The organism is Novosphingobium sp. TK46, from assembly GCF_055361525.1.
Genome location: NZ_CM143963.1, coordinates 2,656,775 through 2,710,747, shown reverse-complemented (window position 1 = coordinate 2,710,747; position 53,973 = coordinate 2,656,775). Strand labels below are relative to the sequence as shown.

60 protein-coding genes and 1 tRNA gene (2 of these 61 only partly in view) are annotated in these 53,973 nt (G+C 63.5%); 20 read left to right on the top strand and 41 right to left on the bottom strand.

The features are described 5' to 3' along the window. Positions 1–62, top strand: the 3' portion of a protein-coding gene (locus ACXJ1Z_RS12930) for an HWE histidine kinase domain-containing protein (protein WP_463777158.1). 2,482 nt of this gene lie to the left of the window's left edge; only the last 62 of its 2,544 coding nucleotides appear in the window; its start codon lies beyond the left edge, outside the window; its stop codon occupies positions 60–62. Between the two features lie 21 nt (positions 63–83). On the opposite strand, the gene ACXJ1Z_RS12925 is transcribed toward ACXJ1Z_RS12930, so the two are convergent. Then, the gene (locus tag ACXJ1Z_RS12925) at positions 84–1,088 is read right to left on the bottom strand and encodes a DNA topoisomerase IB (protein ID WP_463777157.1); all 1,005 of its coding nucleotides are present in this window, start codon (positions 1,086–1,088) and stop codon (positions 84–86) included. Between the two features lie 131 nt (positions 1,089–1,219). On the opposite strand from ACXJ1Z_RS12925, the gene ACXJ1Z_RS12920 reads away from it, so the two are divergent. The 4 genes from ACXJ1Z_RS12920 (at position 1,220) to ACXJ1Z_RS12905 (ending at position 4,997) form a co-directional block, all read left to right on the top strand. Next, positions 1,220–2,458 carry a putative DNA modification/repair radical SAM protein gene (locus ACXJ1Z_RS12920; RefSeq protein ID WP_463781251.1) on the top strand — a complete coding sequence of 413 codons (1,239 nt, stop codon included), beginning with the start codon at positions 1,220–1,222 and terminating at the stop codon, positions 2,456–2,458. A 64-nt stretch (positions 2,459–2,522) separates the two neighbouring features. Next, positions 2,523–3,005: a hemerythrin domain-containing protein gene (locus ACXJ1Z_RS12915; protein ID WP_463777156.1), complete on the top strand. Its 483-nt coding sequence runs from the start codon at positions 2,523–2,525 to the stop codon at positions 3,003–3,005. 19 nt (positions 3,006–3,024) lie between these two features. Further along, positions 3,025–4,437, top strand: coding sequence for a UdgX family uracil-DNA binding protein (locus tag ACXJ1Z_RS12910; protein WP_463781250.1), 1,413 nt, complete (start codon positions 3,025–3,027; stop codon positions 4,435–4,437). 95 nt (positions 4,438–4,532) lie between these two features. After that, positions 4,533–4,997 (top strand): pyridoxamine 5'-phosphate oxidase family protein, encoded by a 465-nt coding sequence (locus ACXJ1Z_RS12905; RefSeq protein WP_463777154.1) that lies wholly within the window; start codon positions 4,533–4,535, stop codon positions 4,995–4,997. Positions 4,998–5,215: 218 nt separating this feature from the next. On the opposite strand, the gene ACXJ1Z_RS12900 is transcribed toward ACXJ1Z_RS12905, so the two are convergent. Beyond that, the gene (locus tag ACXJ1Z_RS12900; RefSeq protein WP_463777152.1) at positions 5,216–5,617 is read right to left on the bottom strand and encodes a response regulator; all 402 of its coding nucleotides are present in this window, start codon (positions 5,615–5,617) and stop codon (positions 5,216–5,218) included. Between the two features lie 46 nt (positions 5,618–5,663). Then, a complete protein-coding gene (locus ACXJ1Z_RS12895; protein WP_463777151.1) occupies positions 5,664–6,302 on the bottom strand; it encodes a sigma-70 family RNA polymerase sigma factor in 639 nt (212 codons plus the stop codon). 418 nt (positions 6,303–6,720) lie between these two features. Here ACXJ1Z_RS12895 and ACXJ1Z_RS12890 point away from each other — a divergent pair, with 418 nt between their 5' ends. Further along, on the top strand, positions 6,721–7,512 hold the full coding sequence (locus ACXJ1Z_RS12890; protein WP_463777149.1) for a response regulator: 792 nt from the start codon (positions 6,721–6,723) through the stop codon (positions 7,510–7,512). Positions 7,513–7,643: 131 nt separating this feature from the next. Here the strand turns inward: ACXJ1Z_RS12890 and ACXJ1Z_RS12885 are convergent, their stop codons facing one another. After that, positions 7,644–9,323: a CHASE domain-containing protein gene (locus ACXJ1Z_RS12885; protein ID WP_463777147.1), complete on the bottom strand. Its 1,680-nt coding sequence runs from the start codon at positions 9,321–9,323 to the stop codon at positions 7,644–7,646. A gap of 187 nt (positions 9,324–9,510) precedes the next feature. Here ACXJ1Z_RS12885 and ACXJ1Z_RS12880 point away from each other — a divergent pair, with 187 nt between their 5' ends. Both ACXJ1Z_RS12880 and ACXJ1Z_RS12875 read left to right on the top strand, forming a co-directional pair. Next, positions 9,511–9,714, top strand: coding sequence for a NepR family anti-sigma factor (locus tag ACXJ1Z_RS12880; protein ID WP_463777146.1), 204 nt, complete (start codon positions 9,511–9,513; stop codon positions 9,712–9,714). Beyond that, positions 9,707–10,315, top strand: coding sequence for a sigma-70 family RNA polymerase sigma factor (locus tag ACXJ1Z_RS12875; RefSeq protein WP_463777145.1), 609 nt, complete (start codon positions 9,707–9,709; stop codon positions 10,313–10,315). The genes ACXJ1Z_RS12880 and ACXJ1Z_RS12875 overlap by 8 nt, the downstream gene beginning before the upstream one ends. 92 nt (positions 10,316–10,407) lie before the next feature. Here the strand turns inward: ACXJ1Z_RS12875 and ACXJ1Z_RS12870 are convergent, their stop codons facing one another. The 3 genes from ACXJ1Z_RS12870 to ACXJ1Z_RS12860 all read right to left on the bottom strand — a co-directional run bounded on the left by ACXJ1Z_RS12870 (position 10,408) and on the right by ACXJ1Z_RS12860 (position 11,879). After that, a complete protein-coding gene (locus tag ACXJ1Z_RS12870) occupies positions 10,408–11,010 on the bottom strand; it encodes a superoxide dismutase (protein WP_463777143.1) in 603 nt (200 codons plus the stop codon). Between the two features lie 267 nt (positions 11,011–11,277). Further along, positions 11,278–11,562, bottom strand: a complete 285-nt coding sequence (locus tag ACXJ1Z_RS12865; RefSeq protein WP_463777141.1) for a hypothetical protein — start codon at positions 11,560–11,562, stop codon at positions 11,278–11,280. A 47-nt stretch (positions 11,563–11,609) separates the two neighbouring features. Further along, positions 11,610–11,879: a GlsB/YeaQ/YmgE family stress response membrane protein gene (locus ACXJ1Z_RS12860; RefSeq protein ID WP_463781249.1), complete on the bottom strand. Its 270-nt coding sequence runs from the start codon at positions 11,877–11,879 to the stop codon at positions 11,610–11,612. 885 nt (positions 11,880–12,764) lie between these two features. Here ACXJ1Z_RS12860 and ACXJ1Z_RS12855 point away from each other — a divergent pair. Next, positions 12,765–13,253 carry an energy transducer TonB gene (locus tag ACXJ1Z_RS12855; RefSeq protein ID WP_463777140.1) on the top strand — a complete coding sequence of 163 codons (489 nt, stop codon included), beginning with the start codon at positions 12,765–12,767 and terminating at the stop codon, positions 13,251–13,253. Between the two features lie 28 nt (positions 13,254–13,281). Here ACXJ1Z_RS12855 and ACXJ1Z_RS12850 read toward each other — a convergent pair whose 3' ends face one another. The 8 genes from ACXJ1Z_RS12850 to ACXJ1Z_RS12815 form a co-directional block, all read right to left on the bottom strand. Continuing rightward, on the bottom strand, positions 13,282–15,612 hold the full coding sequence (locus ACXJ1Z_RS12850) for a xanthine dehydrogenase family protein molybdopterin-binding subunit (RefSeq protein WP_463777138.1): 2,331 nt from the start codon (positions 15,610–15,612) through the stop codon (positions 13,282–13,284). After that, the gene (locus tag ACXJ1Z_RS12845; RefSeq protein WP_463777137.1) at positions 15,609–16,595 is read right to left on the bottom strand and encodes an FAD binding domain-containing protein; all 987 of its coding nucleotides are present in this window, start codon (positions 16,593–16,595) and stop codon (positions 15,609–15,611) included. Before ACXJ1Z_RS12845 ends, ACXJ1Z_RS12850 begins: the two co-directional genes overlap by 4 nt. Continuing rightward, positions 16,592–17,101 (bottom strand): 2Fe-2S iron-sulfur cluster-binding protein, encoded by a 510-nt coding sequence (locus tag ACXJ1Z_RS12840; RefSeq protein WP_463777135.1) that lies wholly within the window; start codon positions 17,099–17,101, stop codon positions 16,592–16,594. Before ACXJ1Z_RS12840 ends, ACXJ1Z_RS12845 begins: the two co-directional genes overlap by 4 nt. A gap of 148 nt (positions 17,102–17,249) precedes the next feature. Then, positions 17,250–18,083, bottom strand: coding sequence for an S-formylglutathione hydrolase (fghA, locus tag ACXJ1Z_RS12835; RefSeq protein WP_463777133.1), 834 nt, complete (start codon positions 18,081–18,083; stop codon positions 17,250–17,252). A 59-nt stretch (positions 18,084–18,142) separates the two neighbouring features. Further along, positions 18,143–19,255 carry an S-(hydroxymethyl)glutathione dehydrogenase/class III alcohol dehydrogenase gene (locus tag ACXJ1Z_RS12830; RefSeq protein ID WP_463777131.1) on the bottom strand — a complete coding sequence of 371 codons (1,113 nt, stop codon included), beginning with the start codon at positions 19,253–19,255 and terminating at the stop codon, positions 18,143–18,145. A 72-nt stretch (positions 19,256–19,327) separates the two neighbouring features. Then, on the bottom strand, positions 19,328–20,302 hold the full coding sequence (mltG, locus tag ACXJ1Z_RS12825; RefSeq protein ID WP_463777129.1) for an endolytic transglycosylase MltG: 975 nt from the start codon (positions 20,300–20,302) through the stop codon (positions 19,328–19,330). A 10-nt stretch (positions 20,303–20,312) separates the two neighbouring features. Next, positions 20,313–21,575: a beta-ketoacyl-ACP synthase II gene (fabF, locus tag ACXJ1Z_RS12820; RefSeq protein ID WP_463777127.1), complete on the bottom strand. Its 1,263-nt coding sequence runs from the start codon at positions 21,573–21,575 to the stop codon at positions 20,313–20,315. A 142-nt stretch (positions 21,576–21,717) separates the two neighbouring features. Further along, positions 21,718–21,954 (bottom strand): acyl carrier protein, encoded by a 237-nt coding sequence (locus ACXJ1Z_RS12815; protein ID WP_039282540.1) that lies wholly within the window; start codon positions 21,952–21,954, stop codon positions 21,718–21,720. A gap of 188 nt (positions 21,955–22,142) precedes the next feature. On the opposite strand from ACXJ1Z_RS12815, the gene ACXJ1Z_RS12810 reads away from it, so the two are divergent. Next, positions 22,143–22,274, top strand: a complete 132-nt coding sequence (locus ACXJ1Z_RS12810; protein ID WP_463777125.1) for a hypothetical protein — start codon at positions 22,143–22,145, stop codon at positions 22,272–22,274. A gap of 12 nt (positions 22,275–22,286) precedes the next feature. Here the strand turns inward: ACXJ1Z_RS12810 and aspS are convergent, their stop codons facing one another. Next, positions 22,287–24,107 (bottom strand): aspartate--tRNA ligase, encoded by a 1,821-nt coding sequence (gene aspS / locus ACXJ1Z_RS12805; RefSeq protein WP_463777124.1) that lies wholly within the window; start codon positions 24,105–24,107, stop codon positions 22,287–22,289. Between the two features lie 180 nt (positions 24,108–24,287). Between aspS and ACXJ1Z_RS12800 the strand changes: the two genes are divergently transcribed. The 3 genes from ACXJ1Z_RS12800 to ACXJ1Z_RS12790 all read left to right on the top strand — a co-directional run bounded on the left by ACXJ1Z_RS12800 (position 24,288) and on the right by ACXJ1Z_RS12790 (position 26,788). Beyond that, positions 24,288–24,491: a hypothetical protein gene (locus tag ACXJ1Z_RS12800; RefSeq protein ID WP_463777122.1), complete on the top strand. Its 204-nt coding sequence runs from the start codon at positions 24,288–24,290 to the stop codon at positions 24,489–24,491. 100 nt (positions 24,492–24,591) lie between these two features. Continuing rightward, positions 24,592–25,809: a ribonuclease D gene (rnd, locus tag ACXJ1Z_RS12795; protein WP_463777120.1), complete on the top strand. Its 1,218-nt coding sequence runs from the start codon at positions 24,592–24,594 to the stop codon at positions 25,807–25,809. Positions 25,810–25,891: 82 nt separating this feature from the next. Further along, positions 25,892–26,788: a hydrogen peroxide-inducible genes activator gene (locus ACXJ1Z_RS12790; RefSeq protein ID WP_463777118.1), complete on the top strand. Its 897-nt coding sequence runs from the start codon at positions 25,892–25,894 to the stop codon at positions 26,786–26,788. A 76-nt stretch (positions 26,789–26,864) separates the two neighbouring features. On the opposite strand, the gene pgsA is transcribed toward ACXJ1Z_RS12790, so the two are convergent. Continuing rightward, on the bottom strand, positions 26,865–27,458 hold the full coding sequence (gene pgsA, locus ACXJ1Z_RS12785; protein ID WP_463777117.1) for a CDP-diacylglycerol--glycerol-3-phosphate 3-phosphatidyltransferase: 594 nt from the start codon (positions 27,456–27,458) through the stop codon (positions 26,865–26,867). Positions 27,459–27,583: 125 nt separating this feature from the next. On the opposite strand from pgsA, the gene ACXJ1Z_RS12780 reads away from it, so the two are divergent. Then, entirely contained in the window at positions 27,584–28,891 is a 1,308-nt protein-coding gene (locus ACXJ1Z_RS12780; RefSeq protein WP_463777115.1) for an MFS transporter, read from the top strand. 1 nt (position 28,892) lies between these two features. Here the strand turns inward: ACXJ1Z_RS12780 and ACXJ1Z_RS12775 are convergent, their stop codons facing one another. The 3 genes from ACXJ1Z_RS12775 to ACXJ1Z_RS12765 all read right to left on the bottom strand — a co-directional run bounded on the left by ACXJ1Z_RS12775 (position 28,893) and on the right by ACXJ1Z_RS12765 (position 29,999). Beyond that, the gene (locus ACXJ1Z_RS12775) at positions 28,893–29,102 is read right to left on the bottom strand and encodes a hypothetical protein (protein ID WP_463777113.1); all 210 of its coding nucleotides are present in this window, start codon (positions 29,100–29,102) and stop codon (positions 28,893–28,895) included. A 192-nt stretch (positions 29,103–29,294) separates the two neighbouring features. After that, positions 29,295–29,474 (bottom strand): CsbD family protein, encoded by a 180-nt coding sequence (locus tag ACXJ1Z_RS12770; RefSeq protein WP_463777112.1) that lies wholly within the window; start codon positions 29,472–29,474, stop codon positions 29,295–29,297. Positions 29,475–29,573: 99 nt separating this feature from the next. Beyond that, positions 29,574–29,999 (bottom strand): EVE domain-containing protein, encoded by a 426-nt coding sequence (locus tag ACXJ1Z_RS12765; protein WP_463777111.1) that lies wholly within the window; start codon positions 29,997–29,999, stop codon positions 29,574–29,576. A 77-nt stretch (positions 30,000–30,076) separates the two neighbouring features. On the opposite strand from ACXJ1Z_RS12765, the gene ACXJ1Z_RS12760 reads away from it, so the two are divergent. The 5 genes from ACXJ1Z_RS12760 to ACXJ1Z_RS12740 are packed head-to-tail and all read left to right on the top strand — an operon-like array spanning position 30,077 to position 34,657. Beyond that, positions 30,077–31,012, top strand: a complete 936-nt coding sequence (locus ACXJ1Z_RS12760; protein WP_463777109.1) for an isopenicillin N synthase family dioxygenase — start codon at positions 30,077–30,079, stop codon at positions 31,010–31,012. 39 nt (positions 31,013–31,051) lie between these two features. Further along, positions 31,052–31,885 (top strand): diaminopimelate epimerase, encoded by an 834-nt coding sequence (dapF, locus tag ACXJ1Z_RS12755; RefSeq protein ID WP_463777108.1) that lies wholly within the window; start codon positions 31,052–31,054, stop codon positions 31,883–31,885. Continuing rightward, the gene (locus tag ACXJ1Z_RS12750; protein ID WP_463777107.1) at positions 31,882–33,057 is read left to right on the top strand and encodes a MiaB/RimO family radical SAM methylthiotransferase; all 1,176 of its coding nucleotides are present in this window, start codon (positions 31,882–31,884) and stop codon (positions 33,055–33,057) included. The genes dapF and ACXJ1Z_RS12750 overlap by 4 nt, the downstream gene beginning before the upstream one ends. After that, the gene (ftsY, locus tag ACXJ1Z_RS12745; protein WP_463777105.1) at positions 33,054–34,004 is read left to right on the top strand and encodes a signal recognition particle-docking protein FtsY; all 951 of its coding nucleotides are present in this window, start codon (positions 33,054–33,056) and stop codon (positions 34,002–34,004) included. Before ACXJ1Z_RS12750 ends, ftsY begins: the two co-directional genes overlap by 4 nt. 2 nt (positions 34,005–34,006) lie before the next feature. Further along, a complete protein-coding gene (locus tag ACXJ1Z_RS12740; RefSeq protein WP_463777103.1) occupies positions 34,007–34,657 on the top strand; it encodes an inner membrane-spanning protein YciB in 651 nt (216 codons plus the stop codon). 42 nt (positions 34,658–34,699) lie between these two features. Here the strand turns inward: ACXJ1Z_RS12740 and ACXJ1Z_RS12735 are convergent, their stop codons facing one another. From ACXJ1Z_RS12735 to ACXJ1Z_RS12680, 12 genes are all read right to left on the bottom strand, one after another. Next, positions 34,700–35,656: a TIGR03557 family F420-dependent LLM class oxidoreductase gene (locus ACXJ1Z_RS12735; RefSeq protein ID WP_463777101.1), complete on the bottom strand. Its 957-nt coding sequence runs from the start codon at positions 35,654–35,656 to the stop codon at positions 34,700–34,702. Between the two features lie 108 nt (positions 35,657–35,764). Then, on the bottom strand, positions 35,765–37,660 hold the full coding sequence (locus ACXJ1Z_RS12730) for a potassium transporter Kup (protein WP_463781248.1): 1,896 nt from the start codon (positions 37,658–37,660) through the stop codon (positions 35,765–35,767). A 147-nt stretch (positions 37,661–37,807) separates the two neighbouring features. Then, positions 37,808–38,467 carry a tetratricopeptide repeat protein gene (locus ACXJ1Z_RS12725; protein WP_463777099.1) on the bottom strand — a complete coding sequence of 220 codons (660 nt, stop codon included), beginning with the start codon at positions 38,465–38,467 and terminating at the stop codon, positions 37,808–37,810. After that, positions 38,464–38,883, bottom strand: a complete 420-nt coding sequence (locus ACXJ1Z_RS12720; protein ID WP_463777097.1) for a cytochrome c-type biogenesis protein — start codon at positions 38,881–38,883, stop codon at positions 38,464–38,466. The genes ACXJ1Z_RS12725 and ACXJ1Z_RS12720 overlap by 4 nt, the downstream gene beginning before the upstream one ends. Further along, the gene (locus ACXJ1Z_RS12715; RefSeq protein ID WP_463777095.1) at positions 38,880–39,437 is read right to left on the bottom strand and encodes a DsbE family thiol:disulfide interchange protein; all 558 of its coding nucleotides are present in this window, start codon (positions 39,435–39,437) and stop codon (positions 38,880–38,882) included. The genes ACXJ1Z_RS12720 and ACXJ1Z_RS12715 overlap by 4 nt, the downstream gene beginning before the upstream one ends. Then, the gene (locus tag ACXJ1Z_RS12710) at positions 39,434–41,380 is read right to left on the bottom strand and encodes a heme lyase CcmF/NrfE family subunit (RefSeq protein WP_463777094.1); all 1,947 of its coding nucleotides are present in this window, start codon (positions 41,378–41,380) and stop codon (positions 39,434–39,436) included. Before ACXJ1Z_RS12710 ends, ACXJ1Z_RS12715 begins: the two co-directional genes overlap by 4 nt. Next, the gene (ccmE, locus tag ACXJ1Z_RS12705; RefSeq protein WP_463777092.1) at positions 41,377–41,826 is read right to left on the bottom strand and encodes a cytochrome c maturation protein CcmE; all 450 of its coding nucleotides are present in this window, start codon (positions 41,824–41,826) and stop codon (positions 41,377–41,379) included. Before ccmE ends, ACXJ1Z_RS12710 begins: the two co-directional genes overlap by 4 nt. Then, positions 41,823–41,963, bottom strand: a complete 141-nt coding sequence (locus tag ACXJ1Z_RS12700; protein WP_463777091.1) for a hypothetical protein — start codon at positions 41,961–41,963, stop codon at positions 41,823–41,825. Before ACXJ1Z_RS12700 ends, ccmE begins: the two co-directional genes overlap by 4 nt. After that, positions 41,963–42,718: a heme ABC transporter permease CcmC gene (ccmC, locus tag ACXJ1Z_RS12695; RefSeq protein ID WP_463777090.1), complete on the bottom strand. Its 756-nt coding sequence runs from the start codon at positions 42,716–42,718 to the stop codon at positions 41,963–41,965. The genes ACXJ1Z_RS12700 and ccmC overlap by 1 nt, the downstream gene beginning before the upstream one ends. 65 nt (positions 42,719–42,783) lie before the next feature. After that, complete coding sequence (locus ACXJ1Z_RS12690) at positions 42,784–43,848, bottom strand: Glu/Leu/Phe/Val family dehydrogenase (protein WP_463777088.1); 1,065 nt, start codon at positions 43,846–43,848, stop codon at positions 42,784–42,786. 60 nt (positions 43,849–43,908) lie between these two features. Further along, a tRNA-His gene (locus ACXJ1Z_RS12685) sits at positions 43,909–43,985 on the bottom strand. 261 nt (positions 43,986–44,246) lie between these two features. Continuing rightward, positions 44,247–44,801, bottom strand: a complete 555-nt coding sequence (locus tag ACXJ1Z_RS12680; RefSeq protein ID WP_463777087.1) for a superoxide dismutase family protein — start codon at positions 44,799–44,801, stop codon at positions 44,247–44,249. A 177-nt stretch (positions 44,802–44,978) separates the two neighbouring features. On the opposite strand from ACXJ1Z_RS12680, the gene ACXJ1Z_RS12675 reads away from it, so the two are divergent. Further along, positions 44,979–45,308 (top strand): PilZ domain-containing protein, encoded by a 330-nt coding sequence (locus ACXJ1Z_RS12675; protein ID WP_463777086.1) that lies wholly within the window; start codon positions 44,979–44,981, stop codon positions 45,306–45,308. Positions 45,309–45,369: 61 nt separating this feature from the next. Here the strand turns inward: ACXJ1Z_RS12675 and rpmE are convergent, their stop codons facing one another. The 9 genes from rpmE to frr all read right to left on the bottom strand — a co-directional run. After that, a complete protein-coding gene (gene rpmE, locus ACXJ1Z_RS12670) occupies positions 45,370–45,597 on the bottom strand; it encodes a 50S ribosomal protein L31 (protein ID WP_463777085.1) in 228 nt (75 codons plus the stop codon). A 159-nt stretch (positions 45,598–45,756) separates the two neighbouring features. Continuing rightward, a complete protein-coding gene (fabZ, locus tag ACXJ1Z_RS12665; RefSeq protein WP_463777083.1) occupies positions 45,757–46,200 on the bottom strand; it encodes a 3-hydroxyacyl-ACP dehydratase FabZ in 444 nt (147 codons plus the stop codon). A gap of 14 nt (positions 46,201–46,214) precedes the next feature. Further along, positions 46,215–46,916 carry an OmpH family outer membrane protein gene (locus tag ACXJ1Z_RS12660; RefSeq protein WP_463777082.1) on the bottom strand — a complete coding sequence of 234 codons (702 nt, stop codon included), beginning with the start codon at positions 46,914–46,916 and terminating at the stop codon, positions 46,215–46,217. After that, a complete protein-coding gene (gene bamA, locus ACXJ1Z_RS12655; RefSeq protein ID WP_463777080.1) occupies positions 46,916–49,681 on the bottom strand; it encodes an outer membrane protein assembly factor BamA in 2,766 nt (921 codons plus the stop codon). Before bamA ends, ACXJ1Z_RS12660 begins: the two co-directional genes overlap by 1 nt. A 193-nt stretch (positions 49,682–49,874) precedes the next feature. Next, positions 49,875–51,260 carry an RIP metalloprotease RseP gene (rseP, locus tag ACXJ1Z_RS12650; RefSeq protein WP_463777078.1) on the bottom strand — a complete coding sequence of 462 codons (1,386 nt, stop codon included), beginning with the start codon at positions 51,258–51,260 and terminating at the stop codon, positions 49,875–49,877. Beyond that, positions 51,257–52,417: a 1-deoxy-D-xylulose-5-phosphate reductoisomerase gene (locus tag ACXJ1Z_RS12645; RefSeq protein WP_463777077.1), complete on the bottom strand. Its 1,161-nt coding sequence runs from the start codon at positions 52,415–52,417 to the stop codon at positions 51,257–51,259. Before ACXJ1Z_RS12645 ends, rseP begins: the two co-directional genes overlap by 4 nt. Continuing rightward, positions 52,414–53,208 (bottom strand): phosphatidate cytidylyltransferase, encoded by a 795-nt coding sequence (locus ACXJ1Z_RS12640; RefSeq protein WP_463777075.1) that lies wholly within the window; start codon positions 53,206–53,208, stop codon positions 52,414–52,416. The genes ACXJ1Z_RS12645 and ACXJ1Z_RS12640 overlap by 4 nt, the downstream gene beginning before the upstream one ends. Further along, positions 53,168–53,857: a polyprenyl diphosphate synthase gene (gene uppS, locus ACXJ1Z_RS12635; protein ID WP_463777073.1), complete on the bottom strand. Its 690-nt coding sequence runs from the start codon at positions 53,855–53,857 to the stop codon at positions 53,168–53,170. Before uppS ends, ACXJ1Z_RS12640 begins: the two co-directional genes overlap by 41 nt. Positions 53,858–53,888: 31 nt before the next feature. Then, on the bottom strand, positions 53,889–53,973 hold the 3' portion of the coding sequence (gene frr, locus ACXJ1Z_RS12630; protein ID WP_463777072.1) for a ribosome recycling factor. It continues 473 nt past the right edge of the window; only the last 85 of its 558 coding nucleotides appear in the window; its start codon lies off the right edge, out of view; the stop codon is at positions 53,889–53,891.

Here is a 53,973-nt window from a genome sequence, read left to right as displayed (position 1 = left end):
TCACCAAGCCCTATTCCGAGCGCGACGTGCGGATGGCGATCGATCGTCTCGGGCGAAAATAGGTCGGTTTGCCGGACGGCTCGTCACGCGCTGGTCGAGACGTTCTTACCACCCGCCTTCTCGAGAAAATCGATCAATCCGCGCTCCTCGCGCGACAGCCACTGTGTGGAGCGCGGAAGCGTTTCGGGTAGGACCGGCGCACCCTCGCCACCCTTCGCCGCAGCCACGATCATCGGGTGAACGTACGATTTGCGCGCGATGGTCGGCGTGTTTCCGAGCCGCTCCGAAACGTCTGTCATCAGCGCCTTGAGCGAGGTCTTGGGATCTTCAAGGAGCCGGGCGAAGGCAAAGGAACTCGCAGCCCAGGTACGGAAATGCTTGGCGGTGAACGCATCGCCCATGATGTCATGAAGGTAGGCGTTGACGTCGTGGCTGTGCACCGGCGTGGCGTCCCCGTTCGCATCGAGATACTGAAACAGGTGTTGTCCAGGCAGATCCTGCATCTTGCGCACGCAAGTCACCAACTTCTTATCGTTGCAATCGATCTCGTGCATCTTGCCCGACTTACCGCGAAAGCGCAGCCGCAGGGTGCCGCGCTCGATCTTGGCATGGCGATTGCGCAAGGTGGTGGCGCCGAAGCTCTTGTTCGTCTTGGCATATTGCTCGTTGCCGATGCGGATCGCGCCGGTATCCAGTAAAGCCACGACCGAGGCGATCGCGCGCTCGCGCGACAAGGTGCGCAACGCGAGATCGTCGGTCACGCGCTGACGAAGCTTGGGCAGTTTGCGACCGAACAGGGCGCATAAGTCGAACTTCGCCGCCTCGCGCTCCTCGCGCCAGTTGGGATGATAGCGATACTGTTTGCGACCCCGGGCATCGAACCCGAACGCCAGGAGATGCGCATCGGGCTGCGGGCAGTACCAGCAATTCTCATAGGCGGGCGGCAAGGCTATGCGGTTGAGCCGGTCGATCTCGTCACGATCGGTGATCCTCACCCCTTCTGCTGAAAAAAACGCCCATTTGCCGCCGCGCACTTTGCGGCGCGTTATTCCGGGCTCGGTATCCTCGACGAAACGCAATTGTGCCATGCCGTGTTCATGTTCTTTCAGACGCTTACGTCATCAAACGCATGATCGTCGGACAAGTTTGCCAACCCCCTCACTACCTTTGCACCAAAGGGCACTCGCGGCCTCGTCGCCGAGAACATACATCGAACGCAATGGCCCATATGTCACTCAAGGAGAAGCTGGAGGTATTGGCCGATGCGGCCAAATACGATGCCTCTTGCGCATCGTCAGGCACGGCCAAGCGAAACAGTTTGAAAGGCGGCATCGGATCGACCGAGGGCATGGGGATATGCCACGCCTACGCGCCCGATGGCCGCTGCATTTCCTTGCTCAAGATCCTGCTGACCAATTACTGCCAGTTCGACTGTCACTACTGCATCAATCGTAAAAGCTCTTCGGTGAGACGCGCTTCCTTTACCGTCAAGGAAGTCGTCGATCTCACTATCGGCTTTTATCGTCGCAATTACATCGAGGGCCTGTTCCTGTCCTCTGGCATCATCCGCAGTCCCGATCATACGATGGATCAACTGGTGGAGGTGGCGCGCAAGCTGCGCGAAGACCACGGGTTCAAGGGCTATATTCATCTCAAGACAATACCGGACGCTGATCCGGAGATCGTGGCTCAGGCGGGCTTGTGGGCGGACCGCGTATCGATCAACATCGAGCTGCCCACCTCGGCCGCGCTGACCCGACTTGCTCCCGACAAGTCGGAGGCGCGCATCACCAGCGCCATGGCCGAGATGAAGGATTCGATCGTCGAAGCGAAGGAGGCCTCGCGCAAATTCAAGTCGGCGCCGGTCTTTGCTCCAGCAGGACAATCCACCCAGATGATCGTAGGGGCCGATGCGGCCACTGACGTGCAGATCATCGACCGCGCATCATCGCTATACCAAGGCTATGGCATGCGACGGGTGTACTATTCCGCGTTTTCGCCAATCCCGGATGCAAGTGCGGTTCTGCCGCTGCAGCGGCCGCCCTTGATGCGCGAACATCGGCTTTATCAATCCGACTGGCTGCTGCGGTTCTATGGATATGAGCCATTCGATATTCGCGACGCATCTGACAATGGCATGCTTCCGCTCGACATCGATCCGAAGCTCGCGTGGGCGTTGAAATTCCGCGAAAGTTTTCCTGTCGACGTGAACACCGCGGAGCGCGAAAGATTGCTGCGGGTTCCCGGCCTGGGCGTCAAGGCAGTGAAGACGATCCTGTCGACGCGTCGTTATCGCAAGTTGCGTCTCGATGACGTGGGAAGGCTGACGCAGTCGATCGCCAAAGTCCGTCCTTTCATTACGACGATCGATTGGCGGCCCACGCTTCTGACCGATCGCAGCGACTTGAAACGCCTGCTCACGCCGCCGGAAAAGCAACTCGAACTATTCGCCGCTTGAGAATCGTTCGCGATGGCAACCTCGGTGATGGAGGTCCGTTCATCAGCCAACAAGGAGACACACGATGGCAGATGCTCAAATTTTCCAGGACCTTATAGCCGACCACGCGCGCCATCGCGAAATGCTCGAGGCGCTTGGCAAGACCTCCAGCGGCAGCGACGAGCGCGCCACGCTGTTCGAGAAGCTTCGCGTGGAGCTGCAGTCGCACGCCGCCGCCGAAGAGGAATCACTTTACGCAACGATGCTCGCCATCCCGGAACTGCGCGACGATGCGCGTCATTCGGTGTCAGAGCACAAGGAAGTCGACGATTACCTCGGCGAATTGGTAAAGCTGGACATTCATTCCGACGAATGGACGAGCAAGTTCGAAGAGATGCGGCATCGCTATCTTCATCACATCGATGAAGAGGAAGAGGATATGTTCCCCGAAGCGGCAAAGACGTTGAGCGCGGAAGACGAAGCGCGGCTGGCGAAGGTGTTTGAAGACCGCAAGCCGAAAGAACTACAACTCGCAGCCGAAGAAAAGCCGGGTGACGACCGCGACTGATCCCCTCTCTTCCGAAACGATGCGCGCCCCACCGGCGCGTGTCGTCCGGCTGGATGGTGAGGATGACTGGGAAGGCTGGCGTGATGCCGCGCGTCGCTTTCTCGCCGCGCGCATCGAGCCGGAGAAGATAGTTTGGCAGCCGGGTGAAAGCGCCGACGATCTGTTCGCCGTGGGCGGGGACGATCTTCCACCCGAGCCTCAGCTTGAACTGCGCGTTCCGCGCGCCTTCCCCGATCTTGCGAAAAGCGCGCTTCTCCATCGCGACCCGGAACGGTTTGCGCTGCTGTATCGCTTGCTGTGGCAAGTCACGGAGCATCCCGGATTGCTCTCGGATCAGGCCGATCCGCTGGTGCGGCGCATCGAATTGATGGCCAAAGCTGTTCGCCGCGACATTCACAAGATGCACGCGTTCGTGCGTTTTCGCGAGGTGGCAGATCCGGGGGGGGCGACGGACGATGCGAAACGCTTCATCGCCTGGTTCGAACCAGAGCACCACATCGTTCGCGCCACTGCCGGTTTTTTCGTACGCCGCTTCGCGCAGATGGCCTGGTCCATTCTGACGCCTGAAGTATCGATCCATTGGGACGGCACGACCTTGACCGAAAGCCCCGGGGCCGACGTGTCGATGGCGCCGCGAGAAGACGCGCTGGAGGATATGTGGAAGGCCTATTACGGCGCGACCTTCAATCCTTCGCGGCTGAAGATCGGCGCGATGACGCGCGAGATGCCCCGTAAATACTGGAAGAACCTCCCCGAAGCGCAGATGATAGCTCCGCTGATCGCCGGGGCGCAGGCACGCGAGGCGCATATGGTCGCACAACAGGTCGAACCCGAGAAACGGGCGGGAACACTCGGCGCGCTCGCGCAAGAGGCGCAAGGCTGCCGCCGCTGCCCCCTATGGGAAGGAACCAATGGCTGCGTGTTCGGCGAGGGTCCGGGCGATGCGCGTCTGATGATCGTTGGCGAGCAGCCGGGTGACGAGGAGGACAAGAACCATCGGCCATTCGTTGGCCCGGCCGGCGGCGTCCTCGACAAGGCGATGGCCGAAGCAGGTATCGATCGTGGCGAGGTGTACCTCACCAATGCGGTAAAGCACTTCAAGTACACGATGCGCGGCAAGCGGCGGCTTCACCAAAAGCCGGATGCGCCCGAGATTGACGCCTGCCGCTGGTGGCTCGATCAGGAGATCGGCCTTCTGCGCCCAAAAGCTACGGTCATGCTAGGCGCGACGGCGGTGCGCGGCGTCACCGGCAAAACCGCGACGATCGGCAAGATGCGGGGTACTCCGATGCCCATCGCCCAGGGAACGGGCGTGGTCACCTGGCATCCTTCGTACATCCTGCGTCTGCCCGATCGTTCGGCCTCCGAGACCGCCTACTCAGCTCTTGTCGATGATCTTCGCCTCGCGGCGGATCAGGCCCGGATCGGCTAACCAATGATGGAGCGATCACTTAGCCAGGGAACGTCGCAAGTTACCTTGCGTTAATTCCTGCAAGTTCGACGTCCCCCAAAAGCAGGAGAGAAACAATGGACAAGGAAACGCGCGAGACCTTCTGGAAGGCTTTTGCGGACAGCCCATTCATCATGATGCGGCTCGAAAGTTCCACCGAGCATGCCGAGCCCATGACGGCGCAGCTCGACAAGGACGCACATCATGCGATCTGGTTCTTCCTTGCGCGGGATAATCGCATCGCCGCAGGGGGCTCTGCGATGGGCCAGGTCGCGACCAAGGGACACGACGCCTTCGCGTGCATCTCGGGCGAGCTTGTCGAAGAGACCGATGCCACCATTCGCGAGAAGCAGTGGAATAACGTCGTCGAGGCGTGGTTTCCGAATGGCAAGAATGATCCCACGATCCTGATGCTTCGTTTCGACATCAAGGATTCGGAAGTCTGGATCTCCGACATGTCGCTCAAGGGAAAGCTGAAAATGCTTGCCGGTGCGCCCATCAAGCCCAGTGAAGCTGGCGAACATGCCGTAGGCGCTGTCTGATAGCGGAATGGGGCTGGCGTTGGACCAGCCCCGTTTTCTCGAACCCCTGCTCACGCAGCAGGCCGGGGCGACTGTTCTAATTCAACGGGGCGCGAAGCAAGGCGGCCAAACCTAATTGTCAAACAGAGCGTCGCGAGCGTTTTGTCTACGCTTAGCAACGACGTTAGGTTTCAGTAGCCGATGCGGCGGTAGGGCTTTCAGAGCGCCGACGTGTATTCTTACGCGGACACCTGCAGGTGCTGGCCCTGAAGCAACTGCAATCCCATCGGACGGGGAACTACGAGTGTCTCGTCAAGGGCATAGGCTACCGCTGCTCTGATCGTCTCGGACGTGAATGGCTTATGGACCACGCCCAAAGCATCGGCTGCATCGAGACCGATTTGGCAGGAACTCGCCGTAACGTAGATGATCCGCGCGTTGAAGCGCGTGCTCAGCATTCGTGCGATATCGGGACCTGTCGGTCCATCCCGGAGGTTTATGTCAACCAAGGCGACATCAACCGGGCTCGAGATCTTGGAAGCGGCTTCCATGTCGGGCACACAGGCGATTACGTGATGACCACAGTCTAGAATGATATCTTCGAGCTGCAGGGCAAGAAGACACTCGTCCTCCACGATCACCACGTTACGCGCTAACACCCGACTACTCCGTTCAGCCGCATCAGGCTTAGGCCGCGATGGTGATCGGTTCGTCGCTGTTGGCGATCTTCGCGAGTTCGTTGAAGAACGCGTCGATAGCCTCGCCGGTGAGAACGAAGTTGTGACGGAAATCCGGAAGCTGCCCAGATTCGATCACTTTGCTCAACATCGAGCGTGCGCGGCAGATGCGGCTCTTAACCGTACCGAGTGCGATACCGCAGATGTCAGCGATCTCTTCGTACGACAGGTTACCTGCGGCAACCAGAATGAGAGCTTCGCGATAGGTGCCGGGAATCGCCGTCAGTGCCCGAAGCACATCGCCGAGTTCGACTGCGCTCTCCTGGCTCGCGGGCGCGCGCAGAATGCGCTCGGCCGCCAGTTCATCGTACTCGCCATGGAAGCGCGCCCGACGGGCCTCACTGTAGAAGTGATTACGTAAAATCGTGAACGTCCAAGCCTTGAAGTTGGTACCCGCGGCATAACGCTCACGAGCCGCCCAAGCACGCAACATCGCTTCCTGAGCCAGATCGTCCGCACGATCACGGCACCCGCAAAGTCCGCGCGCGAAGGCGCGCAAATGGGGAGCAACTTCGGTCAGGGCGCGCTTGAAATCACGGTCGCTGAGCGACGACTTGGGCTCGACCTCTGTCCCGATTGCTACCGTCATAAACATCCCTCCGACCTACTTGTGTCGACTGCTGAACGCATCTCGAAACAAAAGGGTTCCCCGATCCGTAAACAATTGAGGCTCCCGTTCGGGAAACGGGAGCCTCGGGATCGGGTCACCACTGGTGCGGGGGGGGGGGTGGGAGGGCCAGCGGTGATGCAGTTGAAACAGACGCGCGAACAAAGAGTTCCCGCAGATATCCGACACACCAGAATTTTGCGTTTTTTGAACGAGGTGCATTGCGACACCGCCCGCGACCGCCATATGAGCGGCGCGCGGGGGCATACCAGTACGAACGCCGCGTCGTTGCCGTAAACTCGCTTGCCTCCGGTACCAAGCATGCTACGTTTTGGATGTGGCTGCAGGTATCGGTTAGTGAGACCGCGAACCGCGCCACCCTTCTCTTCAAGGATTGAGCATGTCCGTCTCCGATCAGATCAGCGTTCAACTACCATACTTGCGTCGCTATGCGCGGGCGCTGACCGGATCGCAGCACTCGGGCGATGCCTACGTGCGCGCAACGCTCGAGGCGGCCCTGGCAGATCAGGCGCTGCGATCGGAAATTGCCCGCAGTCGCGCCGCGCTATATGGCGCCTTCACCCGCATCTGGGCGACGTCAAACGTCGATGAACCTGTCGGTGCCGATCTGGGGCTGCATGAGCAAGCGGCGCAGAGCCGCCTTGCGACAGTCGCACCGACGCACCGTCAGGCATTGCTTTTGACGACCGTCGAGGAATTCAGCCGCGAGGATTGCGGTGAGATTCTGGGCATCGACGTTCCCGATGTAGATGTGCTGGTGCAGCAGGCGATCGAAGAGATCGAGAGCGAAAGCACCACCGACGTCCTGATTATCGAGGACGAGCCCTTGATCTCGATGCAACTCGAAGGCCTTGTTTCCGAACTGGGTCACAATGTCGTTGGCACTGCAGCCACACGTTCGCAGGCGCTGGAATTGTTCCGGTCCAATCCGGCAGGCCTCGTACTGGCCGATATTCAGCTTGCCGACGGCAGCTCCGGCATCGATGCAGTCGAGGATCTTCTTAAGTTCGGTGACGTGCCGGTGATCTTCATCACCGCCTATCCGGAGCGCTTGCTGACGGGTGAACGCCCCGAGCCGACCTACCTGGTTACCAAGCCCTTCCAGGAAGGCACCGTCCGCGCCGCGATCAGTCAGGCGCTCTTCTTCGGATCGAGCCGTCCGCTGAACTGATTCCGCCTCTTACCCAAAAGCATGACGCCGCCAGAAGGTCTTCCTTCTGGCGGCGTTTTTCTTGGCCGCGCACTGCGGCGGATTTGTTACCTGTTAGAACGAGCAAGCGCGCCAGGCGGGCCAATCACGCGTCAGTCGCGGTTCGGTTCGCTACGCAGAAGGAATTCCCGGCTTTGGCGCACCGGAACCTTGAGGCGGCATTCGACCCCACCGGGAAGGAAACGCAGATCCACTTCGGATCGTAGCTCATGCGCGACGATCTTTTCGATCAGGTCACGACCGAAGCCGCGCTTGTTCGGCTCGTTGACGGTCGGACCGCCCTCCTCTCGCCAGTGAATCTCCGCCTGATCGGCATCGATCAGCGTCCAATGGACATGGATACGTCCGCTCAAGGCGCTTAGCGCGCCGTACTTGGCGGCATTCGTCGCCAGTTCGTGGATCGCAAGCCCAAGTGACATGGCATCGTTGGGGGCCAGTTTGATCTCGGGCCCACTCATCACGACATGGCTGTCCTTGCCATCCATATAGGGTGCAAGTTCGGCACGGATCACCTCGCCAAGCGGAGCATTGCTCCAGTCGGATTGCGAGAGCAGGTCGTGCGTTGCGGACAGTGCGCGTATGCGGGCCGTCAGGCTCTCGGTGAAAGTATCGATATTGGTCGATCTGCGCCGCGTGAGGGCCGCGATCGACAGCACGTTGGCCAGCGTGTTCTTGACCCGATGATTGAGCTCGCGCGTCAATGAATTTCGGATGGCCGATTGCCGGCTCAACCACTCAAGCACGCGACGATCCTCCGCCGCACGCCGTGTGATGAGGCGACCGATCGCCATGACCATGAGCGATGTTATGATGCCGAAGAAAAGCGTCACACGCGCCGTGGTGGACAGCACTTCAGCCTTCTTGTCGCTGATCTGAATGATCCAGCTATGATTGCCGACATCGATGCGGCGTTCCTTGGCTACGCCGCTGCTGCCCGAGGCCTGGCGCTTGGCCATCAGGTTGGCGGGTGCGATCCGCTCATCGTAGACGCTGACCTCGAGTTCGTCGTTGCGGTAAAGTTCGCCAGCGGATCGTAGAAAATCATCCGCACGAAAAACGCTGAATACGAAGCCCTTCACGGCCCGACGGCTCTTCGCCTCCCACACCGGCATGTAGATCAGGAAGCCGGCTTGCGTGCCGTCCTTGTCCTGGACCAGGCGCACCTTGCCGGTCGTGACCGGTTTACCTGTGGCCAATGCCTCGTCCATGGCCATGCGCCGGGTCGGATCGGAATACATGTCGAAGCCCGTCGCCTGCCGATTGAACCGCGTGCGTGGTTCCAGATACACGACAGGAACCGAATAACGGCTCACCTCTCGATTGGCTGGCGATGCGGCCGGTCGGGACCATATCGTGAAGGTCGATGCGTCGCGCGCGCGCTCGGCTTCTTCAAACGCGGCAGTTTGTTCGCCCCGCAACAGGGGCGCCCACCCGAAGCCCATGGAACCATACAAGTTGCCGCTTGCCTGCAAGTCCGTCGAAAACTCGGCGATCTGTTCGCTCGAAACCGTCTGCTGCATGGCGAAAAGCGCTGATCCCGCGCGCAGCAAGGCGATGTTTTCCGTCACGCGCCTTTGCAGCGCCGACGCGATCTCGGTCAGGTTGCGATCAAGCTCGATCTCGCGGCGCTGTTGGTCCGATCGTTCGATCGCCATGACGCTGACGGCGGTGCCAATGCTGGCGATGATGAAGAGCAGGAAGGGCCAGCCACGCGGATAGCGATGGAACCACGCCTGCTTCTCCACCCGTTTGAGCAGAGTGTCGTCAACCACGCCGGAATTCATCCCTCATGTACTCTATTCGGATCCAGCCACGAAACTGGTCGATAAGACACCCGTGACGCAATGCGCCTGCCACTCTTCGCGCAGAGGGAACCTTGGCAGGCATCGAAGGTTCCAAGAGAGAGCGCCATTTAGGCCACGACGCGGCCCACCCGATCGTGATGCCTTCAATCATCGAATGACAAGGGAGTTTGCGTTGTCTCACCCCAAAGGACGACGGGAGCCTGGATCGCAACCCGGACTGCCACCCAGCATTCGCAAGGATGGTGAGCCTGGCTGGGCGGTAGGTCTTAGAAATCTTTACAACTCCGTCGTCGATGAGCCCCTCCCGGACAGCTTCGACGATATCCTCAAAAAGCTGGATGAGAGCGACGATGGCTGATCGGCCGCCGTCTAGCAATCCAGCCGACGATGCTTTTCGCCAGGAGCTGCTTGCCACCCTCCCCCATCTGCGCGCATTTGCCCGCGGCTTGTCGGGGCGCCCCGATTATGCGGACGATCTGGCGCAGGAAGCGGCGATCAAGGCGTGGACTGCTCGTGAGCGATATACTCCCGGAACGAACATGCGCGCATGGACTTTTGCCATCTTGCGCAACCACTACCTGAGCGAGCTTAGACGAAACCGCCGCCAGACCGACCTTGATGAAGGTGTCGCCGAGCGCTTGCTCGTCATGGATGCCGATCAGGAAGGCGGGCTTCATCTCTCCGACATGGAAACCGCCTTGTTGCAGCTTGCCCCGGAGCGGCGCGAGGCGGTGATGCTGGTTGGCGCCGGGGGCTTCACTTACGAGGAAGCGGCCGAGATCGCGGATTGCGCGGTGGGAACCATGAAAAGCCGGGTCGCGCGTGCCCGCGCGGAACTCAGCCGTCTGCTCAATACCGAACCCGATGCCCAGTCGCTGGCCAAACGTAACGCCGCCTTGCGCAATCGCCCCAAGCCGGATGGCAAAGTTGGTAAGGACGACGGTCTGGCCCGGCGCTGATGTCGGTCGCTAGGACAGTACCCACCATACAAACATAAAGCCCCGGCCTCTCGCGAGGCCGGGGCTTCTTCATACAGCTGCTTCAGCCGTTATCAGCCGGGATAAACCCAAGCCGTACCGCGCTCGAAGTTGTCGGACGCGAACTGCCAGTTGATGATGTTGTCGAGGACCGCCTTCACATAGGCCGGGCGCTTGTTGCGCTGGTCGATGTAGTAGGCGTGCTCCCACACATCGACGGTCAGCAGCGGATTGTCGCTGTCGAGCAAGGCGGTACCGGCGTCATGCGTCGAGATCACCGCCAGCTTGCCATCCTTGACGACCAGCCAGGCCCAGCCGCTTGCAAAATGATTCACCGCTTCGTTCGAAAGCTGCTCGAGAAGCGCGTCGAGCGACCCGAAGCTGCTATCGATCGCAGCTGCCAACGCGGCGCTGGGCTCGGACTTCTCGGGGCTCAACGAGTGCCAGTAGAACCCGTGGTTCCACGTCTGTGCGGAGTTGTTGAACTTGGGACCGCTGGACGAGCGAACGATATCCTCAAGGGACTTGTCCGCGTCTTCAGTGCCTTCGATGGCGGCATTCAGCTTGTCGACGTAGGTCTTGTGATGAGCGCCGTGGTGGGTTTCGAGCGTGGCGCTGGAGATGTGGGGTTCGAGCGCATCGTGGGCATAAGGCAGCGGCATCAGCTGAATGGTCATGGATTTCATCCTGTTGTGGTTTCACGTCCGGTGGCCCTGGCTCATTCTCGATGCACGATCCGCGCTTGAGAATAGGCATGAAGCTCGACACGGTATGTTTGCGTTCATTGGCGCAAATCAAGGAAGACCTTGCGATCAGATCCGCTTTAGCACGCGATCAGCGCGAAAGTCCGGATCGTGCGGCCTGCAAACGAAAAGGGGACGGCGATTGCTCGCCGCCCCCTTTTGTAAAGTTCTCGCGGCTCGTGAGAACCACGAGAAGCGCGATCACGGGTGACCGGCTTCCTTGTCAGCCTTCTCTTCCAGGGCATCAGCCTTGGCTTCGCCAGTTGCGCGAACCGCGTCAGCCTGGTTCTCGAGAGCGTCTTCCGAAGCGCCACCGGCATTGTCGGCAGCGGCGTCGAGTGCGTCGGCAGTGGCGTCTGCCGATGCTTCAACCGCGTCAGCAGTTGCTTCGGTGGCGTCGTCGGCCTTGTTGTTGCAAGCGGCGAGGCTCAGCGAAGCGCCTGCAATTGCCAGCAAGGCGAGACGCGGCATGGTGATCAACTTCATCGGGAAAGCTCCTTTGCCCTGTTATAAACTCGAGTCGCCGCGGGGCTTTAGCGAATGGAACCGCGACGGAACAGATTCACGATCGCCAGCAGGATCACTGCGCCCAAAAACGAGGCGAACAGCGACATGATGTCGAACGAACCGCTGGTGATCGGCGCACCACCGATAAGGGGAGTGATTACGACGCCGGCGATCAACGCACCGATAACGCCAACAACGATGTTGAGGAAGATACCCTGCTGCGCATCGGTGCGCATAAGGATGCTTGCCAACCAACCGATCACGCCACCGACGATAAGAACGAGAATAAGCGTCATCGTGCCAAACTCCATTGATGTACCTGACCGGCTGAACGGGCTGACCCAAAGATGGTTCCGCCAGACGCATTCCGTTGGTCGCAAACTTGACCGTACAGGGCTCTCCCAGACAGGCGACGATGACAATCCGGCATGCTCACGCTGGGCGACCGCCCGCGCCGACACGAACAAGTTTTCCTGATTTACCCATGGCTTAGCTGATCGATGGGCAGTAACGAGCGATAGTGGCAAGCTCCAGCGCCGGGTACGATCCGCCCCTGCGTGTTCTTTGCGTGCTCCACGCGCTCTGCCGGCTTGGTGCCTCCAAATCGATACCGGCGCACGATGGCTGGAAGCCAGCGAACCACCGCCACAGCGCAGGGGTGACCTTTAAGCCACACCCGGAACGAATTGCGCGGGAGACCTTTGATGGTCTCCAATCCACCGCGCCGTTTTCGTGGAAAACTTGGATTTTCGTATCGAGCGCCGGCATGCGCCAGCCTGCGGAGCCGCTCACCTAGCGAGCAGCATCTTTCCATTACGAAGATCATCGCCATCTAGAAACACACCGGCGAACTTGCCGCGTAGTCAAACTGGACAGGGTCTTTGTACGCAACATCGGCGCGAGAACGCGCTGTTTCGGCAACCGCTTCTCTGGCCATCATCGCTTGCGGAGCGGCGGCACTCGTGATCGGGCTCGCCCCCGATTCCCCGATCCGTAGGAACGTGGAACAGACCCTGACAGCGTTCACGCCCGAGCGCGAGACGCCGCCCACGAAGCGGCCGGCTCCGCCGCCGCCTCCAGCGCCGACAGACAGGAGAACCAACAAAGCGGAGAGTTCGCGAGCGCGGGATGCCGCTTCGCCGCGCAACTTGCGCAATCGGGCGACCGCAATCTTCGCACCTGTGCTGCCCCCCCTGCGCAGCCCGCCCCCTGTCATCGCGGCGCCGAAGCCCGCCTTGGGCAGCGCGTCCAACAGCGGTGCCTCGGATGTCATCGGACCGGGCCAGGGAGCCGGCGGGATCGGCAACGGCACGGGCGGCGGCGGGAATGGCGATGGCGGTGATGGTGACGGGGATTCCGTGACACGCCCGATTCAGATCAGTGGCAAGTTACGCTGGTCGGATCTGCCGCGAGACTTGCGGCAATCGCATCGCGGCGGCGAACTCGAGCTTGTCTATCGCGTCAGCATCGATGGCCGGGTGAGCAATTGCCGCGTTACGCGATCCAGCGGTCTGGCGAGTCTCGACGCCCAGACCTGCCGCTTGATCACCGAACGCTTTCGCTTCCGTCCGTCGCGCGATGCCGCTGGTCGTCCAGTGCCGGCCAACATCATCGAAGTTCACGGGTGGGATCCCGCTCCCGATGATGTGATCGACGACGGGGACGATTAACGCCCCCGGCGTGATTACCGATCTAGTTTCAGAACAGCTTGTCCAAGGTAATCGGCAGCTCGCGGATGCGCTTGCCGGTTGCATTGTGAATCGCATTGGCGACCGCTGCGGCCACGCCCGTGATCCCGATCTCGCCAACACCGCGCGCGCCCATCGGCGAGTGCGGATCAGGTATGTCGGTGAAGATCACCTCGATCTCGGGTACGTCGAGATGCACCGGCACATGGTAATCGGAAAGGTTCGCATTGGCGATCCGACCATTGCGCGCATCGAACAGCGTTTCTTCCATCAGCGCCATGCCCAGGCCCATGATGATCCCGCCGCGCAACTGGCTCGTCGCGGTCTTGGGATTGAGAATACGCCCGCAGTCGTAGACACCGGTGACCCGGGTCACGCGGGTTTCGCCTGTCACCGTGTTAACGCGCGCCTCGCAAAACACCGCTCCGTGCGAGTGCATCGCCCAGTGCATCGCCTCGCCCGGCATCGGCGCCTCGCCCACCACCGACAGTTCGGCTCTTCCCGCGCGGTTCAGGATCGAGGCATAGGTTTCGTGCAAGCTGGGGTCTTCCAGACTTGCCAGCCCGGCCTGCGATGCTCCGACTTCGTCCGCTGAAAGTCCGGCGAGCGGAGAATCGTTGCCCGCCAAAGTCAGCAACTGTGTGACCAGTGTACGCGTGGCGACGATGATCGCGCTGCCGATCGAGGCGGTCTGCTGAGAGCCGCCCGCCAGGATCACGCCGGGAAGCGCATTGTCGCCATAACTGAACTGGATGGCATCCATCGGCAGCGCGAGACGATCCGCGACGATTTGGGTATGCACGGTCGACGTGCCCATGCCCATTTCGTGCGCGGCGACGCGGACATGCGCAGTGCCATCGGCCAGCACCGTAATCCCGGCAGCGCCGCCGGGCATCCGTTGATAGGGATAGCCGGCCAAGGCGCAGCCGAGGCCAACCAGCCATTCGCCCTCGCGGCGTGATCCGGCAGGCTGGCGCCGATCCCAGCCAAAGCGCTCTGCGCCATCGCGCCAGCACTTCACGATCTCGCGCGAGGAAAACGGCGTGCCCTTCACGGGATCCTTGTCGGGTTCGTTGCGGATGCGCAGTTCGACGGGATCGATGCCGATCTGCTCGGCCAGTTCGTCCATGGCGCATTCCAGAGCGAAGCTGCCGACCGCCTCCCCGGGAGCGCGCATGAAGGTGTTGGCCAGCATGTCCAGCGTCGCGACCTGTATGTCCAGCAGCATCGACTTGGTCGCATAGCTGCTCTGTGCGGACAGGATGAAGGGCTCTGGCAAGGCGTTGTGCGCACTCATCACCACGGTGCCGGTATGCTGCAGCGACTGCAAACGGCCCTCAGCATCGGCGCCGAGCGCGACCCGTTGCTCGGTTTCGGCCCGCCCGCCGACTGTACGGTAGACGCCCTCGCGCGAAAGCGCGAAGCGCACGGGGCGCTCCGAGACCTTTGCCGCCGCAGCAGCCAGCACCTGATGGCTCCACAAGACCTTGCCGCCGAAGCCGCCACCGACATAGGGTGATGTCACGTGGACCTTGTCCTCGCCAACACCGAACACCTCACCCATGCTCCAGGCGACATGGTCGACCGCCTGCACCGCATCATGCATGTGCAACTCGCCATCGCGCCAGAACAGTGTCACGGCGTGAGGCTCGATCGCGTTGTGGTTGTGCCGCGGTGTGGTGTACGTCGCCTCGAACTTGTGGATCGAGGCGGCAAACTCGTCAGCCGGCTCGCCGATCTCGGCGTGAGCAGGTTCGCCGAAGGCAACGCCGTTCGTCGTCCCTCTGGCCTTGCCCTGGGCGAGGCTGAGGGTCGCGGTGTCGACATCATATCTTGCGCTCACCAGCGAAGCGGCATGATCTGCCTGCTCCTGGGTCTCTGCCAGCACGATCGCGATCGGCTGACCGTTATAGTGTACCTCGGCATCCTGCAGGATCGGCAGGTCATCCCCTCCTCCCGCTTTCCCGGCGGTGAGGAACAGCGGCATCGGTTTCATCGATGGCGCATTCTCGTGCGTCATCACCAGCACGACGCCCGGCGCTGCCTTTGCCGCGATGGTATCGAGCGAAATGATGCGACCGCGCGCGATCGTGCTGAACACCGGTGCGGCATAGGTCAGACCCTCCAGCGCGAACTCGGCAGCGAACTTCGCCGCGCCGCGAACCTTGAGCGGACCATCGATGCGTGAGACCGGCTTGCCGACATGACCGTGCTGCTCGCGCCCCACGGGATCGTTCCAGGCGCCCGGCACCCAGCTGTCGGGAGCGACCTTGATCGCCTTTTCGACGGCGGCCTGCGCCACCCCTTGCGCCATCTTTCGTGCTGCATCGATCGGGTTCATGCGGCTTCTCCGGCCAGACCGGTCAACACCGCGGTCAGCGTGCGCGTGGCGAGTTCCACTTTGAAGGCGTTGTCGCGCAACGGCCTGGCGTCCGCGAGTTCGGCCTGTGCGGCGGCAAGGAAGACCGCTTTGGAGGGTGGCTTGCCGATCAGCGCGGCCTCCGTTTTGGTCGCGCGCCATGGTTTGTGCGCCACCCCGCCAAGCGCGACCCGCGCTTCGGCGATCACGCCGCCCTCGATACGCAAGGCCGCGGCGACCGAGATCAGCGCAAAGGCATAGCTCGATCGGTCGCGAACCTTGCGATAGACCGAATTGGCCGCGACCGGTAGCGGCGGCAGTTCGATCGCGGTGATCAACTCGCCCGGCTTCAGCACGGTCTCGACGTTCGGGGTATCGCCGGCAAGACGATGAAAGTCGGTGAACGGCACTGTCCGCGGACCATCGGCACCATCGAGGTGCACGACCGCATCGAGCGCGGCGAGCGCTACGCACATGTCCGATGGCTGGACCGCCACGCACGACGAGGACGCACCCAGGATCGCATGATTGCGATTGAACCCGTCGATCGCGTCGCAGCCCTGCCCCGGCACTCGCTTGTTGCAGCGTGAGCCCTCGTCGTCGTAGAAATAGCTGCAGCGCGTGCGCTGGAGGAGATTGCCACCGACTGTCGCCATGTTGCGGATCTGCGCCGAAGCGCCCGCCAGGATGCTGCGCGCGAGCATGGGATAGTTTCGGCGCACGAGCGGGTGTTCCGCGACGGCTGAATTGCGCACCGCCGCATCGATCATCAAGCCGCCGCCCGATGTCTCCACGATGCTCGTCGGCAGTGCGGTGACATCGACCAGTTGGCGCGGAGCCTCGATCGTCTCGCGCATCAGGTCGACCAGGTTGGTGCCGCCGCCGAGATAACGCGCACCTTCGGCCAAACCAAGGTGCAGCGCGTGCGCGGGATCGGATGCGCGGGCATAAGTGAACTCGATCATGCCGCCGGCTCCGGGACGTAGGTCGCCATCAACGCGTCGATGATGCCGTTGTGCGCGCCACAGCGGCACAAATTGCCACTCATCCGCTCGCGAAGCTCATCGCGATCCAACACGATGGTATCGCTGGCGAGGTCGCCGCTGACATGGCTGGGGGCGCCCCGGCGCCATTCGTCCACCATCGCCACCGCGGAACAGATCTGGCCCGGCGTGCAGTAACCGCATTGAAAGCCGTCGTGGTCGATGAAGGCCTGCTGCAGCGGATGCATCCCCCCGTCCCCCACCATGCCTTCGATCGTGGTGACCGAACGGCCTTCCGCCTGGACCGCCAGCGTCAGGCAGGAAAGCACCCGTTCACCATCGACAATGACGGTGCACGCCCCGCAGGCACCCTGGTTGCAGCCCTTCTTGGTCCCGGTGAGGTGAAGATCTTCACGCAGATAATCGAGCAGCGAAGTCCGCGGATCGCTCGCAAGCGTCACGGTTGCGCCGTTAACGGTCAGGGTCATGGGCAGGCTCCTACGGCTAGAAGCAAAAAGGTCGCCACGGCCCGACAGGCGCACGGACCGTGTTGCTCATGCAGCAATTTAGGGTGTCTACCGCCCGGTTACGAACTCCGCCGGCCGCACGCCAGAACCGTCATGACGCTGTGGTCGATCAGTCCTGCAGGCGCTCCGCATGCCAGGCGACATGGTCCGCCATGAACGTCGAGATGAAGTAGTAGGAATGATCGTATCCGGGCTGCATGCGGATCGTCGCCGGCTGACCGGCGCGCTCGCAGGCATTGGTCAGCAGCTGCGTCTTAAGCTGGCCTTCGAGAAACTCGTCCGCGTCACCCTGATCGACCAGCAGATCGGGCAGCCTGGCCCCGGCGTCGATCAGCGCGCACGTATCGTAGGCGTTCCAGCTTTCCCGATCCGCTCCGAGATAGCCGTTAAGCGCCTTTTGCCCCAACGAGCAATTCATCGGGCTGACGATCGGCGCGATCGCGCTGGTCGAACGGAACCGCCCCGGATTGCGCAAGCTGATCGTCAGCGCGCCGTGACCGCCCATGGAATGGCCCATCATGCCCTGCCGCGCGGTGTCGACAGGGAATTGCGCCGCGATCAGCACGGGCAACTCGCTCTCGACGTAGGCGCGCATCCGGTAATTCTTCGCCCACGGCTCCTGCGTCGCATCGATGAAGAAACCGGCGCCCTTGCCGAAATCCCAGCTGTCGCCGTTGGGCACGTCGTCGCCTCGCGGACTGGTGTCGGGAGCGACGAAGATGATGCCGTGCTTGGCGCAGGCGGCGCGGTATTCGCCTTTTTCGGTGACATTGGCATGCGTGCAGGTAAGCCCCGACAAGTACCAAAGCACCGGCAGCTTTGCGCCCGGCGCATGGTCCGGCACGAAAACCGAGAATGTCATTTCGCTCCCCGTCTCGGTCGAGGCATGGCGATAGACGCCCTGGGTGCCGCCATGACTGCGGCTGGTGCTGATGGTCTGCATGCTGGGTCCAGTTCGATCGTTTGTGGGCAGGCTGGAAGGCGGTGGGTGCGGTCAGCGCTTCAGAACAGCACCACGCTGCGGATGCTCTCGCCTGCGTGCATCAGATCGAAACCCTTGTTGATCTCGTCCAGGGTCAGGATGTGCGTGATCATCGGATCGATCTCGATCTGCCCATTCATGTACCAGTCGACGATCTTGGGGACGTCCGTCCGCCCCTTGGCGCCGCCGAATGCCGTGCCCCGCCAATTGCGACCGGTCACCAGCTGGAACGGGCGGGTGCTGATTTCCTTGCCGGCCTCGGCCACGCCGATGACGATCGAAGTGCCCCAGCCGCGATGGCAGGCCTCCAGCGCTGTGCGCATCACCTCGGTATTGCCGGTCGCGTCGAACGAGTAGTCGGCGCCGCCCTCCGTCAGTTCGACAACCTTGGCGACGGTTTCCTCGCGCGACAGCCCGCGCGAGTTGAGGAAGTGCGTCATGCCGAAGCGACGTCCCCACGCCTCGCGCTCGGGGTTGATGTCGACGCCGATGATCCGGCTCGCCCCGACCATCCGCGCGCCCTGGATGACGTTGAGGCCGATACCGCCCAGGCCGAACACGACCACGTTCTCGCCCGCGGCCACTTTCGCCGTGTTCACCACCGCGCCAACGCCGGTGGTGACGCCGCAGCCGATGTAGCACGACGTCTTGAACGGCGCGTCCTGGCGGATCTTGGCGACCGCGATCTCGGGCAGCACGGTGAAGTTCGAGAAGGTCGAACAACCCATGTAGTGGAAGATCTGCTGCCCCTTGTAGCTGAAGCGGCTGGTTCCGTCGGGCATCAGCCCCTGGCCTTGCGTGGCGCGGATCGCGGTGCACAGGTTGGTCTTGCCTGACAGGCACGACTTACACTGGCGGCACTCGGGGGTGTAGAGCGGGATGACGTGATCGCCCGGGGCCACACTGGTTACGCCCGCGCCCACTTCGCGCACGATGCCCGCGCCCTCGTGGCCCAGGATCGAGGGGAAGATGCCTTCGGAATCCAGTCCGTCCAGCGTGTAGGCATCGGTGTGGCAGATGCCCGTCGCCATGATCTCGACCAGCACTTCGCCGGCGCGCGGACCTTCCAGGTCGACTTCTACGATCTCGAGCGGCTGCTTGGCGGCAAATGCGACGGCGGCGCGGGTCTTCATGCGGATATCTCCTTTGCCGGGGTGGCAGGACGCGCTCCGCCCAGGCTTAACGTTGAGCGCAAGCCGGGGTACTCAAAGCTCGCCGCGTGCCCGGCGGATGGCGAACCACTTGGCGACGTTGCGGTTGTGGTCGGGCAGATTGTCGGCAAAGGCATGCCCGCCAGTGCCATCGGCGACCATGTAGAGCGCCTTGGTCTGCGCCGGATGCAGCACCGCCGCGATCGAATCCTTGCCGGGATTGGTGATCGGATGCTTGGGCAGGCCGACCATCGTATAAGTGTTGTAGTCGTTCACCGCCTGGATCTCGGACTGCAGGATGCGGCGGCCCAGCGGCTTGCCCTTGGTGATGGGGTAGATGATCGTGGGGTCGGCCTGCAGCATCATGCCTTGCTTCAGGCGGTTGCTGTAAAGCCCGGCCACCATCCCGCGCTCGGGTGGCTTGCCGGTTTCCTTTTCGACGATCGAGGCCAGCGTCAGCGCCTGTTCGGGGGTTTTCACCACCAGGCCGGGATCGCGCTTCGCCCATAGCTCGGCCAGCGTGCGGCTCATCGCCGCCTGCATCCGACGCAGAACGGCTTGCCGGGCCTCGCCCTTTTCGAAGGCGTAGCTGTCGGGCAGGACCGAGGCTTCGGCTGGAATGGCGATATCACCGATGAGCTGGTCCTGCGCCTTGAGCCGTTCATAGACCATGATCGAGGGCATGCCTTCTGGCACCACGACGAAGCGGCGGATCACCTCGTCGCTGGTGATGATCGACAGCACCTGGCTCATGCTGGCATGCGCGGGAATCGCAAACTCGCCCGCCTTGATGTCGCGCCCGCCGCCGAACACCCGCGCGCTGACCTTGAAGCCGGTGGCCGAGGCGATGATGCCCTTCGCCTCCAGCCGGTCCGCCACCGCGCCCAGGCTCGCGCCATTGGGTACGATGAACGTGCCGTCCTTGGCCAGCGGGCCAGAGCCGTACCAGCCGCTGAGGAACAGCCCGCCGGCGATGGCCAGGACGATCGCCAGCAGCGCCGCCAGTCCACAGCCGCGCCGGGAAAGCATCGTCGTCAGCCTAGACCGGCTTGCGCATGATCAGGCTGGCGTTGGTGCCGCCAAAGCCGAAGCTGTTGTTCAGCACCGCACGCACTTCGCGCTTTTTCGCGGTGTGCGGCACCAGATCGACGCCCAGGCAGCTCTCGCTCGGATTGTCGAGGTTGAGCGTGGGCGGCACGATCTGGTCACGCAGCGCCAGAATGCAGAAGATCGATTCGACCGCGCCGGCGCCGCCGAGCAAGTGGCCGATCGCCGACTTGGTCGAGCTCATCGAGACCTTGCCGATGGCATCGCCGAACAAACGCCGCACGGCCCCGAGTTCCAGCTCGTCGCCCAGCGGGGTCGAGGTGCCGTGCGCGTTGATGTAATCGATGTCGTCAGGCGTGAGGCCAGCTTTCTTGAGCGCCATCGCCATCGAGCGGTAAGCGCCCGAACCTTCGGGATGCGGCGCGGTCACGTGGTAGGCGTCGCCCGACAGGCCATATCCGATCACCTCGGCATAGATCTTCGCGCCGCGCGCCTTGGCATGCTCGTACTCTTCCAGCACGACGACGCCCGCGCCCTCACCCATGACGAAACCGTCACGCGCCTGGTCGTAGGGGCGGCTGGCCTTTTCGGGCTGATCGTTGAACCCGGTCGACAGCGCGCGCGCCTGCGCAAATCCGGCGATGCCGATCGGGCAGATGGTGCCTTCCGCGCCACCCGCCAGCATGATGTCGGCGTCGCCGTCCTTGATCATCCGCGCCGCGTCCCCGATCGAGTGCGCACCGGTCGAGCAGGCGGTGACGACCGCATGATTTGGCCCCATCAAGCCGTACTTGATCGACACCTGGCCCGAGATCAGGTTGATCAGGCGCCCGTGGACGAAGTGCGGGCTGACCCGGCTGGGTCCCTTGGTGGCGAGTACTTGCGACTCGCTTTCGATCCCCGGCAGGCCGCCGATGCCCGAACCGATCGAGCAACCCGCCATCAGGCGGGTTTCCTCGTCCATGTCGAGCAGGCCGGCGTCTTCGATCGCCTGACCTGCGGCATCGATGCCATAGATGATGAACGGATCGACCTGGCGCTGAACCTTATGGTCGACGCGCTTGTTGGGGTCGAAGCCATATTCGTGATCGGCCGGCTTCACCTCGCAGGCGATCCGGCATTTCTGGTCGGAGGCGTCGAAGCGGGTGATCGGACCGGCACCGGACTTGCCGGCCAGGATGTTGGCCCAAACGGTTTCGACGTCAGATCCCAACGGGGTGACGAGACCAAGGCCGGTTACGACGACGCGACGCATGCAACTCTCCGGTAAAAACGTACTAAGCCGGTAAAACACAACAGGCCCAACCCCCCATGGGAGCCGAGCCTGCCGTTATCATAATCCTCCGCCGCCCGCCGTGTTCGTCACGTCAGGGCCGCCGGATATCAGAACGGGGCGATCAGCCCTTGTTCTCTTCGATGTACTTGATCGCGTCCGAGACGGTGCTGATCTTCTCAGCCGCGTCGTCGGGGATCTCAACGCCGAATTCTTCTTCGAAGGCCATGACCAGCTCGACGATGTCGAGGCTGTCCGCGCCCAGATCATCGATGAAGCTTGCGTCTTCCGTAACCTTGTCCGCTTCGACGCCGAGGTGCTCGACAACGATCTTCTTAACCCGATCGGCGGTATCGCTCATTTGGTGACCCCTTAAAAAGCGGAGGTGGAAACTGTGTGTGCCGCCCTAATGACCGGGCAGCGTGCTGGCAAGCCTTGCGGCAATGTTCGGTTCATCTGGCGGACCGCTCCTGGCTCGACAAGCCCGAATAGCAGCACCACTTCAGTAGCGCTGCCGCAATCGGCAGCTCCCAACAAGGTATCACGGCCATGAGCGATCCACGAGACTGGTTCCGTCCCAAGATCATCGGCTTCGGGTACTCGCCGCGAACATGGGAGGGCTGGACGATCACCGGCGCGGTCCTGCTGGCGATCGTCACGGTCGGCAAGTTGCTGCACTGAGCCAGGCGGGCATCACCCCGCGTCTGGCGCCACCAACTTGCCTGTCGGGGCCGCCTTCAGCGGCTCCACCACTCGCATGTGTAGCTCGCGCAGTTGCCTCGCCTCGGCTGGTGAAGGTGCCCCCATCAGCAGATCCTCCGCGCGCTGGTTCATCGGGAACAGGCTGATCTCGCGCAGGTTCTGCACGCCGCACAGCAGCATCACGATACGGTCGACGCCCGCCGCCATGCCGCCGTGTGGCGGGGCGCCGTACTGGAACGCCCGGTAGAGGCCACCGAAGCGCTCCTCGACGTCGGCCTTGGACAGGCCCACCAGCTCGAACGCCTTGACCATCAACTCCGGGCTTTGGTTGCGGATCGAGCCCGAGGCGATCTCATAGCCGTTGCAGACGAGATCGTACTGGAAGGCGTTGATCTTGAGCGGATCGCCGTTCTGCAACGCGTCCATACCGCCCTGCGGCATCGAGAACGGATTGTGCGCGAAATCGACTTTTTTGTTGTCCTCGTCCCACTCGTAGAACGGGAAGTCGACGATCCAGGCCAGCTCGAAGCGGTCCTTGTCGATCAGGCCCAGCGTCTCGCCCACGCGGGTGCGCGCCAGACCGGCGAGCTTGGCCGCCTGCTCTTCCTTCCCGGCGGCGAAGAACAATCCATCGTCGGGCCCCAGGCCGAGCGTGTCGTAGAGCGCCGCCATCTTCTCAGGCCCATGATTCTTGGCGATCGGGCCGCCGAACTCGCCGCCCTTGCGAGTGACGTAGCCGAGCCCGGCATGACCTTCGGCGCGCGCCCAGTCATTCATCTCGTCGAAGAACTTGCGGCTCTTTTCCGCGGTCTTCGGCGCCGGGATGGCACGAACCACGCCGCCGCCACCCACGATCTTCTCGAACAGACCGAAGCCCGACTGGGTGAATTCGCTGGAGACATCCCGGATGATGAGCGGATTGCGCAGATCCGGCTTGTCGCTGCCATAATCGAGCAGCGCCTGCGCATGCGGGATCCGTGGGAACGCCCCCGTCGGCGTGACCGACTTGCCCGCGGCAAAGGCTTCGAAGATGCCGCCGATCACCGGCTCCATCGTTTCCCAGACTTCTTCCTGGGTAACGAAGCTCATCTCCAGGTCGAGTTGGTAGAACTCGCCGGGCAGACGATCGGCGCGCGGATCCTCGTCGCGAAAGCACGGCGCAATCTGGAAATAGCGGTCGAAGCCGGCGACCATCAGCAACTGCTTGTACTGCTGCGGCGCCTGCGGGAGGGCGTAGAACTTGCCCGGGTGGATGCGGCTGGGCACCAGGAAGTCGCGCGCGCCCTCAGGCGATGAGGCGGTGAGGATCGGCGTCGAGTACTCAGTGAAACCAGCGTCTTCCATGCGGTTGCGCATGTCGCGCACGATCCTGGTGCGGGTGACGATGTTGGCGTGCAGCGTCTCGCGCCGCAGGTCGAGGAAGCGGTACTTGAGGCGGATATCCTCGGGGTACTCCTGCTCGCCGGCGACCGGCATCGGCAATTCCTCGGCGCGGCTGAGGACGGTCACGCCGCGCGCGAACACTTCGATCTCACCGGTCGCGAGGTTGGGATTCACCGTGGCCGCGTTGCGTGCCTTCACTTCGCCTTCGATGGTGACGACGCTCTCGACGCGCAGCGCCTCCAGCAACGGCAGCGCGGGGCTGTCGCTATCTGCCACGACCTGGGTGATGCCGTAGTGGTCACGCAGATCGACGAACAGCACGCCGCCATGGTCGCGCTTGCGATGGACCCAGCCCGAGAGGCGGACAGTCTGGCCGACCTCGGTCGCGCTCAGAACGCCGCAGGTATGGGTGCGATAGGGATGGGTCATGGCTGGTTCGCGCTTCTTCGGATCATCGGAAATGACAAGCCGTGGCCCCTAGTCGCTTGTCGCGCACAATTCCAGCCGCGCGAGCGGGGTGGACCGAGGATCGCGTCTAAACCTGGCGTAAACCTTTTACTGCTAGCAGGATCGGTCTTGCCGGCGGGGGCGCAAAGCGAAAGCCAAGCCATGGAAAAGAACCACAACGAAGATGCCGTCTTCGGCCGCGACACGAGCGATCGGCATGACCCGACCCAGCCCCCGGGCAGCGCCGGCAGTCGCCCGATCAGCGGCACCGAACTGCGCCGCCGGCTGATCACGCCCGAGTCCCTTGCCGAATCCGCACAACAGCCGACACCTCGCGGCTTTCTGCGACGGCTGTTGCACCGCTGACCACGGCCTGTGCCCCGATGGCGTCAGGCGGATCGTAATATGACTTGAGATCCGCAGCGAAGTTGATTGCAGGACAGGTTCCGCATAAAGCCGCCGGAACATGCAAATTCACCCCTTGATCACCAAGTCCGAAGACCTCGCGGCCTTGTGCGCGCGGCTTGCGAACGCAGATTTCGTGTCGGTCGATACCGAGTTCATGCGCGAAAATACCTATTGGCCGGAACTCTGCCTGCTGCAGATCGCCGACACCAAGGAAGCGGCGGCGATCGATCCGCTGGCGCCAGGGCTCGACATGACGCCCTTGTGGGAACTGCTGACCAATAACGAGGACGTGCTCAAGGTCTTCCATGCCGGTGGGCAGGACGTCGAGATCATCTTCAACTTCACCGGCCGCACGCCGCATCCGATCTTCGATACACAGATCGCGATGATGGCGATCAGCCAGTCGGAGCAGATCGGCTACTCCAACCTGGTCGAGACCTGGCAGGGCATCACCGTCGACAAGGGTGCCCGCTTTACCGACTGGTCGCGCCGCCCCCTGTCGGACCGCCAGATAGAATATGCGATCGGCGACGTGACGCATCTCTCCAAGATCTTCCCCAAGATGCTCAAGCGCCTGATGAAGACGGGTCGCGGCGAGTGGCTGGATCAGGAGATGGAGAAGCTCGCCGATCCCGAAAACTACCGCAACGATCCCGGTCTGGCCTGGAAGCGGATCAAGGCGGCGGGCCGCAATGCGGGTGTGCTGGGTCGGCTCAAGGCGCTGGCGGCCTGGCGCGAGCACGAGTCGCAAAGCAAGAACATCCCGCGTGGCCGGATCGTGCGCGACGAAACCCTGGCCGACATCGCCGGGCATCCGCCCAAGACCCAGGCCGAGCTGGCCAAGGTGCGCGGCCTTTCGCAAGGCTGGAAGGACAACGATATCGGCAAGCGCATGATGCAGGTGCTCGCCGCTGCCGAGCCGTTGCCGGAGGACGAAATGCCCCCGCGCGCGGCGCGCGGTGCGCCGCTGGGCAAGGAAGGATCGCTGGTCGCCGACTTGCTCAAGCTGCTGCTCAAGATCCGCGCACGCGAGATCGATGCGGCGTCACGGCTGCTGGCCCGCAGCGAGGAACTGGAACTGCTCGCTGCCGGAGTCCGCAAGAACCTGGCGATGCTCGAAGGCTGGCGTTACGAGGCGTTCGGCCGCGACGCGCTGGATCTGGTGGAGGGCAAGCTCGCCTTCGCGGTGGTCAACGGGCGCCTCAAGATGACCCATGTCGACGATACGCTGGTGGCGGAACCGGCGGTCCCAGCCATCGAAGCGACAAGCGAGTAGGCACGCTTACCCCCGTGATCGAACGGCCTTGCCCTTCTACAAGGCTTGGCGTTGGGCACATGGCCGTGCATAGCGTGCACTTGTGACCGTTTATCAGCCCACTCTCAAGCAACTGCAGTACCTCGTCTCGTTGCACGAGCACGGCCATTTCGGGCGTGCCGCGGATGCGTCGTTCGTATCGCAGTCGACGCTTTCCGCCGGACTGCGCGATCTCGAGGCGCTGCTCGGCGTCGTGCTGGTCGAGCGCACCAAGCGCGCGGTGCGCTTCACGCCGCTGGGTAACGCCGTCGTCGACAAGGCCCATCGGATCCTGCGCGAAACCGAGGAGTTGTCCGACCTCATCCAGTCCAGCGGGCAGCCGCTTTCGGGCGAATTGCGGATGAGCGTGATCCCCACGATCGCCCCTTTCCTGCTACCGCGCATGCTTCCACGCTTGCGCCGGGAGCGCCCCAATCTGAAGCTGTTCCTGCGCGAAGAGCCGAGCGCAGCCGCTGTCGAATCGCTTCACCACGGCCGCGCCGACTGCGTTCTGCTCGCCCTTCCATACGCCACCGGCGAGGTCGAGAAGGAGACGATCGAGCTCGACGCCTTTTTCGTCGCCTTCCCCCGCGACGATCCGCGCAACATCCCTGCCGAGATCGAGCCCGACGTCATCGACGAGCACAAGCTGCTCCTGCTTGAGGATGGGCATTGCCTCAAAGATCACGCGCTGGCGGCGTGCAACCGACCCGAACTGCGCGCCTCGGCGACGATGATCGGCACTTCGCTGCATACGCTGGTGCAGATGGTGGACAACGGGCTCGGCCTGACGATGCTGCCCGAAATGGCTCTCGACGCCGGCATTCTCAACGGCACGAACGTGGTCGCAAAGCCGCTGCATTCGCCCAACGCGAACCGCGAAATCGCACTCGTGTGGCGCAAGAATTCACCACGTTCCGAAGAATTTCGCATGTTGGCCGACGAGCTGCGCGCAGGCTGAACGGTCGGCTACGGTTCATCTGCCGTTGCCTTCCCACGCATTCGCGCCGTCCTGATCAAAGCGTCCGGTGCCGACGTCAATCCATGTGCTTGAGGCCGACTCGCAGGTAATCCCAACCGGTCACCAGGGTCAGCGCCGCCGCCAGCCACAAGGTAGTCAGGCCCACGGTATGCGGCACGTTGATGGTCAGCGAACCTGCGGCCATGTTCCACCACGGCATCGCATGGCCCAGAATGAGGGCGCCCAGCGAGACCAGCTGGAACGTCGTCTTCCACTTGGCAAGCTTGCTCACCGGAATCGAAACCTGCAAGCCGCCCAGAAATTCGCGCAGACCGGACACCGCGATTTCGCGCACCAGGATGATGAGACCGGCGATCACGTGCATGTCGCCGACATAGGGGCCGCGCAGGATGCCTTGCGCCGTCAGCACCAGGATCACGGCCGCGATCATGATCTTGTCGGCGATCGGATCAAGGAACATCCCCAGCCGTGACACCGCCCCGCTGGACCGGGCCAGATAGCCGTCGAAGTAGTCGGTGATACCCATCAGCGAATACAAGGCGAACGCCAGGCCATACCCGGCCTCCCAGGTCGGCCACCAGAGCAGGAACGCCAGCAGCGGCACAGCCAGTATGCGGGAAAGGGTGAGCAGATTCGGCAAGGTCAGCATTTGCCTGACCTTTACGCCCTGCGTTCGCCCGGTGGAAGCCGCGGATTAATTTGATCGCAAAGGGTTGCCCGCGCTGCGTCGGGCACTAAGTGTCCCACGCAGCATTCGCGAGCAACGCAGGACGCATGACGACATCGACCCAGCTTATACGGGCACGCCGCTTCCTGCCTTTGTTCGTCACCCAGTTGCTGGGTGCCTTCAACGACAACCTGTTCAAGAACGCGATGGTGTTCTTCGTGGTGTACTCGGTCTATAATTCCGAGAGCACGGAGATGTGGTTCAGCGCGATCGCCTCCGGCGTGTTCGTGACGCCGTTCTTCCTGCTTTCGGCCCTGGCCGGACAGCTTGCCGACATGCGGGACAAGGCGCGGATCATCCGCATCGTCAAGGCGTGCGAGATCGGCATCATGGCCGTCGGCGGCGCGGGCCTGATCCTGGCCTGGCAAGGCGTCGCGATCGGCTCGCTGTCGATGCCGTTGATGCTGCTCGCGCTGTTCGCGATGGGGGTCCATTCGACCTTCTTCGGCCCGATCAAGTACGCGATCCTGCCTCAGCATCTTGCTTCGAACGAAGTGCTGGCCGGTACCGGGCTGGTCGAGGCCGGGACGTACATGGCGGTGCTTGCCGGCACGATCGTGGCCGGCTGGATCGGCGTACACTGGGCCGCGCTGGGAGTGGTGCTTGTCGCACTGGCGGGTTTTGCCACGAGCCAGTTCGTCCCGTCCGCCCCTGCGCAGGGCAAGGTCGAGCCGATCGATTTCAACGTGTTTCGCTCATCCTACAAGCTCATTTCGGACACCGTGCACGACCGCCGCGTCTTCCTGGCGATCGTGGCGATCAGCATCTTCTGGGCGATCTGCACGATCCTGTTCGTCCAGTTCACGCCGCTTGCGAAGAATGTTTTAAGTGCCAGCAAGGAAGTCGCCAGCCTGTTCCTGGTGATCTTCTCGGTCGGCGTCGCGCTGGGTTCGGTGTCGATCAATGCCCTGCTCAAGGGCACGGTGTCGGCGCGGTTCGCCCCGATCGCGGTCATCGCCATGGGCGGCTTCCTGATCGGGTTCGAAGCGATATGCAGTGACTGGGAGCCCGCTCGCGCGATGATGGACGTACCCACGTTCATCGCCCATCCTCTCGCGCCGATGCTGCTGCTGATGCTGCTGGGCATCGCGGTATCGGGTGGGATGTTCGTGGTGCCGCTCTATGCGTTCCTCACGACTTTCGTCGAAAAGTCGCAAACCGCGCGCACGATCGCTGCCAACAACATCGTCAACTCGGGCGCGATGGTCGTCGGCGCGTTGTTCGCCGGATTGTTGAGCCTGATCGGTCTGGCGGTGGTGCAGCAGTTGCTCGTCGTTGCCGCATGCTGCCTGCTGCCCGCCTGGTTCGGCTATGTCCTGTTCCGGGCGGAACGCGCGGCGCTGCTTCCCGCCTAGCTCAGGCGAGAAACACGGTAACCGCGACGAACATCGCGCAGTACGTGCCGACGAAGCTCTGCCAGTCCTCGACGATAATCTGCCGCATCGAGCGTGATGCTGGTGCGTTGGGGTTCGCCGCGCATACATGGGGCGGCAAGGAACGACGGAAGGGATGACGAGCGCCTTCGTCGGTCAGAACAAGGGCGCGGCGTTTGAGCGGTGTGGTCATGGCCACATGCTTAAGAATTCGTTACCGTTCTAGCTATCGCTTCTATCGGCCAGACCCGAAACGACACGTGGCGAAAATTTGGTGGAACCAAACGCCCGTCGGCCCTTCACCGCCGCACTGCCCGCAAATGCGGCTCCACATACGAAAAAGACCGCCCGAAGGCGGCCTTTCCCTAGTCGATTTACGATCGGATCAGATCGAGTCGCCGAGGGCGCCCTTGACCTTACCCTTGACCTGCTGGGCTTCGCCCTTGGTCTCTTGCGCCTTGCCTTCAGCCTCGAGCTCCGGGTTGTTCTTGCCGGCGACAGCCTGCTTCACATTGCCGATAGCTTCGTTGGCGAGGCCCTTGGCCTTGTCGGTCAGTTCACCCATGGTCTTGCTCCTTGTGTGAAGACGAACACCAGTTGTTCGCCTTTGATCAAGAAACCAGTTGATCTAAGCTAAGTTCCAAACTGCTTGTAACATCTTGTATCATATGTCTGGCTCGTGCTTCGCAAGTGCCAATACGTGCTTCCACTCATCGGCGGTGACCGCCGCAACGGATAGCCGCGATAGCCTGACCACTTCCATGTCCGCCAGCGCAGTATCGGCCTTCATCTCCTTGAGCGTGACGGGCCGCGCCAGCTTTCTGACCGGCTCGAGCTTGACCGCGGCCCACTTTCCATCCGGATCACCGGAATCGGTCAGGCCGGATTGCGTGATTTTGGCGATGCCGACGATCTCCTTGCCGATGTTGGAATGATAGAAGAACACCTCATCACCCACCTTCATCGCGCGCAAGTTGTTGGCCGCGCGATGATTGCGCACGCCGTCCCAGGTGCCCTCGCCTTCCGCGACAAGATGGTCCCAGCCATAGACGTCAGGCTCGGACTTCATCAGCCAATAACTCTTGGACATGCCGCGCGCCTCTTCGACTTGGGGATCGTTTTGGACTAGAGATCGGGCACTTACCCCATTCATCCCGGATCGCACACATGGACATCGCCGAAATTCCCATCCTCAGCCTGGACGGTGAGCCACGCAGCTTCTCGTCGCAGATCGGCGCCAGCTTTCGCACGTTCGGTTTCGCCATGGTGCGCGATCACGGCATCGATGCGACGCTGATAGCCGAAGCATGGCGTCTCACCGCTGCGCTTTTCGCGCGGCCGGTCGAGGAAAAGATGCGCGGCTTCGTGCCCGGCACCGGTGGCGCGCGCGGCTACACGCCCTTCCGCACCGAAGTCGCCAAGGGCGCGAGCGAAAAAGACCTCAAGGAATTCTGGCACGTCGGGCGTGATCTGCCCGCCGGACATCCCTTGTCGGCGACAATGGCGCCGAATGTCTGGCCCGAGCGCCCCGACGGCTTCGATGACGTGTTCACCGAACTGTTCGCGGAGTTCGACCGCGCCGGCGCCCGTATCCTTTGCGCCATCGCCCTGGACCTCGGCCTCGACGAGCACTGGTTCGATGCCGCGATCGCCGATGGCAATTCGGTGCTGCGCCTGCTGCATTACCCCCCCGTCAGCGCCGAAGCGGGCGGCGCAATTCGTGCCGGCGCGCATGAGGACATCAACCTCATAACGCTGCTGCTTGGTGCCGAAGAGGCTGGCCTCGAACTGCTCGGCCGGGACGGTCGCTGGCTGTCCATCGCCCCGCCCGAAGGTGCGCTGGTCGTCAACATCGGCGACATGCTCCAGCGCCTGACCAACCATGTCCTGCCCTCGACCACACACCGGGTGCGCAACCCGGCCGGCGAGCGTGCCGGCGTCAGCCGCTATTCGATGCCGTTCTTCCTCCACCCGCGCAGCGATTTCAGGATCGAGACCCTGCCCGGCTGCATATCGGCGTCGAACCCTGATCGTTACCCCATCACCATCACCGCCGACGACTATCTGCAGGAACGCCTGCGCGAAATCGGACTGAAGGGCTGAGGGTGGACGCCGCCCCCGTCAAAGCCTAGATCGCGCCTCATGCGGATCGAGTTCACCAAGATGCATGGCCTGGGCAACGATTTCGTCGTGCTCGACGGGCGGGAGCGGCCGATTCCCGAGATCGACGCCGGGATCGCGGCCGCCATCGCCGATCGCCATACCGGCATCGGCTGCGACCAGTTGCTGCTGCTGGAACCCTCGACCGCCGCCGACTTTCGCATGCGCATCTTCAATGCCGACGGCAGCGAGGTCGAAGCCTGCGGCAACGCCACGCGCGCGATCGGGCTGCTGCATGGCGCCGCCGTGCGGGTCGAGACGCTGGGTGGGATCGTCGCCGCCGCTCCTTCGCGAGACGGTATCGCGGTCGAGATGGGGCAACCCCGTTTCGCCTGGAACGAGATCCCGCTGGCCTATGCGATGGACACCCACGCCATGCCCGTCGCCTGGGAGGATCTGGCCGATCCGATCGCCGTCAATGTCGGCAATCCCCACGCGATCTTCTTCGTCCCCGATACCCACGCCGTCGATCTGGCGCGGCTCGGCCCCGAGATCGAGCACGACCAGCTGTTTCCCGAGCGGATCAACGTCAATGTCGCCACGGTGACCGCGCGCAACGCCATCCGCCTGCGGGTGTGGGAGCGCGGCGCCGGCCTTACCCGCGCGTGTGGCACCGGGGCCTGCGCGACCGCCATCGCTGCCATGCGGCGTGGGCTGGTCGACCGTCGCGTCACCGTGAAGCTCCCCGGCGGCGCGCTATCGATCACCTGGCGCGACGATGGCGAGATCGTCATGACCGGCCCTGCCGCCGAGAGTTTTCGGGGTGATTTCGACGCCGCTTCCTATGGCTTGTTCGAGTTCGGGACCGCGGGTTGACGCTGGAAGTGCTATCGCTTGGTTGCCGGCTCAATCTTGCTGAAAGCGAGCGGCTGCGCGGGCTGCTCGCCGACGCGGACGATCTGGTGGTGATCAACTCCTGCGCGGTGACGGCCGAAGCCGTGCGCCAGACCCGCCAGGCGATCCGGCGTGCGCGCCGGGCGCGGCCCGATGCACGGCTGCTGGTCACCGGTTGCGCCGCAGAGGTCGAGCGCGAGGCGATGGCGGCGATGCCGGAGGTGGATGGGCTGATCGCCAACGCCGCCAAGCTCGATCCGCGCGTCTGGAATCTGCCGGCGAGCACACCCGCGCCACGCCTGCGCGCCTACACCCGTGCCTTCGTACAGGTTCAGAACGGCTGCGATCACGCCTGCACCTTTTGCGTGATCCCGCAAGGTCGCGGACCGGGCCGCTCACTCACGATCGATCAGGTGCTCGACGATGTCGGCGACCATGTAGCCCGCGGCGTGCGCGAGATCGTCCTCACCGGCGTCGACCTTACGTCCTGGGGCGCCGACTTGCCGAACGCACCGCGACTGGGCACCTTGTGCGAGGCGATCCTGGCGCGTTTCGCCGGCCTGCCACGCCTCCGCCTGTCGTCAGTTGATGGTGCCGAAGTGGATGACGCCTTGTTCGAACTGCTCGCGTCCGAGCAGCGGATGATGCCCCACTTGCACCTTTCGCTGCAATCGGGCGACGACATGATCCTCAAACGCATGAAGCGCCGGCACTCGCGCGCGGATGCGATCGCACTGGTCGAGCGTCTGCGCGCCCGGCGCGGCGAGATCGCGATCGGCGCCGATCTGATCGCGGGTTTCCCAACCGAGAGCGACGCCATGCACGCGGCGAGTCGCTCCATCATCGACGCCTTGGGCGTGGTCCACGGCCATGTCTTCCCCTACTCCCCACGACCGGCGACTCCCGCCGCTCGCATGCCGCAGGTGGCGCCAGCCATCGCCCGAGCCCGCGCCGCCGAACTGCGTCAGGCCGTCGCGCGGCAGCGCGCCGATTGGCTCTCGCGCTTGATCGATACTCCGCTATCCGTTCTTGCCGAGCGTGGCGGAAGCGGCCATTCGCCCCAATTCGCTCCGGTTCGCTTGCCGGCAGACACGCCTGCGGGCGCGCTGGTGACTTTGGTCCCGACGAAGATCGTCGAAGGAATGCTGGAATGACGACCGACCTGCCCACCGATGGCGCCAGTGGCGAAGCCTGGTCCAATCGCCTTTTCGGCGGCTTTCGCAAGACCTCCGAACGCCTGTCGGAAAACCTGTCCGGCATCGTCGGCAAGACCCGTCTCGAAGAACACCAGCTCGACGACCTGGAAGATGCGCTGATCTCGTCCGACCTTGGCCCCCGCGCCGCGGCGCGCATCCGGGCGCGGCTTGCCGACGAACGGTTCGAGCGCGATGCCGACGAAGCGGCGATCATGGCGGTCGTCGCGCGTGAGATCGCCGACATCCTGCGCCCGGTGGCCAAGCCGCTCGACATCATCGCTTTTCCCCGACCGCAAGTGATCCTGGTGATCGGCGTCAACGGGTCGGGCAAGACCACCACGATCGCGAAGCTGGCGCACCTGTTCCAGGAACAGGACTATTCGGTGATGCTGGCCGCCGGCGATACTTTCCGCGCGGCCGCGATCGGCCAGTTGCGAGTCTGGGCGGACCGTGTCGGCGTACCGATCATCACCGGTCCAGAAGGCGGTGACCCGGCCAGCGTCGTCTTCGATGCGGTCAGGGCCGCGACCGATCAGGGCATCGATGCGCTGATCGTCGACACTGCTGGCCGCTTGCAGAACAAGCGTGAACTGATGGACGAGCTGGCGAAGATCCGCCGCGTTCTCGGTCGCCTCAACCCGGAGGCACCGCACGATGTCGTCCTCGTCCTCGACGCGACGAACGGGCAGAACGCGTTGTCCCAGATCGAGATCTTCCAGCAGGTCGCCGGCGTATCCGGACTTATCATGACCAAGCTTGACGGCACCGCGCGCGGCGGCGTGCTGGTCGCGGCGGCCGAACAATATGGCCTGCCGATACATGCGATCGGTGTGGGTGAGCGGATCGACGATCTGCGCCCGTTCGACCCCGACCTCCTGGCCCGCGTCATCGCGGGGATTGCGTGACAATGACTGATACCCAAACCGAGAAGCCCAAGTCCTCCTGGGTGAACCTGATTGTCGATTTCGGGCCGCTGCTGGTCTTCTTCCTGACGTATCGCCACTATTCGCCGGCGGACAACGAGAACAGCATCGGCGTGGTCTTCGCGGTGACCAAGGGCACGGTCGCGTTCATGATCGCGACGATTTTCGCGCTGATCATCTCCAAGTGGCGGCTGGGCCACATCACGCCGATGGTCTGGCTCTCGACCACGCTGATCCTGGGATTCGGCGCGCTGACGGTGTTCTTCAACGATCCCTTCTGGATTCAGATAAAGCCGACCGCAGTCTACCTGATCTTCGCCGCCGTGTTGTTCGGCGGGCTGATCAAGGGCAAGGCGATGTTACGCTACCTGCTGCAATCGGCGTTCGAAGGTCTCGACAATGCCGGCTGGCTCAAGCTTTCGCGCAATTGGGCAGTCTTCTTCCTGTTCCTCGCCGGACTGAACGAGGTTCTGCGCCAGGTCCTGACCTTCGGCGGCTGGCTGCAGGCCAAGCTCTGGCTGTTCACCGGGCTATCGTTCGTCTTCACCTTTTCGCAGATCCCGATGGTGCTGCGTCATGGCATGGGCGACGATGCGAAGGAAAAGCTGATCGAGAACCCACCCATCGATCAGTGATGCAGGCGCCGCCGCGAGCCGTGTCCGCGGCGGCGCTGGCCATCAGCGTAGCCTGGGCAAAAGCTCTTTTTGGCAAAAGGCGATGAAGCCGGCCTGATCGTCACCCGGGCAAGTCAGCACCAGGTGATCGAAGCCTGCATCCAGATACTTCTGGATCGTTGCGAGATGAACCTGGGCGTCCGGTCCGGCCGAGAGCTTGTCGGCAAGATCCTCGGGCCTGACATATTTGGTGGCCGCTTCAAAGCCGGCGACGTCGCGCAATTCCGAATTAACCGACCAGTCGAAGGCGCTGAAGCGGAAGCGATCATGCGCGTTCTTCAGTCCTTCCTCTTTCGTCGCCGCCCAGGCCAGCGTCACCTCGCCATAGACAGGCGCGTCCTGCCCCGCCTCGTCCTTGTAGCTCTTGACCATTTCGCCTTCCGGGCTGGTCGCCATGATCCCGTCCGCCTTCTCGACCGCGAGAGCGATCGACTTGGGCCCGCTGACCCCCATCGTCACCACGATCGGCTGATCGGGCAAGTCATAAAGCTGCGCGTGATCGACGTCGAAGAACTGCCCCTCGTAGCTGTGCACACCGCCGCCCCACAGCAGGCGGAAGATGTCGATCGCCTCGCCCAGCATCTCGTGCCTGATCGGGGTCGAGGGCCAGAGCGCGCCCGTCACATGCTCGTTCAGGCGCTCGCCCGAACCGACGGCGAGGCTGAAGCGATTGTCGCTCATCACCGCGATCGTCGCCGCGGCCTGCGCGATGATCGCCGGGTGGTAGCGGATGATAGGGCAGGTCAGCCCGGTGGTAATGCCGATCGTGTCGGTGGCATGGGCGATCGCGCCCAGGACGCTCCAGGCGAACGGCGCATGACCCTGCGCTTCGAGCCAGGGGTGAAAGTGATCCGAGATCGACACGAAATCGAACCCCGCCCGCTCGGACGCCACCGCGTTGGCGACAAGATCCTTGGGACCGTGTTCCTCGGTCATCAGCTTGTACCCGAACTTCGTCATCGTGCTCTCCCGCGAATGGCTATGCCAAGGCAAAGCGCCGACGCGGCAAAAAGTTCTGACGCGGGCGGGTGCCTCGAAGGTCAGTCGCGGTGCAGGTGCGGTAGGCCGCTAGATTTCGAGCTGGCTACCCAGTTCGACCACGCGATTGGTGGGCAGGCGGAAGAACTCCATCGCACTGGCGGCATTGCGCATCATCCAGGCGAACAGCTTTTCGCGCCAGATCGCCATGCCGGGTTTAGCCGAGGGCAACAGGGTCTGTCGCGAGAGGAAGAAGCTGGTCTTCATCATCTCGAACGGGCCGCCGCACAAGTCGGTATGTGCCAGGGCCGCCGGCACGTCGGTTTCTTCCATGAAGCCGTAGCGTAGCGCGACGCGGTAAAACCCCTGTCCCAGATCGGCGACTTCGAACCGCTCGGTCGGTTCGACCCAAGGCGCATCCTGTACCTCGACCGTCAGCACGATCACCCGTTCGTGCAGCACCTTGTTGTGCTTGATGTTGTGCAGCAACGCCGAAGGCACGCCGATGTTGGTCGAGGCCATGAAGATCGCCGTGCCCGGCACGCGCGCGGCACTGCCATGCGCGCTCTTGGCGAAGACGTTGAGCGGTAGCGCCGCCTCGGTCATCCGGGCGCGCATCAGGATGCGGCCCTTGTTCCAGGTCGTCAGCAAGGTGAAGGCGATGCCGCCGATCAGCAGCGGGAACCAGCCCCCGTCGGTGATCTTGGTGGCGTTCGCGGCGAAATAGGTGCCGTCGACGATGAAGAACACCAGCGCGACCGGGATCGTCAGCCACAGCTTCCAACGCCACAGCACGACGAACAGCACCGTCATCAGGCAGGTATCGATCAGCATCGCCCCAGTCACCGCGATGCCATAGGCCGAGGCGAGGTTCGACGAGTTCTGGAAGATCAACACCAGCAGGATGACACCCCACATCAGCGCGAAGTTGACGAACGGGATATAGATCTGGCCGACCTCGTGCTCGCTGGTGTGGCGGGTCGACAGGCGCGGGATGAAGCCCAGCTGCATCGCCTGATGCGTGATCGAGAACGCGCCGGAGATCACCGCCTGGCTGGCGATGAAGGTGGCGCAGGTCGCGAGGATCACCAGCGGCAGGCGCAGGCTTTCAGGGGCGAGATTGAAGAACGGGTTGCGCATCGCCTCTGCCGCGGCGGCATCGTCGAGACCCAGGATCATCGCCGCCTGACCGAAATAGTTGAGCAGCAGGCACGGCATCACGAACCAGAACCACGACAGCCGCATCGGTCCGCGCCCGAAATGCCCCATGTCGGAATAGAGCGCCTCCGAGCCCGTCACCGCCAGCACGACCGAACCAAGCGCGAGGAACGCCAGCATCTTGTCGGTGACGAAGAACTGCACCGCGTACCAGGGATTGAGCGCCAGCAGCACATGCGGCAGCTGCACGAGGTGATAGACGCCCAGCACGGCAAGCACGGCGAAGTAGATGATCATCACCGGCGCGAACAACGCGCCGACTTTCGCGGTGCCGCTTTTCTGGATCAGGAACAGCGCGATCAGCAGCACCAGCGCGATCGGCAGCACCAGTGGTGCGAGGCGCGATTCCACCACGGTCAGACCCTCGACCGCCGAGAGTACCGAAACGGCCGGGGTAATCATGCTGTCGCCATAGAATAGCGCAGTCGCGAACACGCCCAGCAGCACCACCAATCCGGACGAGCGGTTCTTGAGCTTGCCCGAGATGAGCGCGACCAGCGCGAGGCTACCGCCCTGCCCCTTGTTGTCCGCACGCATCAGGATGCCGACGTACTGGATCGAGACGACCAGTGTCATCGACCAGAAGATCAGACTGACGACACCGAGGATATGCAGTTCGTCGATCGCCAGCGGATGCGGGCCGACGAAAGTTTCGCGGAAGGCATAGATCGGGCTGGTGCCGATATCGCCGAAGACGACACCGATCGCGCCCATCGCCAGCTTGGTGATGTTGCCCGGATGGCGGTGAGCCAGGTCCGGCTTCGCCATCGTCGGATCGATCACGCCGGGAATGTCGCGCGGAACCGGAGGCGCCGCGTCACTCACGCGCGCGCACCGTCACTGCAGTCGGAAAACCGTCTCGCATCTGCGCCATGAGCGGCCGTTAGCAGCATGAATAAACCCTCGCAACGCAACTCAACGTCGCCCTGCCCCGGTTTGTTGCCGCACGCCTTGCGCAGCGATGATCCCGTCCAGCCGTGCGAGCTTGTCGCGGAGGTCTGCGCTCCAGGGTGCGTCGGGCGGCGTCGCCGCGAGCAGCCGCCCCCAGACCGCCCTTGCCTGCATGAACTGCCCCGATTGTGCCAATGCGAGACCCAGAAAATACGGCGGGCCAGGATGTTCGGGCGCTGCCGCCGATGCGCGACGAAAGGCATAGAGCGCGGCCGGGGTCAGCGTATCGTTGGCGTGGGCGACGAGCGCATTGGCCATCGCCAACCATGCTTCGGCGTTCCTGGGATCCTTCTCCACCGAACCGCGCAGGATTTCCGCCGCATCGGCGAATTGTCCCCGCCTGGCGAGCGCATCGGCGATCACCACCCAGCGATCCGTCGGCGGTATCCCGCTTTTCGTCACTTGCCTGCGCGCCTTGACGAGCGCCGCAGGGTCGCCCGAAATCTGCTCGTGCGGAAGCGTCGGCGATGCCGGAACCCCGGGGCTGGCCTGCAGGGCGTACCCGGCAACACCGAACAGCAGGGCGGCACCGATTGCTTCCCAACCCCGCCGCGGTGCACGCAGCGCGACCACGGCAAAGACGAACGCGATAGCCGCCAAAGCAAGCGCAACGACCCAGGTCATGTCGGATCCCCGCGCCGGAAACGGTGACGCAACACGAAAGCCGCCAGCGCGATCAGGACCAGCGGCAGCGCGAACAGCGGCCAGGTAAGCGCGTTCATGCGCGGCGCGTAGCTGACATAATCGCCATAACGCTCGATCAGCCAGGATCGGATCTGCTCGGGCTGCTCTCCCCCGGCGATACGTTCGCGCACCAGCGACCGCATCGATCCGGCGATCGGCGCGTCGGAGTCGGCGATCGACTGGCCTTGACATTGCAGGCACCGCAACGTCTCCATCAGGGCCTGTGCGCTCGCCTCCTGCGCGGCGTCGTCCAGCTGACGGTACGCGTAAGGTGCGGTCGACGGCATTTCTTGCGCGAGGGCGGGCATCGCGACGAAGGCCAGAACCACCGCCAGGATGAAACGCAATTCGGTCATCGCGCCGCCTTCAACTTCTCGATCAGCAGCGGCACATGCTCTGGCCTGATATCGCCGATATGCTGGTAGCGGATGCGCCCTTTGCCATCGATCACGTAAGTCTCGGGCACGCCCGACGAGCCGAGCGCCAACTGCACCGCCCCGGCATCGTCGGCGCCGATACGACGATAGGGATTGCCGTTCTCGTCGAGGAACGCGCGCAGAGTGTCGGGCCGGTCGCGCACGGAAATACCATCGATCTCGACGCCTAGCTTGACCAATTGCAGCAGCTGCGGCGACTCCGCCTTGCAGGGCAGGCACCAGCTGGCAAAGATGTTGAGCAAGCGCGGACGCCCCTCGGCAAGCTGCGCGCTATCCAAGCCCGGAGTCCCCGGAAGCGAGCCGGGCAGCGTGAACGACGGCAGCGGCCGGTCGATGAGGGTGCTGGCGACATTGCGATCCGCAGGACGCAGCAGACCGATCGTGACCAGCACGACGAAGCCGAGAAACAGGACAAGCGGCAGCCAGATGGTCCAGCCGCGCCGAATTGGCGATGAGGGTAAAATCTCGCTCATCGGCCTTGCTGCTCACGCCGGAACGCGATCTTTCCGCGGGCGACGATCCGGCGCAGATCGCTGGAAACGTGGCCGACCACCGCCAGCACCCCGCCCAGCGCGATGAGGATGCCGCCCAGCCAGATGAGCGTGACGAACGGCTTCCACCACAATCGAAGCTGCCAGCGGTTATCGGACGCTTCCTCGCCCAGCACCCCGTAAAGCTGACCGTTCCAGCGAGTCAGCAAGGCCGATTCGCTGGTCTGCTGGGGCGGCGCCCAGAAGTTGCGCGCTTGCGGACGCATGGCCTGCGGCACGTCACCTTCATATCGCACGACCAGCCTGCCTTCCAGCGCGGTCCAGTTCGGCCCGGCAACCGGCTCGATCGCGGCGAGACGGACCGCCCATGGGCCGACCGTGGTGCTTTCACCCGGTCGCAGCGCCACAAGGCGCTCGATAGACCAGGCGCTGTCGCTGGCCATGCCGAACAGCGATACGGCCACGCCGAAATGCGCCAGCACCATGCCCCAGATCGGCAGCGGCGTGCGGCGCAGGTTGCGGTCGCGCAGCGGCAGCAGGCTCGCCACCGCCAGCCCGGCGCCCAGCACCAGCCCGAGAAAGGGCAGCATCCCGGCTCCACCGATCGCCACGACCGCCAACGCCGCCATGCCGACGGCCGCCAGAGGAAAGAACAGCCGCCTGGCGAAGCGCCCCGGCTTGTCGCGCCGCCAGCGCAGCAGCGGGCCGACCGCGAGCACCAGCAGCATCGGCACGAAGAACAATGCGCTCATCGGGTTGAAATAGGGTGGTCCGACCGAAACCTTGGCGCCCAGGGCCTCGGCGACCAGCGGATAGAGCGTGCCGAACAGGACGATGCCCAGGATCGCGGAGAGCAGCACGTTGTTCATCACCAGCGCGCCCTCGCGGCTGACGACGGCGAAGCGCTCGCCCTCGGTGACGGTGTTGGCGCGCAAGGCGAACAGCAGCAGCGCACCGCCGATGTTGATGACCAGCAAGGCAAGGATGAACGAGCCGCGCGTCGGATCCACCGCGAACGCATGCACGCTGGTCAGGATACCCGAGCGCACGAGGAACGTCCCGATCATCGACATCGAGAATGCGACCACGCCCAACATGATCGTCCACGCGCGAAGGGCGTTGCGTGCGGCCAGAACGCCGGCCGAATGCAGCAGCGCGGTCGCCGCCAGCCACGGCATCAGCGAGGCATTCTCCACCGGATCCCAGAACCACCAGCCGCCCCAGCCCAGTTCGTAATAGGCCCAGTACGATCCGGCGGTGATGCCCAGCGTCAGGAATATCCACGCCGCCAGCACCCAGGGCCGCATCGCTCGCGCAAACGCCGGGCCGACCTCACGCGTGACCAGCGCGCCGATGGCGAAGCTGAAAGCGATCGAAAGCCCGACATAGCCAAGGTAGAGCGTCGGAGGATGGAACGCGAGGCCAAGATCCTGAAGCAAGGGATTGAGGCCGTTGCCTTCGGGCGGTGCCGGGTTCAGCCGCTCGAACGGATTCGAGGCCATCAGCAGGAAGGCGTAGAAGCCGAGACTGACGAACGCCTGCCCCGCCAGCGTCGCCAGCATCGTGCGTTCGGGCAGGCGGCGCTCTACCAGCGCGACGAAACCGCCGGCCAGGCCCATGACCGAAACCCACAGCAGCATCGAACCTTCGTGATTGCCCCAGGCACCGGCGATCTTGAAGATCAACGGCTTCATCGAATGCGAATTGAGCGCCACCAGCTTGACCGACAGATCGGTGACCGCAAACACGCGGATCAAGGCCAGGAACGCGACCAGCGCCAGAATCCCCTGAACGACCGCGACAGGCCGCACGATCCCGCCCAGCGCCTCACCCCTGCGGGTCAGCGCAAGACCGCCGGCGACAAGTTGTAGCAAGGCCAGCGCAGCAGCGAGCCAAAGCGCGGCAAGGCCGAGTTCAGCGATCATTTCGTTTCGGCCACGACTTTCCTGGCTTGATCTCGGGTCATGTTCTGCATCTGGCGTGGGACGTAGTTCTCGTCATGCTTGGCCAGAAGGTTGTCGGCCAGGAAGACACCATCGGTCCGCATGTGCCCTTCGGCGACGACACCCGAACCCTCGACGAACAAGGAAGGCACGATGCCAGCGAAGCGCACCGGCACCCGCGCCTTGCCGTCTCCCACAACGAAATCGATGGTGACGCCGTCTGCGGCGGTTTTCAGGGACCCGCGCTCCACCATCCCGCCCAATCGGACCGGACTGTCGGCGGCCGGCGGCTTGGCGACGATCTCGCTCGGCACGTAGAAATAGCTCGCCTGGCTCTTGAGCGCCCAGGCCGCGAGCAAGGCCGCGGCGGTCAGGACGATCAGCGCGACGACGAGCAGAACGAGCCGCTGGTGCTTGGGCTTGATCATCGCCGCCGACTCTCGTCCCGGCGTTTCTCTGCTCGCCGCATCGACAGCCACGACCATGCGACCATGATCGCGGTGGCGCCGATCCCGAGCGCATAGGCGGCAACGATGAACGTCCACGGATCGAAGGTCTCGCGCATCAGGATACCGCTTCGAAGTCGGCGCCGAAGCCAGGCGCGTCCATGGCCTTTCGGCGCAACCGCGTTTCGGCTTGCTGATCGGCCAGGATCGCCCGCATCCGCGCCAGCACGACCCCGCCGAAGATCAGCGAGAAGCCCAGCGTCGCCAGCAACAGCGGCCACAGGAAGTCACCCGAAATCGCGGACTTGCCAAGCGTGATGCTGGGACGCTGATGCTGCGTTTCGAACCACAGCACGGAATAATGAATGATCGGAATGTTGATGGCCCCCACCAGGCCGAAAATCGCCGGCGCCGCGTTCTGGCCACGCCCAGCCTCGATGCTCGCGCGCGAAAGTGCCAGCCATGCGAGGTAGAGGAACAGCAGTACCAGCATGCTGGTCAGCCGGCCATCCCAGACCCACCAGGTGCCCCACGCCGGACGGCCCCAGATCGAACCGGTGGCAAGGCATACCGCGGCGAATACCGCACCTGGCACCGCGCAGGCACGCGCGGCGATGCCGGCGAGCGGATGGCGCCAGACCAGTTCCGCGAAGCTGGCCCCGGCGATGCCCATCCAGCCGGCCATCCCAAGCCAGGCCGACGGGACGTGCAGGTACATGATACGCACGGTTTCGCCCTGCAGTTCCTCCGCGGGCGCGAGGAACAGCCCCCAGCCGAGCGCCAGCGTGGCCACGACGATGCCGACCACCAGGCACGACGGCGTGAGCCAGCGCGCGATTCGCAGAAAACGGGCCGGATTGGCGAAGCCATGCATGACAGGCGCGCTTCTAGTACGCGCAGGCGGCGCGGCAAGGATAACTTACGGCCACGACGTGCCTGTCAGCGTCCGATCAGCCGCTGCGCCATCGCATCGGCCACCGCGTCGGGGGTCTGTCCGCTGGCGGCGGCCTCGTCCCAGATCTTGTGGAGCCGCGCGGGGATCGCGGCGACCGCCTCGTGCACTTGGGCGACATCGCAGGCGTGACCGTCCCGGCGCGCCAGGTATTCCAGCGTCACCGCGATGATGCCGCCGCCATTGATGACGTAATCGGGCGTGTAGAGGATTCCTCTGGCCGCGAGTTTGGCACCATGATCCGGACGCGCCAGCTGGTTGTTCGCACCTCCCGCCACGATCGGCGCACGCAAGCGGGCGATGCCCTTATCGTCCAGGATGGCGCCGAGCGCGTTGGGGCTGAAAACGTCGCATTCGACATCCATGATGGCATCCGCTGCCGCCACATGCGCATCCAGTTCCGTCGCCAGAGCCGCCGCGCGATCGGTGTCGACATCGGCCAGCGTCAGTCGCGCGCCGGCTTCGGCAAGCAACCGCGCGGCGCCACCGCCGACGCTGCCGGTCCCCTGCACCGCGACATGCACTCCCTGGACGCTGTCACGGCCCAGCTTGTGCGCGACCGCTGCCCTGATACCCAGATACACGCCTTTAGCGGTGAACGGGCCGGGATCACCCCCCGCAGCGCTGCTGTCCGTGGCGGGCAATCCGGTTACGTATGGTGTTCGTTCCGAGATCGCGACCATATCGGATTCGCCCATGCCGACATCCTCGGCCGTGATGTAGCGGCCGCCCAGCGCGTCGATCGCGTCTCCGAATGCGGCGAGCAATTCGGGTGTCTTCTGACGATCGGGGCCCGCAAGGATCACGGCCTTGCCACCACCCATCGGCAAACCGGCCATGGCGTTCTTGTAGCTCATGCCGCGCGAAAGCCTAAGCGCGTCGCGCAAGGCATCTTCGGGCTCGGCGTAGTGCCAGAAGCGGGTGCCGCCGGCGCCGGGGCCCAGATGCGTGGAATGCAGCGCGATGATCGCGGTCAGGCCGCTCGCGCGATCATGGATGAAATGCACGCCTTCGTGCGCATCGAAATCGGCTTGGGTCCAGAATGCGGCCACGGATCAATCCCCGTTTGCAAAAAATACAGTTGGGGCATGGCGCTGAAAACGAAGGAGAGATGGGGCGACCGATGGGGCTTGAACCCACGACCTCCGGTACCACAAACCGGCGCTCTAACCAACTGAGCTACGATCGCCACAACCCCGGCGCGCATGCCGGAGCCGGCGCCTTAGGGTAACGCTATCGACGACTGCAAGCAGTCATCGGTGCGGGAGCGCGCTCTCGCACAAGGCGGGCGAAATGCAAAGTAAAAAGTTGGCCTCGCTCGACAAGCACGCAACAATGTTACGCCGGTGTTTTTTGTCGTCCGATCAAGTGCCCGCGAATCAGCACGAACATCCATGGGTGGAATGACCGATTGGCAGCGCCCGAAGGCGCCACCAATCGGGCAAGGACCTTAGCGCTTGGGAGCGGCAATCACGGCACAGCCCAGACGATCACCCGCGTCACCCGAAGGCTGGGTCTTGTAGTCGTCAGGCTTGGCATGAAGAACCAAGGCGGATCCGTCGGCGTCGCGCAATGACTTCGGCCCTGCAGCCAGCGTCACGCCGGTATTGAGTACCTGGCTCTCCAACATTCCATCCGCGCCGACGTGCTGGTTGGGCATGTCGCCGCCATGCGGTCCGCCCTTGACCATCAGGCCGTGCTGGGTGCCGCCCGGGGCGAAATGCGCGCCAGCGGTGGTGAACTTCTGCTTGGCGTCACAAACGCCCTTCTCGTGGAAGTGATAGCCATGCTCGCCAGCGGGCACGCCCTTCAGATCGGAGGTGATGAGCACACCGGTGGGCGTCTCCTGCAGCATGACCATACCCAGGCTATTGCCATCAAGGCCGATCATGTCGGCATGGATCATCTCGGGCGCGGCCTTGGCCCCTGCGGCGTTCTGCGCCAAACCGGGCGTCGCCACGATCGCAGCGGCTGCCGCGCAAGACATCATCAAATTGCGGATCATGGCATATCTCCTGGCTGCTATCGCATGGCGAGTTTCGCCCGCGCGCTCATCAAACGGCGAGCGCCCGTTCATGTTCCAGCAGGGATGGCATGCAGGTGAACACACCTATGGCGGCGTACGGAACGGTTAAGCACGATCATGCGATGGATGGGCTTCATCCGAGAGGACATTGCTTCCATGCCCGCCCCCCTTCGCCTGCTCGACGTTGTAGCCTCGGACGATGCCGATCGTCGGCGCGGGATCCGCATCGACGATGATGCCTGCGTCAGCCTCGGCATGGCCGGAAGAGATCCCGAGCAAGGCCGGCTGACCGATGTATCGCCAAATGGCTGTTGCGTGGAGACACAGGCGACATGGGCACAGCCGGGACGTTTCGTGGCGATCACCCTGGCGGCGGGTCCATCGCTGGAAAGCATCGTACGCTGGCGTCGCGGGACCCTGGCCGGACTCGAACTGCTTCGTCCGATCAGCGCCGAGCGACCCGACTGGCAAGCACTGATGAGTTGACACAAAAGAAAAGGGCGGCCCCGCTGGAGCCGCCCTTGTTCGTAATCGGTCGAAGAGCCGATCAGCTCTTCTTGAGGCTGAGTCCGCCGAAACGCTTGTTGAACTGGGCAACGCGACCGCCATCCTGCAACTGGGCCTTGCCGCCGGTCCATGCCGGGTGCGAGGTGGGATCGATGTCGAGCACCAGCGTGTCACCTTCGCTGCCCCAGGTCGAGCGCGTCTGAAAGGTGGTGCCGTCCGTCATCTGCACGGTGATCTTGTGGTAGTCGGGATGGGTATCGGCCTTCATCGTCTCAACTCTTTCGCTTGGCCGGTTCCGACCGGCCTGCCTTCGGAAAGCGGGGCGCATAGCTCGGCCCCCGCACAAAAGCAAGTTCGGGAATCTCAGCAGGGGTCGCCCCGATCACCGCTGGCCGTTGGCGACCAGGGGAGAATGCCTGGACGACGATCAGCTATCCGCGATCATCGCCGTAAAGTTGACGTCGCATGTCACCTTGTCCTCGACCAGAGCCTTGCCCCAGAACTTGCACACGCGTGACCGCTTCTGGACGAAACCGGCGCGCAAGGTCAAAAGCACGCCGGGCTCGACCGGAGCGCGAAACTTCGCCTCCTCGATCGCCATGAAATAGACGAGCTTGCCGGTCCCGGCCAGGCCGAGGTTTTCGACGGCCAGGATCCCGGCCGCTTGCGCCAGGGCCTCGATCTGGAGGACGCCCGGCATGATCGGCCGTCCGGGAAAATGCCCCTGAAAGAACGGCTCGTTGAAGCTTACCGCCTTGACCGCGTGGATCTCCTCGTCCGTCACCGACACCACTCGATCGACGAGCAGCATCGGATAACGGTGAGGCAACGCCGAGAGAATCTTGGCGTGATCGTAGATGACTTCGCTCATCGTCGGTTCGGGTCTCAGCGGCCCGTGGGCTGCTTGCCGGCGGCAGCAGCCGGGGCGGCAGCGGCCGCTGCAGGCGCGCCCTGCTGGGCGCCGCCCTGCTGTGCCGCCTGCTCACGCGCCTGACGCGGCAGCCAACCGGCCGGCGGGACCAGCTGCGCCGAAGGCAGCGACGTGTTCAGCGAGGCCAGGATGTCCTGGTTGAGGTTGTAGGCATTGTTGTTGACCGCCAGCACCGACTGCGGGTTCAGCAGCAGCGAGACCTTCTTCTTGGCCATGGCGCTCTTGACCGCGGCATCGAGCTTGTCCTCGACCTGCTCCTGCACATAGGCCCGCGACAGCGCGACCGGCTGGAGGATGCGCTGCAGTTCGGCTTCGCCGGACTGCTGCAACTGCTGGATCGCGGCCGCCTGCTGCTCGAGCGACGCCTGCGATGCCTTGCCCGACTGGCGATCGGCGTTGAACTTGTCCGCCAGCGGCTTGAGCTGCGCATTCAGAGCGCTGCCGCGCGCCGTCGCCTGGTCGATCTGCGCCTTGTAGGTGGTCTGGCGCTGCGTTTCGGCGGTCTTGTAGGCGTTGGCGTTGGCGATCACCGCATCGAGGTTGGCGATCGCGAGACCGGGAACCACGATGCCACTATCCTGCGCAACCGCAGGCTGCGCGGCGGCGGTACCGATCACCAGGCTTGCCGCGATCGCGGTCTTGACGATGTTCTTCATCAGAATTGCGTTCCCACGTTGAAGTTGAAGGGTTTCGTATCGTCGCCTTCCTGCTTCACCAAAACCTTGGAGAAGTTGATGCGGAAGGGACCGAATGGAGAGTTCCAGTTGACGCCGATGCCGACCGAAACGCGAGGCTTCCAGGTATCGCCAACGAATTGTTCGTTGAAGGCATTTAGCGGGATACCTCTCAAGGTCTGTGTGCAGCCAGCAGGCACTGCAGGCGCGGTAGCTCCGTTTCCACTGACAACAGTGGTGGTCGTACCGCACGTCTGATCGAATGTCCGATTTCCCGAACCGTCGAGTTGCGGGATTGAAGTCTGCTGCAAAAGGGTAGTCACCCCCGGATTTCGGATGCCAAACACAGAGCCTGCATTTACAAATAGCGAGGGGCGCAAGCCGAGTTCACGTGCACCCGAACCAAGCGGGATTTCAAGCTCCGCCTTCGCGAGATAATAGTATTTCCCACCCAAGGCGTCGTCAGTCCAGTCGCGGCGCCTAGTCGACAAGCCTTGGAGGGGATCGTTCGGATTGGGTGCATTCGCCAATTGATTGCCGTCGGCGTCGACATACGGCTTGCGGAGTACGCGTGGACCAACGCCGCGAATGTCAAACCCGCCGATTTGTGGTTCACCAAGATAGAAACGGTCAGTCAGGCGAATTTCATCATTGTTCAGCGATTTGATAGCCCCACCCTCGCCGGATAACGAGAAGATGAAACCCTTGCCAAGATTGGTGAACTTGGAAGCGTTCGCACGCAATCGCACGTAGCTTACATCGCCGCCCAGGCCCGCAACATCGGCGTTGATCGCGGCTGTGATGCCGCGCGTCGGCCGGACGCGATTATCAAGCGTATCGTAGATAAGCGACATGCCGACGATCGAGCTCAGCCGCTTGCCGAGTGAATCGCAAAGATAACGTCCGGCAATAAACGGCTCGCAGCTCAGATTGGGTGGGTTAAGCCGATCGGAATAGTAGCTGTTGTCGAGCGAGACGTCATCGTAGTTGAGGGTATAGCTGGCAACGGCCGTCAGATACTCGGTGAGCGGAACGCCCGCGCGAACCTGGAAACCGGTTGTCGTCTGCTGATACGTCGTATCGCGATTATTATTGACCTGATTGAAGCTATTGAGATCGCGGCGATAGACGTTCACGCCAAGCGAGACGTTCTTGTCGAATACGTAAGGTTCGGTAAAGCTCGCCTCGACGCTCTTGGAATAGCGCGAGTAGCTGCCCGACAGGCCGACGGTCTGGCCCCGGCCACGGAAGTTGCGCTGGCGGATCGAGGCCTGGAAGATGAAGCTTTCGAGGCTGGAGAAGCCCGCCGACAGCTGCAGTTCGCCGGTCGGCTTCTCTTCGACGTTGGCTTCGAGAATGATGCGATCGTCAGTCGATCCGGGCTTCTGCTCGACTTCGAACTTTTCCTGGAAGAAGCCGAGCGACTTGATGCGGTTGGTCGAGCGCTTGACCTGCAGCGAGTTGAAGGCGTCGCCCTCGGCCAGGCGAAACTCGCGGCGCACGACCTTGTCCTGCGTCAGCGTGTTGCCGTTGACGTCGATCCGCTCGACATAGACACGCGGTGCCTCCGCGATCACGAAGGTCAGCCCCATGGTGAGGTCTTCCTTGTTGCGATCGTAGTTCGGCCGCACGTCGGCAAAGGCATAGCCGAAGGCACCGGCGGTGTCGTTCAGCTGCTCGATCGTGTCCTCGACCAGCTTGGCGTTGTACCAGTCGCCCTGCTTCATCGGCAGACGCGCGGCGAGCTTTTCGCTGTCGAAGTCGCGCAGCTGGCTGTCGACCTTCACCTCGCCGAACTTGTAGCGCTGGCCTTCCTCCACCACGTACGTGATGATGAAGTCCTTCTTGTCCGGCGTCAGTTCGGCCACGGCGGACACGACGCGGAAGTCGGCATAGCCTTGCGTCAGGTAGAACTGGCGCAGCTTCTGCTGGTCGAACGCCATGCGATCGGGATCGTAGCTGGTCGCCGAGCTGAAGATCTTGGTGAAGCCGGCAGCCTTGGTGACCATCTGCCCGCGCAGTTCACCATCGGAAAACTTGTCGTTGCCGATGATGTTGATCTGGCGGACCTTCGACTTGTCGCCCTCGGTGATCTCGAACACGATATCGACGCGGTTCTGGTCGAGCATGACCATCTTCGGCTCGACGGTCGCGGCGTAGCGGCCCTGCCGCTTATAAAGCTCGATGATGCGGGCGACATCGGCGCGCACCTTGGATCGCGTGAAGATCTGGCGCGGCGCGACCTTGATCTCCGGCAAGATCTTCTCGTCCTTGATGCGCTTGTTGCCTTCAAGGATGATGCGGTTGACGACCGGGTTTTCCTTGACCTGAATCGTCACCACGCCGCCGTCGTTGTTCACCTGGACGTCGGCGAAAAGCTCGGTCTCGTAAAGATCCTTGAGCGCCTGATCGGCCACGGCGGCGGTGTAAGGCTGGCCGGCGCGCAGCTTGACGTAGGAAAGCACGGTTTGCGGCTCAAGCCGCTCGGCCCCCGTCACGCGCAGCGTCTGGATGACTTGCGCGGGCTCAGCCGCCACGACCGGCGCCGAGGCCGTCGCGGCACGGCCTGCACGGGCCGCCGCGCGCGTCGGCGCAGGAGCACGCCCCGGCGCCGCGGAAGGTGCAGGGCGCGGCGTCGCCGGGGCATCCTGGGCATGCGCCATCACCGGAAGGCCCGTCAGCCCCGTGGTCCCCAGGAGCACCGCGGCCCACCCGGAGGCACGCCGGGCCTTATCGCTGCGAACCATTTCCCATCCCATCATCAACGCAAATCCCGTTGGCGCCCGCGCGCCGTATTAGTCGATCCCGATCGAGCGGCACGCGGCAGGCCAGACTTGCCGGCAAGCTACCACATACAATCGTCGCCCTCTGCCCGATGGCGAATGGCCGATCAAGCAGCCATTCCAAAGCCGGACATCCGCTCGCCTGAAAAACCGTGCGCTAACCCCCGAAAATCGGCAGCGATACAATGTCGTTGATCGTCACGATCAGCATCAGCGTAAGCACGAGTGCGATGCCGGTGCGAACCGCCCATTCCTGGCTTCGCAGATTGAGAGGCTTCCGGCGAACCGCTTCGGCCGCATAGAAGGCCAGATGTCCACCATCGAGCCCGGGAATTGGCAGGATGTTGATGAATGCCAAGTTAATCGAGATCAGCGCCGCGAACTGCACGAAGGGCAGCCATCCCAGGCTCAATTGCTCGCCGGAATACTGCGCGATCTTGATCGGGCCACCCAGTTCCTTGACCGAGCGCTCTCCCGCGAAGATCTGAACCAGCCCGGTTACCATCATGCGCATCACGCCGAAGCTCTGGTCCAAGCCGATCCGAACCGCCTCGATCAGGTTGACTGGAACCTGCTCGCCCCGGGCCAACCCCACGCCCAGGCGCCCGATCTTGCGGCCAGGCGTATCGCCGCCCTCCACCTGCTGGGAGGCGATGGTTGCGGTGATCGACAAGGTCTGGTCGCCGCGCTTGAGCACGACGGGCACTGTCTTGCCGGGTCGCTCACCGACGATCCGCATCACGTCCAGCGCCGACGACGTGCGTTGGCCATCGATGAGCACGAGGCGATCGCCCTCCTCGATGTCGGCAGCCGCGGCCGCCGATTTGGGCGCGACCATCGCGACGACCGGCTGCGAGAAATCGACACCAAGGTCGGCGATGGCACCGCCATTGCCGAACCGATCCTTGATCGTCCGCGACGTCAGCTTGACCGGAACGATCAGCGTTCGTCCATCGCGGTCGATCGCTAGGGACACGGTACGCCCGGGATATGGGACCACGTAGCCGGGGATCTCGGTCGCGCTTTCGATTTTGTTGCCGTCCACCGCGACGATCCGGTCGCCGACCCGCAGCCCGGCGGTGGCGCCATCCGACTCTTGCGCAAAACCCGTGACTGCGGGCGTGGCGACGATGCGGCCATATGCCAGGTTGAAGGCCGCGAAGATGGCGACGGCGCAGATCAGATTGGTGAGCGGCCCGGCCAGCACGACCAGCGCGCGCTGCCACAGTGGCTTGGCATGGAACGTCTGCGCGCGCTCGGCCGGGCTGAGCCCGTCCTGCTCGGACGACGGTGCGCTGGCCGGGTTCATGTCACCGGCGAACTGGACATAACCACCCAGCGGCAGCGCCGACAGCTTCCAGCGCGTGCCGCGCTTGTCGGTGAAACCGGCGAGCTCCTTGCCGAACCCGACCGAGAACGCATCCGCCTTGATGCCGAACAAGCGACCGACGAGATAGTGCCCCAGTTCATGCAGCACCACCAAGGGCCCGAGCACCAGCAGGAACCCGACGATCATCGTCAACAGCGAGGGCGCCCCGGTCAAGCGAGTGCCTCCATCAGTTCACGCGCGCGGACACGCGCCTCGCGATCGATGGCGAAGACGTCGGAAAGGCACGCCGGAGCTGGCGCAGCATAGGATTCAAGGACATTGGCCACCGCTGCCGCAATCCGCGTGAACCCAATCTGACCGGACAGGAACGCGGCGACAGCGATCTCGTTGGCGGCGTTGAGCACCGCGGGCGCTGCGCCTCCAGCCTCGGCAGCTTCGCGCGCCAGCCGCGTTGCGGGAAACCGGAGCTCGTCGGGCGCGCGGAACGTCAATTCGCCGATCGCGGCAAGGTCTAGCGGCGCGAGCGGCGTCTCCATGCGCCGCGGCCACGCCAGCGCCGATGCGATCGGAACGCGCATGTCCGACGGCCCGAGTTGCGCCAGCGTCGAGCCGTCGCGATACTCGACCATGGAGTGAACCACCGATTGCGGGTGGACGATGATGCGCAGGCGATCGAGGCCGACGGGAAACAAGTGGTACGCCTCGATCAACTCGAGCCCCTTGTTGAACATCGTCGCGGAATCGACGCTGATCTTGGCGCCCATCGACCAGTTCGGATGCTTCACCGCTTCCGCCGGCGTGGCCGTCGACAGGCGTTCGATCGGCCAGTCGCGGAACGGCCCGCCACTTGCCGTCAAGGTGATCGATCGCACGTCGGCGGGGTCGTTGCCGGCAAGGCACTGGAAGATAGCGTTATGCTCTGAATCGACCGGCAGTAGCACCGTTCCGCAGCGACGCACGGCGGCGGTCATCACCTCGCCTGCAGACACCAGCGCCTCCTTATTGGCGAGCGCTACGACCTTGCCCTGCTCGATCGCGGCCATCGTCGGCGCGAGACCGGCGCAACCGACGATCGCGGCCAGCACGATATCGGCCGGGCGCGAGGCCGCTTCGACAAGCGCTTGGGCACCGGCGGCGGCTTCGATGCCCGATCCGACGAGCGCTTCGCGCAGTTCCGCCAGGCAACTCTCATCCGCCACGACCGCGACCTCGGCACCGAACTCGCGTGCGAGCCTGGCCAGTTCGCCGGCCTGACAGTTGGCGGTCAACGCCACGACCCGCCAGGCGCCCGGATCGCGGCGCACCAGGTCGAGAGTCGACGCACCGATCGAACCGGTAGCGCCCAGCAGGGTAAGGGAACGGGATGTCATGAAAGCGTGGATAGCCGGATAGTGATGAAGATCGTCCCGAATACCACCAGCACGGCCAAGAGGCCATCGACCCTGTCGTACAACCCGCCATGGCCGGGAAGCAGCTTTCCCGAATCCTTCACGCCGGCGCTGCGCTTCATCCAGCTTTCGAAGAAGTCGCCGGCTTGCGCGACCACGGCGATGACGAGGCCCATGCCGAGAATGGCCATCGGATTGGCCGCCGTCTGCACCGCCGTAATCTGCGCATCCGGCGCAGCTGCGAGAATGCGGTCGGCGTTGGCGAGCACTTGCCACACCACCAGACTTGCACCCAGAATGCCGCCCAGCAACCCTGCCCAGGTCTTGGACGGACTGATCCGCGGTGCGATCTTGGGACCACCCAGCGTGCGCCCCATGACATAGGCTCCGACATCGGTACCCACGACCGCGCCGACGATCAGCAGCACCAGCGCGGCACCGGCCGCTTCCTGCCGCACCTGGATCAGGATCGCGCTGGCCATGCCGCAATAGACGGCACCCGCCGCGCGCCAGAGGGTCTGCGCCCTGGTAGATATCTTGAACTGCAGCGCCAGCGCGCTCCATTCGAACCACACGCCGATACCGACGATGAGCACGAACACGGTCCACGCCATGTCGCCCAGCCACAACGCGGTCCCTGCGACCACCAGCATGACGACCGCCGTGACAAGCCGCTTGGGCAAGTCGGCGTTGCGAACCCAGAACGGCACCTTGACCGATGGGCCGATCTCGTCAGCGTCCACCATAGCGCCGTTCGCGAGCGACAAAGGCATCCATCGCCTGTTTCAGATGCTCGGCGGTGAAATCCGGCCAGAGCACATCGGTGAAATACATCTCGGCATAGGCGGCCTGCCACAGCAGGAAATTCGACAATCGCTCCTCGCCCGAGGTGCGTACCAACAGGTCGAGCGGCGGCAGGTCCGCGGTATCGAGTTCCGCCGCGATCGTCTCGGGCGTGATCGGCCCCTTGCACGCCGCCGCACTGGCCGCGCGGGCGATCTCGTCATGCGCTCCGTAATTGAGGGCGACCACCAGCGCCGTGCCGGTGTTGTCAGCGGTACGCGCGATCGCACGGTCGATCATCTCGACCACGTCGGGCTTGAACGCCTTGTAGTTGCCGATGATCTTGAGCCTCACCCCGGCCTGCGCGATCTCTTCGAGATCGGACAGGATGAAGCGCTTCATCAGCGACATGAGGTCGGAAACCTCCTCTTCGGGCCGGCGCCAGTTCTCGGTCGAGAACGCATAGAGCGTCAACGCCTCCAACCCGAACTCGCGCGCGCCTTTGACCACGCGGCGGACCGCCTCGACACCGCGCTGGTGGCCAAGTGCGCGCGGCATGTGCCGCTTTTTCGCCCAGCGCCCGTTGCCGTCCATGATGATGGCGACATGGCGCGCCCTGGGCGCCTCATCCTTGCTCATGCGTGGCCCTGCCCGATCGCTGCGGCAGGCTTCACTTGCCCAGGATTTCCTTTTCCTTGCGGGCGAACTCCTCGTCGACGGCCTTGATCTGCTCGTCCGTCAGCTTCTGGAGCTCG

Bases quoted from the DNA above. Each gene is read 5' to 3' on its own strand.
- ACXJ1Z_RS12725 (WP_463777099.1), bottom strand. From the start codon at position 38,467: ATGACCTGGGTCGTTGCGCTTGCTTTGGCGGCTATCGCGTTCGTCTTT.
- ACXJ1Z_RS12880 (WP_463777146.1), top strand. From the start codon at position 9,511: ATGACAAGGGAGTTTGCGTTGTCTCACCCCAAAGGACGACGGGAGCCT.
- ACXJ1Z_RS12905 (WP_463777154.1), top strand. From the start codon at position 4,533: ATGGACAAGGAAACGCGCGAGACCTTCTGGAAGGCTTTTGCGGACAGC.
- ACXJ1Z_RS12780 (WP_463777115.1), top strand. From the start codon at position 27,584: ATGACGACATCGACCCAGCTTATACGGGCACGCCGCTTCCTGCCTTTG.
- ACXJ1Z_RS12800 (WP_463777122.1), top strand. From the start codon at position 24,288: ATGGAAAAGAACCACAACGAAGATGCCGTCTTCGGCCGCGACACGAGC.
- ACXJ1Z_RS12920 (WP_463781251.1), top strand. From the start codon at position 1,220: ATGGCCCATATGTCACTCAAGGAGAAGCTGGAGGTATTGGCCGATGCG.
- ACXJ1Z_RS12770 (WP_463777112.1), bottom strand. From the start codon at position 29,474: ATGGGTGAACTGACCGACAAGGCCAAGGGCCTCGCCAACGAAGCTATC.
- ACXJ1Z_RS12875 (WP_463777145.1), top strand. From the start codon at position 9,707: ATGGCTGATCGGCCGCCGTCTAGCAATCCAGCCGACGATGCTTTTCGC.
- fabZ (WP_463777083.1), bottom strand. From the start codon at position 46,200: ATGAGCGAAGTCATCTACGATCACGCCAAGATTCTCTCGGCGTTGCCT.
- ACXJ1Z_RS12710 (WP_463777094.1), bottom strand. From the start codon at position 41,380: ATGATCGCTGAACTCGGCCTTGCCGCGCTTTGGCTCGCTGCTGCGCTG.
- ACXJ1Z_RS12720 (WP_463777097.1), bottom strand. From the start codon at position 38,883: ATGACCGAATTGCGTTTCATCCTGGCGGTGGTTCTGGCCTTCGTCGCG.
- mltG (WP_463777129.1), bottom strand. From the start codon at position 20,302: ATGCTTTCCCGGCGCGGCTGTGGACTGGCGGCGCTGCTGGCGATCGTC.
- ACXJ1Z_RS12775 (WP_463777113.1), bottom strand. From the start codon at position 29,102: ATGACCACACCGCTCAAACGCCGCGCCCTTGTTCTGACCGACGAAGGC.
- ACXJ1Z_RS12660 (WP_463777082.1), bottom strand. From the start codon at position 46,916: ATGAAGAACATCGTCAAGACCGCGATCGCGGCAAGCCTGGTGATCGGT.
- ACXJ1Z_RS12840 (WP_463777135.1), bottom strand. From the start codon at position 17,101: ATGACCCTGACCGTTAACGGCGCAACCGTGACGCTTGCGAGCGATCCG.
- fabF (WP_463777127.1), bottom strand. From the start codon at position 21,575: ATGCGTCGCGTCGTCGTAACCGGCCTTGGTCTCGTCACCCCGTTGGGA.
- ACXJ1Z_RS12645 (WP_463777077.1), bottom strand. From the start codon at position 52,417: ATGACATCCCGTTCCCTTACCCTGCTGGGCGCTACCGGTTCGATCGGT.
- rnd (WP_463777120.1), top strand. From the start codon at position 24,592: ATGCAAATTCACCCCTTGATCACCAAGTCCGAAGACCTCGCGGCCTTG.
- dapF (WP_463777108.1), top strand. From the start codon at position 31,052: ATGCGGATCGAGTTCACCAAGATGCATGGCCTGGGCAACGATTTCGTC.
- ACXJ1Z_RS12910 (WP_463781250.1), top strand. From the start codon at position 3,025: ATGCGCGCCCCACCGGCGCGTGTCGTCCGGCTGGATGGTGAGGATGAC.
- ACXJ1Z_RS12700 (WP_463777091.1), bottom strand. From the start codon at position 41,963: ATGCGCGAGACCTTCGATCCGTGGACGTTCATCGTTGCCGCCTATGCG.
- ACXJ1Z_RS12715 (WP_463777095.1), bottom strand. From the start codon at position 39,437: ATGAGCGAGATTTTACCCTCATCGCCAATTCGGCGCGGCTGGACCATC.
- aspS (WP_463777124.1), bottom strand. From the start codon at position 24,107: ATGACCCATCCCTATCGCACCCATACCTGCGGCGTTCTGAGCGCGACC.
- ACXJ1Z_RS12765 (WP_463777111.1), bottom strand. From the start codon at position 29,999: ATGTCCAAGAGTTATTGGCTGATGAAGTCCGAGCCTGACGTCTATGGC.
- ACXJ1Z_RS12830 (WP_463777131.1), bottom strand. From the start codon at position 19,255: ATGAAGACCCGCGCCGCCGTCGCATTTGCCGCCAAGCAGCCGCTCGAG.
- ACXJ1Z_RS12735 (WP_463777101.1), bottom strand. From the start codon at position 35,656: ATGACGAAGTTCGGGTACAAGCTGATGACCGAGGAACACGGTCCCAAG.
- ACXJ1Z_RS12890 (WP_463777149.1), top strand. From the start codon at position 6,721: ATGTCCGTCTCCGATCAGATCAGCGTTCAACTACCATACTTGCGTCGC.
- ACXJ1Z_RS12810 (WP_463777125.1), top strand. From the start codon at position 22,143: ATGAGCGATCCACGAGACTGGTTCCGTCCCAAGATCATCGGCTTCGGG.
- ACXJ1Z_RS12680 (WP_463777087.1), bottom strand. From the start codon at position 44,801: ATGATCCGCAATTTGATGATGTCTTGCGCGGCAGCCGCTGCGATCGTG.
- ACXJ1Z_RS12675 (WP_463777086.1), top strand. From the start codon at position 44,979: ATGCCCGCCCCCCTTCGCCTGCTCGACGTTGTAGCCTCGGACGATGCC.
- ACXJ1Z_RS12740 (WP_463777103.1), top strand. From the start codon at position 34,007: ATGACTGATACCCAAACCGAGAAGCCCAAGTCCTCCTGGGTGAACCTG.
- ACXJ1Z_RS12760 (WP_463777109.1), top strand. From the start codon at position 30,077: ATGGACATCGCCGAAATTCCCATCCTCAGCCTGGACGGTGAGCCACGC.
- pgsA (WP_463777117.1), bottom strand. From the start codon at position 27,458: ATGCTGACCTTGCCGAATCTGCTCACCCTTTCCCGCATACTGGCTGTG.
- ACXJ1Z_RS12845 (WP_463777137.1), bottom strand. From the start codon at position 16,595: ATGATCGAGTTCACTTATGCCCGCGCATCCGATCCCGCGCACGCGCTG.
- ACXJ1Z_RS12915 (WP_463777156.1), top strand. From the start codon at position 2,523: ATGGCAGATGCTCAAATTTTCCAGGACCTTATAGCCGACCACGCGCGC.
- ACXJ1Z_RS12860 (WP_463781249.1), bottom strand. From the start codon at position 11,879: ATGACGCTTATTCTCGTTCTTATCGTCGGTGGCGTGATCGGTTGGTTG.
- ACXJ1Z_RS12815 (WP_039282540.1), bottom strand. From the start codon at position 21,954: ATGAGCGATACCGCCGATCGGGTTAAGAAGATCGTTGTCGAGCACCTC.
- ccmE (WP_463777092.1), bottom strand. From the start codon at position 41,826: ATGATCAAGCCCAAGCACCAGCGGCTCGTTCTGCTCGTCGTCGCGCTG.
- fghA (WP_463777133.1), bottom strand. From the start codon at position 18,083: ATGCAGACCATCAGCACCAGCCGCAGTCATGGCGGCACCCAGGGCGTC.
- ACXJ1Z_RS12850 (WP_463777138.1), bottom strand. From the start codon at position 15,612: ATGAACCCGATCGATGCAGCACGAAAGATGGCGCAAGGGGTGGCGCAG.
- ACXJ1Z_RS12730 (WP_463781248.1), bottom strand. From the start codon at position 37,660: ATGGCGAAGCCGGACCTGGCTCACCGCCATCCGGGCAACATCACCAAG.
- ACXJ1Z_RS12640 (WP_463777075.1), bottom strand. From the start codon at position 53,208: ATGCCTTTGTCGCTCGCGAACGGCGCTATGGTGGACGCTGACGAGATC.
- ACXJ1Z_RS12870 (WP_463777143.1), bottom strand. From the start codon at position 11,010: ATGACCATTCAGCTGATGCCGCTGCCTTATGCCCACGATGCGCTCGAA.
- ACXJ1Z_RS12865 (WP_463777141.1), bottom strand. From the start codon at position 11,562: ATGAAGTTGATCACCATGCCGCGTCTCGCCTTGCTGGCAATTGCAGGC.
- bamA (WP_463777080.1), bottom strand. From the start codon at position 49,681: ATGGTTCGCAGCGATAAGGCCCGGCGTGCCTCCGGGTGGGCCGCGGTG.
- rpmE (WP_463777085.1), bottom strand. From the start codon at position 45,597: ATGAAGGCCGATACCCATCCCGACTACCACAAGATCACCGTGCAGATG.
- ftsY (WP_463777105.1), top strand. From the start codon at position 33,054: ATGACGACCGACCTGCCCACCGATGGCGCCAGTGGCGAAGCCTGGTCC.
- ACXJ1Z_RS12895 (WP_463777151.1), bottom strand. From the start codon at position 6,302: ATGACGGTAGCAATCGGGACAGAGGTCGAGCCCAAGTCGTCGCTCAGC.
- ACXJ1Z_RS12925 (WP_463777157.1), bottom strand. From the start codon at position 1,088: ATGGCACAATTGCGTTTCGTCGAGGATACCGAGCCCGGAATAACGCGC.
- ccmC (WP_463777090.1), bottom strand. From the start codon at position 42,718: ATGCATGGCTTCGCCAATCCGGCCCGTTTTCTGCGAATCGCGCGCTGG.
- uppS (WP_463777073.1), bottom strand. From the start codon at position 53,857: ATGAGCAAGGATGAGGCGCCCAGGGCGCGCCATGTCGCCATCATCATG.